Here is a 57,671-nt window from a genome sequence, read left to right as displayed (position 1 = left end):
GGCCCTGGTGGGATTCGTCTCGTAATCCGACCGATTCAGGGAACTGGGGATTTCAGCGGTGTAATCGATGTAATTGGCCAGCAGGTTCAACCGGTGCCGTTCCCCGGCGTCGAATCCCAGGTTGAGCAGCAGGCCGTCCCGCTCAAAAGCGTTATTTTCCCGATAGCCCTGGGTGGTCAGCCGGTTGTAGCGGACCTCGGCCCGCAGCGTACTGTCGGCATGGGTCAGGGCCAGGTTGGTCTTAAAGAGCCCGTAGGACCCCGCACTTGTCCGGCTTCTGAGGTGGGTACCCGGTTGGCCGGCCGGGTCGGACTGCAACAGGATGGCCCCCCCGAGGGCTCCCCCGTAGGCAGCCGATTTGGGCCCTTTGACTACCCGGATACTGCTGAGGTTTTCCAGGTCGAAGGCTTCCAGGGCCGATACACCCGTGCCGTTGGTGACGGGGATCTCGTTGAAATACATCCGGAGTTTATCCGTGCCGAACGGGGTGCGTGCCCCGACCCCCCGGATGGTGATCCGGTTTGTGTTGAGTGCCCCGGAGAGGAAATACAGGCCCGGAACCTGGTTGAGGGTTCCCGCAAAGTCCACCGGGTTCTGCTGCCGGATGGCGCGGGAGGTGACAATTTCGGAAGGAACCAGCCCCAGGGGGGAGGCGGCGGTTCGCTCTACCTGCAGGATCACCTCGTTCAGGCCGATAACCGAATCCCGGGGCTGGTCCTGGCTGCAAAGGGAATAAAAGGAAAGGAGGAGCAGGAGGGTGGCGCGGGTTTTCATCTTCGGGGTTAAGTCCCAAAGATACGCCTGCGGCTACTTTCGGCAAAATTCGCGGGGGCAGGCCTCCTGGCCGAAAGCGGCAGGCTTCCCGGCGGAAACCGGCAGGCTTCCCGGAAAAATTAAATTCACCGGGTCCTTGGCATTCCGGGCTAAAAGCGCACCCCGATATTGAGCCCTGCCCGGAAGATAAAGTCTTCCTGGTAAGGTTCCGGGTTCAGGCTCCGTCCCACCCCGCCGTACAATTCCAGGGTAAACCGCTGGGAACGCGTGGTCCACTTGCTGCCGGCCCCAAGGCCCAGGGCAAACCCGTTATAGCGTTCGGCAACCCGGGTCCCGGGGGCGGAGGCAATTTCTTCCTCCCCTTTGTAATAGAGGCCAAAAGCTTCCGCAAAGAAACCGGATCTCGGGGCGTAACCGAAATAGGCCCGCAGGTTCGGGCCGATCCCGAAGTTCCCGTTGTAGTCGTACCGGTCGTTGTCCCAGTAAACGGTGCCCCCCAGGCTCACATCGTCGCCCAGGAAGCGTTCATAGGATAGCTCGGCGGCCCCGGTGGCCAGGAACAGGCCGGCGTTCAACTTCAGTTCGTGGTCCGGACCGAAGGGCGGGTAGGCCTGGGCGGCCAGGCTGCCGGCACCCAGCAGCAACATGAGGAGTAACAGCGGTTGTTTCATCCTTTTTCGGGGGTACAGATCAAAGAGTATTCCATTTTTCAGGGCGAAAGCGAAATTTCGGTGCGAGACCATTAAAACTACATATTTCCAATGGAACGGAGGAAGGTTTCCGCCCTTGGCCGCCAATGCCTATTTTTGCACGAAAATCAACCGGTTGAAAATTGCATCTTATAATGTGAACGGTATCCGGGCGGCCATCCGGAAGGGGTTTCTGGATTGGCTCGTACTGGCCGGGCCGGATGTCATCTGCCTGCAGGAAACCAAGGCGATGAAGGAACAACTGGACCTGGAAGCCTTTGAGAAGGCCGGGTATCCGTATCACTACTGGTTTAGCGCCGAAAAGAAAGGGTATAGCGGGGTGGCCATCCTCTCCCGCCAACGACCCGACCATGTGGCCTACGGCACGGGGATCGGCTATATGGACGCTGAGGGGAGGAATATCCGTGCAGACTTCGGCGGGGTTTCCATTATGAGCCTCTACCTGCCTTCCGGCACGAATATCGCCCGCCTGGACCACAAGCTGCAATACATGGCGGATTTCCAGGCGTACGTGGACAGCCTGAAGCGTGAAATCCCGGAACTGGTTATTTGCGGCGATTACAACATTTGCCATCGGCCCATCGATATCCACGACCCGGTACGCAACAAGAACGTGTCCGGGTTCCTGCCTGTGGAACGGGAATGGATCGGGAATTTTATCGACAGCGGGTTTATCGACAGCTTCCGGCATTTCAATCCGGATCCCCACCATTATACCTGGTGGACCTACCGGGCCGGGGCGCGGGCCAAAAACAAAGGTTGGCGCCTGGATTACGGGATGGTCAGCCGGCCGCTGGAAGACCGGCTCGCCCGCTCGGTGATCCTGCCGGAAGCCCGCCACAGCGACCATTGCCCCATTATGCTTGAACTCAGCGAATCATACTGAAATACCTGAATCCTATGGAATACACCCACCTGCCGCATACCGACATCGAAGTAAGTAAAATTTGCCTCGGCACCATGACATGGGGCCGGCAGAATACGGAATCGGAGGGCCATGCCCAGATGGATTATGCGCTGGATCGGGGCGTTAATTTCTTTGATACTGCCGAATTGTATCCCGTTCCAGCCCATAAGGACTACCATTCCCATACGGAGATGATCATTGGCAACTGGTTTTCAAAAACCGGCAACCGGGACCAGGTGGTCCTGGCTACCAAGATTGCGGGGCCTGCGGCTTTCACAAAATTTATCCGGACCACCGGGTTCAGCCCGGAATCCATCCGGGAGGCCGTAGACGGGAGCCTGAAGCGCCTGAAGACGGATTATATTGACCTTTACCAGTTGCACTGGCCGGAGCGCAGCACGAACTACTTTGGAAAACGCGGTTACTTCCCGGACTACAAGGATCACTGGGAAGACAATATTCACCTGGTCCTCGTTACACTGGCCGATTTGGTGCGGCAAGGGAAGATCCGCCATGTTGGGTTGTCGAATGAAACGCCCTGGGGGGTCATGCGTTACCTGGAGGAGGCCAAGGTCCACCACAACCTGCCGCGGATGATTAGCATCCAGAATCCGTACAGCCTGCTCAACCGGCTGTTCGAAGTGGGGCTGGCTGAAATCTCCCACCGTTCGGACATCGGCCTGCTGGCGTATTCGCCCCTCGGGTTCGGGACGCTGAGCGGGAAATACCTGGATGGGGAACCGCCCGAAAACTCACGGATTGCCCTGTTCCCGAATTACGACCGGTACAGCGGGGAAACGGCGGTAGAAGCCACCCGGGCCTACAGGGATATTGCCTCCTCTTTCGGCCTCAGCCTCGCCCAGATGGCATTGGCATTCGTCAACAGCCGACCCTTCCTGACCAGCAACATCATTGGAGCTACATCCCTGGAACAGTTAAAGGAGAACATCGACAGCATCGATATCCGCCTGTCGGAAGAAATTTTGGAGGCCATCGAGGAGGTGCACCAGCGGTTCCCGAACCCGGCGCCCTAGGGACGGGCGGCCCGGGAGCCAATGGCTGTGCGGCCGGGCGTGCAAGGCCGGAAGGGGCGTCAGGCCCCCGCATTTTAGAGGGTTAATCGAAAAGCGCCCGGACGAGTTCTTCTACCTTGGCCACTTTCCGCACGTCGATCCCCGGTGTTTTCAGGGAGATCTTGGCGTTGGCGGACACATAGATGGTCTCGAAACCGAGCTTGGAAGCCTCCCCCACGCGCTGGTCAATCCGGGGCACCGGCCGGATCTCGCCGGCCAGGCCGATTTCCCCCGCAAAACACACCCCTTTGGGCACCGGGATGTCTGCGTTGCTCGATAGGATAGCCGCCAGCACGGCCAGGTCGATGGCCGGGTCGTCTACCTGTATCCCCCCGGTGATATTCAGAAAGACATCCTTGGCTGCCAGCTTGAAGCCGGCTCGTTTTTCCAGGACCGCCAGGAGCATGTTCAGCCTCTTGGCCGGGAACCCGGTGGCCGAACGCTGGGGTGTGCCGTAGACCGCCGTACTGACCAGGGCCTGGATTTCGATCAGCAGCGGCCGGAGCCCTTCGACGGTAGCAGCCACGGCCGTGCCGCTCAGGGATTCGCCGGATCGGGAAATCAGGATTTCCGACGGGTTCACCACCCCGTGCAGTCCGTCGCCCTTCATTTCATAGATTCCCAGTTCGGAAGTGTTTCCAAACCGGTTTTTCAGGGCGCGCACAATGCGGAACAGGTGGTTTCGGTCCCCTTCGAATTGCAATACGGTGTCCACCATGTGCTCGAGGATCTTCGGCCCCGCGATGCTGCCTTCTTTGGTGATGTGGCCAATCAGGATCACAGGCGTATGGGATTCCTTGGCAAATTTGATCAGTTCGGCTGTGCACTCTCGGATCTGGGAGACACTGCCCGCTCCGGCCTCCAGGTAATCGGAATGCAGGGTCTGTATGGAATCGACAATCACCAGCTCGGGCTCCAGGGCGGTAATTTGTTTGAAGATCCGGTTGGTATTCGTCTCGGTGAGGATATAGCAGGAATCCGCATCGGGCCGGATGCGTTGTGCGCGCATGGCTATTTGCCGCTGGCTTTCCTCCCCGGAGACATACAGGGTGCGCAGGGCGACCTTCAGGGCCATTTGCAGCATCAGCGTGCTCTTGCCGATCCCGGGTTCTCCCCCAATCAGCGTGAGGGAGCCGGGCACCAGGCCGCCCCCGAGTACCCGGTCGAGTTCCGGGTCGCCGCTGGAAAGCCGCATTTCCCGGTCGGTGGGGATTTCGCCAAGGCGTACGGGTTTTGAACTACGCGCCGGGGCCTCGGACGATTTCCAGTCCCGGGTGTCGGGCTTCTGGAGCAATTCTTCCGCGAGGGTATTCCACTCTTTGCACGAATTGCACTGCCCGGACCACTTGGGGAACTGGGCGCCGCAATTCTGGCAGAAATAGGCTGTTTTGGTCTTGGCCATCCGGGTTGGGTATGGGGCTAAAGATAGACCCCCCCGACGGAATTTCCAAGGTAGGCGACCAGGCGGTTCAGAAGCCGAAATCGGCCTTGAGCGCGTCCATTTTTTCCAGGGCCATCTCCTTGGTGAGGAAATCTATTTCCTCCATCCCAAAGGATTTTTCAAAGGTGCGCAGGGCTTTTTTCGGTTCCCCCATCTGTTCGTAGTATTCCCCTTCAAAGTAGAAGCCGAGCATCGTCTGCGGGAACTGCTCCTTGCAGATATCCGACAGCGGCTTGAGGGATTCGTAATCCTGTTTTTTGCGGATGCCGGCGTACACGGCCAGGACGTCGTTCAGGGCAACTGGCTGCCGGAAGCCGAAGAGGTCCTCGATGGTCTGGTACTTGTTGTTCAGGTAGTCGATGACCGGGTCGGTCGAAGCGAGGATCTGCTCCCGGTATTCCTTTGGGCTGATGGGGCGGAAGATGCTGAATGTCCGGTCCCAGGCCTTGCCAATACCGTAGGTGGCGATGGAAACCTCGTCGGCAGTGTCGTATTTGTCGTAGTAATAGGAGAGTCCGTCGCGCTGTACCTGCTGCATGTTGCTGTTGAGCAGGTCCACCGCCGAATTGTCGCCCTCGGAGATCCCCTCGGAGATCAGGTGGTAGAAAATGGGTTGTTCGATCTCGCTTAGCCGGGCGGGTACCCGCGATTCCATTTCCGGGGCCAGCAGGGGGGAGATGCTGATGTACGCGTCGAACAGGGACGCTTCTTTAAAGAGGTAGAAATTCCCGAAGTTGGCCGTGATATCGTACCCCACAAACATCTTGAACGGGGCCAGGTTATAGGCGCTGTTCATATACGGTATAATCTCCAGCCCGAGGAATTCGTAAAACAGCTTGCCTTTTTCGGAGGGCAACCCGGAGGTTTCCTCAAAGGCGCAGTCGTACCAGCGCAGGTCGTCGTCCTCCTGGTCGATGCCCACGATAAGCGCTTCGGGCATCCCCTGGTACTTGCTGTAGTAGCGGGCGGTTGCCACTACCTGGTCGAACAGGCGTTCCGCGTCGAGGACGATGACCAGCGGATAGGACTTTTCCGGCGTATAGTCCTCCGGGATGTAATAGGATACCCCCCGGCGTTCCTGGAGTTTAAAGGATTCGAAGATTTCTTTTTTGACCTGGGCGGCACATGGCGCCAGCGTGGCGATGGCCAGCAGGGTCAGGAGCAGGCGTTTCATGAAGTTCGGTTTTTGGCTGGGGGGATTATTTACCCCTGTTCCATAACGGCAGCAGCAGGAAAGATATTGCACCGAATAGCACCACCATGAGGGTCTGTGCAATCCAGATGATCCAGCCAAAGGCATCGGCGGAATTGGCGCTGATGCCGAAAAGCATCAGGGCCTGTGCCACGGCAATCGGGTAGAGCCCGAGGCCGCCTGGGGTGGCGGTCATCGCAAAGGCCCCGGCTATAAAAGCCACCAACAGCTCCCAGAAATTCAGGGAAAGCGTTTCCGGAACAGTGTATTTGATGATCCAGAACATGCCGATATAAGCCGCCCAGATAAACAACGTATGCCCCAGGAAGGCCCACTTTCGCTTCATTCGGAAGATGCTCATCACCCCTTCCAGCAAACCGCGGACGAAGCCCCGCATTTTCTGTGCAAAAGCCCATTTGGATTTCCTGAGGAAGGCGCGGAAAACAAACAACCCGACGATGCCTCCGCCCAAAAGCAGGGCGCTGGCGGTGAGCCCGAGGCCGTTTTCGCTCAGGTAGCCCATGATGATGTCTGTTTGGGAAGCGAGGGCCAGCAGGATAATCAGCAGGAGCATGAGCAGGTCGATGACCCGTTCGGTGACAATGGTGCCGAAGCCTTTCTGGAAGGGGACCCCTTCATAGGTTGCCAGGGCGGTTGCCCGCAGGAATTCCCCGGAACGCGGGATGCCCAGGTTGGCCAGGTAGGCCATCAGGATAATCAGGATGTTGTTCCGCAACCGGGGGGAATACCCGATGGGCTCCAGGAGGTAATTCCAGCGGATGGCCCGCGAGATGTGGCTTAGAATGCCGATCAGGATGGACATCCCCACCCAGAACAGGTCGGCCTCGCGGATATACCGGACAATTTCCCGCCGGTCCGCCGGGGAAGTCATGTTGTAGGAATACCAAATAAGGAATACGCCCAGTGCGATGGGCAGGATAACCTTGAGCGCTTTTTTTACCGAAGCGTCCAAGGTCAGTTGAGCAGGTTCGTCTCCTCGTTGGGGAATACCAGGGCGGGATTGAAGGCCTTTGCGGACTCCACATCCATCCAGGCGTAGGTGATCAGGATGAGGATGTCCCCGACCGCCACCTTGCGCGCAGCCGCGCCGTTCAGGGTCAGTTCGCCGCTGCCCCTCGGGCCGGGGATGGCGTAGGTTTCCAGGCGTTCGCCATTGTTGTTGTTTACAATCTGGACTTTTTCGCCCTGGATAATGTTTGCCGCGTCCATAAGATCCTCGTCGATGGTGATCGACCCGATATAATTCAGGTCGGCGCCCGTGACGCGGACCCGGTGAATCTTAGACTTGACTACTTCTATTTGCATGGGGCAAAGATACTTAATTCAGGGCGAGGTTGTCGATGAGCCGCACTCCTCCGAGGTAGGCCGCCAAAAACGCCCGGTACTTTTTATTCCTGTTTTTCCGCTGCACGGGCTTCAGGCTCCGGGCATCGGCAATTTCAATATATTCCAGTTCAAAATCGGGATGGGCTGCAAATGCCTCCTCCACGTACTGCTTGACTTTCAGTGCACTTTTCGTGCCAAAACGCTTTTTGGCTTCCTGCAGGGTTTTGTGGATAAATGCGGCCTCTTCCCTGAGTCGTTTTGTCAGTCTCCCGTTCCGGGAACTCATCGCCAGGCCGTCCGCTTCGCGGATGATCGAGCACCCGATGATTTCTACCGGGAGCCGGGTGGATTCCACCAGTTTCCGGATAACCTGCAACTGCTGGTAGTCTTTTTCCCCAAAATAGGCCCGGTGCGGGGAGATGAGCCGCAACAAAGCTTCCACTATGGTCCCCACGCCGTCAAAATGACCGTCCCGGAAGGCGCCTTCCATCACCTGGTCGAGCCCCCGGAAGTTGTATTTCCTGGAAACCACCGAATCCCCGTACATTTCGGATACCGCAGGGGCAAAAACGTGCAAATCCCCGGAAATGTCCCGTAGCTTGTCCAGGTCGCTTTCCAGGGTGCGGGGATACTTGTCCAGGTCTTCCGGGTTGTTGAACTGGGTGGGGTTGACGAAAATACTCACGATCACCACGTCGTTTTCGTCCAGTGCGCGGCGGACGATTTCGAGGTGGCCCCGGTGCAGGGCACCCATGGTGGGCACCAGGCCGAGGGTCTTTCCCGATTCCCGGACGGACAGAGCGAATTCCCGGATCTCCGATTTGGTTTTCAAGGGCTTCATTGGCGTGGAAAACAGCGTGCAAACTTACTATAATTACGGGTATTCTGCATAAATTTTGTAATTTTGCAGCTACGTTTTCACTCGAAACAAAATTCCGCCTCTATGAATGGAAAAAAGATATTGTTCGTATCTTCTGAATTAGTACCCTACCTACCCGAGAACGAAGTATCCCTGATGTCCTATGAAGCGCCCCGGATGGTGAACAGCAATGGCGGACAGATACGGATCTTCATGCCCAGATACGGAAATATCAACGAGCGCAGGCACCAGCTGCACGAAGTTATCCGCCTTTCCGGGATGAACCTCGTGATCAACGATATGGATATGCCGCTGATCATCAAGGTGGCCTCCATACCCAAGGAGCGCATCCAGGTCTATTTTATCGATAACGAGGAGTATTTTAAGCGGAAAGCGACCTTTACGGACGAAAACGGGGAACTTTTCCCGGACAACGACGAGCGGGCCATCTTTTTTGCCAAAGGCGTGGTGGAAACGGTCAAGAAACTGAATTGGGCCCCGGATATCATCCACGTTCACGGATGGATGGCTTCCCTCTTGCCCATGTACCTCCGCAAGGTATACGCCGACGAGCCGCTTTTTGCGGACAGTAAAATCGTCACGTCCATCTATGGGGTTGGATTTGACGGGCACCTGAATAAGGACCTCGGGAAGAAAATCGCCTTCGACAAGGTGGGGGATGACAACCTGAGTGGCCTGGATAACCCCACCTACAATAATTTGTTAAAAGTAGCCGTAGATCACTCCGACGCGGTTATCTTAGCCGCCGAAGATATTCCCGATGACCTGACGGAATATGTAGCCAACCTGAAGAAACCGGTATTGCCTTACGTCCCCCTGCAGGAGTTCGAAGAGGCGTATGCAAATTTTTATAATACCGAAGTTTTAAACTAAGCCTACATGAAGCGATTCGCAATTTCCGTTTTGGCGGGCGTATGCCTTGTTATAACGGCTGCATCCTGTGAAGAGGAAACGCTTACCATCGGGGAGGGCGTTATCGGGGGCGAGCCATTTGGAACGGGTACCGCTTACTACGACGTCTTTGCCTATAACCACAATATCACGGCCGTGCCCACCAACCGGTTGCCCATCTACCAGCTGGGGGTGTTCAACGACCCGGTCTATGGCCGGACGGAATCCCGGATCACTGCCCAGTTGAACCTTCCCAACAATACGGGGAACCCGACCTTTGGCATTTACTCCCAGGCTGCCGAGGACAGCGACCCGGATATCCCGCAGGAGAACGAAACGGTTACCGAGGTTCGCCTGTACCTTCCTTACTTTATCGATGGCACCGCGGATTCCGATTCGGACGGGGTGATCGACGAGCTGGACGAGGAGCCCAACGACTCCACCAACGACAGCGACGGGGACGGCATTTCCAATGCCCAGGAAACCGCTGCCGGAACGGATCCGCTGAACCCGGATACGGACGGGGACGGGACCCCGGACGGCGCCGATACGGAAACCGTGGGGAACACCTACCCGAATGTGCGGGAGTTGGACAGCATATACGGGAACCGGGACCAGCCCTTCACCTTCCGGGTAGAGCGGAATACGTTTTTCCTCAGCGACCTGGACCCGGATAGCGGGTTTCAGGAATCCCGGCCCTATTTCTCCGACCAGCAGATCAGCCCGGACTTTGTTTCCGACCTGTTGTTCGAAGGCCAGCTTACCATTTCCAACGAAGAAATCTTGATATTCAACGAGGATGACCCGGAGACCGAGGAGGATGAATCGCTCACCCTGAGCGAGCGCCTTCCCCCAGGGATCGTCGTTTACCTGGATACGCAATTTTTTCAGGAAAACATCCTGGACAAAGAAGGCGGCCCGGAACTCCTCAGCAATATCAACTTCCGGGAATTCATCCGGGGGCTCCACCTGAGCCTGACCCCGGCCGGGAACGAAGAACTGATGATGTTGCTGGACCTCACCGATGCGCGCCTTAGAATTTCCTATGAGTACGACCAGGCGGACGAGACGGAGCCTGCCGAAAGCACCTATACGCTGCGCCTGCTGACCGGCGGGGGAACCCAGGCCATTAACGGCAATGCGATCAATACCCAGCTGAGCGAGGCGTACCCGGCAGAGATTGCCGATGCGCTCGGGGCAGCGGACCCGGCTTCGCGCATTTACATCAAGGGCGGGGCCGGCACGTATGCCGAACTCGACCTGTTTGAACGGGACGGGCAGGAGAACATCATCAACCAGATCAAGCAGAACGACTGGCTGATCAATTCGGCTTACCTTGTTTTCCACGTGGACCGGGAAACCCTGGATGCCGCCGGCAACACCTACGAGCCGCCGCGGCTCTACGTCTACAATGCCGAAACAAACAGGCCCCTCTACAACCGACTGACCGAAAACAGCGTTGCAGAAAGCCCTTCAGGGGTTTTCCTGAATTACGACGGTTTCCTCGAGGAAGAAGGGGGGAAGGGCATCCGCTACCGCGTAAACATCACCGAACACATCAACAACCTCATCATCCGCGACTCGGCCAATGCCCGCCTGGGGGTTGCCAACACCCCGGACCTGCGGATTACCGGTACGGACGAGCTGATGGTGCCTGCTGAAGACGGCGGCCTGAAGGAACTTCCCGTGAGCGGCACGATCAGCCCCCTGGGGACCGTGCTTTACGGCGGGGACTCCGGCATTGGGGAAGCCAACCGGCTCCGCCTGGAAATCCATTACACGGAAATCGACCCCTGAGGATATACCAATTGCGGATAAAACCCGTTTTACAACTAGAATTTACAGGGGGAATACCCCGATTCCCCTATTTTTGGTATACGTAAAACCCTATTGGAGTCACTATGTGCGGAATAGTCGGATACATCGGTCACCGGGACGCTTACCCGGTCATCATCAAAGGATTGCAACGCCTGGAATACCGGGGCTACGACAGTGCCGGGATCGCCCTGTTTGACGGGGAGCAGATCAACCTGTCCAAAACCAAGGGGAAGGTAGACGACCTCAAAGCCCGGAGCGAAAAGGAAATATCCCTGGCCGGCCACCTGGGAATCGGCCACACGCGCTGGGCCACCCACGGGGTACCCAACGACTGCAATGCCCACCCGCACACCTCCAACTCGGGCAACCTGGTGATCATCCACAACGGGATTATCGAGAATTATGAGGCGATCAAAAAGGAGCTCGTCAAAAGGGGCTATTCCTTTGAGTCGGACACGGACACCGAGGTGCTCGTCAACCTGATCGAGGAAGTCAAGTCCAAAGAAAATGTAAAACTCGGGAAGGCCGTGCAGATTGCCCTGAACCAGGTGGTTGGCGCATACGCCATTGCGGTCTTCGACCGATCCAAGCCGGACGAGATCGTGGTTGCCAAGCTCGGCAGCCCGCTGGCCATCGGGGTGGGGGATGACGAATTTTTTATCGCCTCGGACGCCTCGCCTTTTATCGAATACACGAACAACGCGGTGTACCTGGAAGATGAGGAGATGGCCGTGGTACGCCTCGGCAAGGAGATCAAACTCCGGAAGATCAAGGACGATTCCATCGCCTATCCGCTCGTACAGGAACTGCAGCTCAACCTGGAGGCTATAGAAAAAGGCGGGTACGAGCACTTTATGCTCAAGGAGATCTACGAACAGCCCCATGCCATCAAAGACACATTCCGCGGCAGGCTCCGGGCAGACCAGGGGCTGATCCGCATGGCCGGGATTGACCAGAACCTGGAGCGGTTCCTGAATGCCAACCGGATTATCATTGTGGCCTGCGGTACCTCCTGGCATGCCGGCCTGGTGGCGGAATACATCTTCGAAGACCTCGCCCGGATACCCGTTGAGGTGGAATACGCCTCTGAATTCCGGTATCGGAACCCGGTTATTTCCGATAAGGACGTATTGATAGCCATCTCACAATCCGGGGAGACGGCAGACACCCTGGCCGCCATCAAACTGGCCAAGGAGCGCGGCGCATTCGTGTTTGGCGTTTGCAATGTGGTGGGATCCTCCATCGCCCGGGAAACCCATGCGGGGGCCTATACGCACGCCGGACCCGAAATCGGGGTGGCCTCCACCAAGGCATTTACCACCCAGATCACCGTCCTGACGCTCATGGCGCTGAAACTCGCCAAGGCCAGCGGCACGCTTTCCGAATCGCGGCTGCACGAGATGTTGTCGGAACTCGAAGGGATTCCCGCCAAGGTGGAAAAAGCCCTGGAGTCCAACGCGCTCATCGAGATCATCTCGGATGTCTACAAGGATTCCACCAACTGCCTCTACCTGGGAAGGGGGTACAACTTCCCGGTTGCCCTGGAAGGCGCCCTGAAACTCAAGGAGATCAGTTACATACACGCAGAGGGCTACCCGGCTGCCGAAATGAAACACGGGCCGATTGCCCTTATCGACGAACAGATGCCGGTGATTGTCATCGCCACCCGGAGGGGCCACTACGAGAAAGTGGTGAGCAACATCCAGGAAATCAAGTCGCGCAAGGGGAAGATTATCGCGATAGTCACCGAAGGGGACGAGCAGGTCCGCGACCTGGCGGACCACGTCATCGAGGTGCCCGAGTCCTCCGAAAGCCTGTCCCCCCTGCTGACCACCATCCCGCTTCAGCTCCTTTCCTACCATATTGCCGTGATGCGCGGCTGCAACGTGGACCAGCCCAGGAACCTCGCCAAGTCCGTAACCGTGGAGTAACATCCGCCTGCCGGACTTTTGGCCGTCAACCGTCCAACTGCTGTTCCCGTACCGGATTTAGTGTGCTGCGGATACCCGGGGGATGCTAAAAACCACGTCGCTACCCCTTCCCGTCTTTTTGTCAAAATCTGAATAGGCCTGCCGGTCAATTGCCATATTGTTATTATGCATGCATAATTTTACGAAATATGCATTGGGGGTCTCGAAAAATTGGTATCTTGGCTTAAAACCCTCTTAACACAAACTAAACGAATGAGAACATTTTTCCTGTTTTCCATGCTCCTATTGGGTATGGGGACCTATGCGCAGACTGTTGTTTCAGGAACTGTTACGGATACCAATGGAGAACCCGTGCCAGGCGCAAACATCGTGATCGTGGGAAAGGCCATTGGCACCACTACGGATTTTGACGGGAACTTCTCCCTGGAAACCTCTGAAATGCCGCCCTTCGACTTGCGGATAACCAGTATCGGGTACACCGAAGGCAGCGCCCGGGTGGAATCCAGCGGCCAAACGCTGGCCATCACGCTTTCCGAAGCCCAGACCTTCCTGGACGAAGTAGTCATCTCGGCCTCCCGGACCCCGGAGCGGATATTTGAATCCCCGGTTTCCGTGGAGCGGTTTGGCCTGCAGGACATCGCCGCCACTACGGCCCCTTCCTTTTACGACGGGCTGCAAAACCTTAAAGGGGTGGACATCAACACAAACAGCCTTACCTTCCAATCGGTGAATACGCGCGGGTTTGCCACGTTTGCCAACAACCGCTTTATGCAGCTGGTAGACGGGATGGACAACACGGCACCCGGCCTGAACTTTGTTCTCGGGAACCTGGTGGGGATGTCGGAGCTCGAGGTGCAAAGCGTGGAAATTCTCCCGGGTGCGTCATCGGCCCTCTACGGGGCGGGCGCCTTCAACGGGATCTTGTTTATGACCAGTAAAAACCCCTTCGACTACCAGGGGATCAGCGCCTACTTTAAAACCGGATTCACCCAGCAGGATGCCGCCGGCACGAACCCCTATTACGATTTCGGGATCCGGGCAGCCCACGCCTTTAACGATAAGCTGGCCGTAAAAGCCAATTTCTCCTACTTGCAAGGGGAAGACTGGCACGCCAACAGCACCGTGGACCTGGCGCGCCCCGGGGCGGACCGGACAGATCCGGCCTACGACGGCCTGAATGTCTACGGGGACGAGGTGAGCACGCTGCTGAATTTTGACGCAGCTGCCGGATTGCCCTCGGGGACTGTCGGAACAGCCTTGGTATCCCGTACCGGTTACCAGGAGGCCGACCTGCTCAATTACAACGCCCAGAGTGTCAAGACGGATTTCTCGGTATACTACCGGCCCTGGGCAAACGATTTTGAGATTATTTACAATGGCCGGGTGGGTCGCGGCAATACGATTTACCAGGGTGCCAACCGGTACGCCATCCGCGATTTCATCCTGCAGCAGCATCGCCTGGAGTTCCGCAACGACAATTTCTTCCTGAGGGGATATATCACCTCTGAGAATGCCGGGAATTCCTATGATACGCGGTTTGCCGCCATCAACGTAAACCGGCGCTGGAAGTCCGATACGCAATGGTTTACCGATTACGCCCAGACCTATATCGGGGCGCGCCTCGGCGTAGGCACGGGGGTTCAGCTGGACGAAGAAACGGCACATGCCGTTGCCCGCCAGGCAGCCGACCAGGGGCGGTTTGTCCCGGGAACCCGGGAATTTGACCGGGCCCTGGCACAGGTCACTGCCGACGGGGACCTGACCACCGGCGCGAAGTTTATCGACAACACCAAATTCCGCCATGTAGACGCGAACTATAATTTCACCCATCTGACTTCGGAAATTGCCGAAATCCAGATTGGGGGTTCCTTCCGGGAATATGTGCTGAACTCCAGCGGGACGATTTTCACGGATACGGACGGCCCGATTTCCTATAACGAATACGGGGCTTACCTGCAAGTACAGAAGAAACTCCTGGACGAGCGGATCAAGCTCACGGGCTCTGTCCGCTACGACAAGAACCAATTTTTTGACGGGTTCTTTTCGCCGAGGCTCTCCATCCTGACCGTCCTCGGGCCGGAGAAGAACCACAACCTCCGCGTATCCGTCCAGCAGGGCTTCCGGAACCCGACTACCCAGGACCTGTTTATCGGCCTGAATGCCGGCCGGGCCATCCTCGTGGGGGCCGCCCCGGACAACCTGGACCGGGATGTGCGGAATTTTGACCTGAGTACTTCCGGGGCTGCCCTTACCGGCAGCAGCCAGGCGCGGATCGTGGGCCGGGCCGCCTACGAAAACGCTTTTTCCCTGGCCTCCGTAAATGCCGGGGCACCCGCAGCGGTAGAGACGCCCCTGGTCCAGCCCGAGGAAATAACTGCGTACGAAGCGGGCTACCGGGGTAAAGTCGGCAAGGTGGCCATCGATATCAGCGGTTTCTACAACAAATACCAGAATTTTATCTCGAATACCACAGTGGTCGTGCCGTTTTACGGGCAGGCCGGGGACGGCGGCCTCTCGCTGCTCGCGCTGCAGAACGGGGATTTCTTCCCGTACCAGACCTATACGAATTCCCCCGTGGACATCGAGGCATACGGGGTCAATGCCGGATTCGACGCAAAACTGCCGGGCGGTTTCGACCTCGGGGCCAGCTACAGTTATATCGAACAGGAGTTCGACCAGGCGGCCTTCCCGGACTTCCGCACAAATTTCAACTCGCCCAACCACAAGGTGAAAGCCAGTTTCGGCCACAGGGAACTCTTTAAGAATTTCGGCTTTAATGTGAATTACCGCTGGAGCGACAGCTATCTGTGGCAGAATACCTTTGCAGACGGGATCATTGACGCCTATACCGTTTTGGATGCACAGGTGAATTACACCATCCCCTCCCTGGATTCCATCATCAAAGTAGGCGGATCCAACATCCTGGGCGAAGAGTATTTTTCGGCTGTAGGGACGGGTGCAGTCGGCTCGATTTTCTACGTGTCCTGGACGGTGAACCCGTAAGGAGTCACATACGAGAAGAAAACGCCGGCACGCCGGCGTTTTTTTTATGGTAAAAAGCGGTCCCCGGCGTTCCTTTTTTTAAAGGAATACCCTATCTTTGCAGCCGAAAAAACAGCGCCTTACATTAACAGGTAGATAAATAACACGCAATGGCAAAGCAATCAGGTAAAGTATCCCAGATTATCGGCCCGGTAATCGATGTGGAATTCCCTTCGGGGGCTGAACTCCCCAAGATTTACGACTCCCTTGAAATCAAACGCGAGGACGGTTCGGTCCTTGTACTGGAGGTTCAGTCGCACATCGGCGAGAATTCCGTCCGCACCATTTCCATGGACTCGACGGATGGTTTGGGCCGGGGTACCGAAGCCGTCGCTACCGGAGCAGCTATCCAGATGCCCATCGGCGATGCGGTTTACGGCCGGCTCTTCAACGTCATCGGAGATGCCATCGACGGCCTGGGCAACCTGCCCAAAGCCGGCAAGGACGGCCTGCCGATCCACCGGGAAGCCCCGAAATTCGAAGACCTCTCCACTTCTACAGAAGTCCTGTTTACCGGGATCAAGGTCATCGACCTCATTGAGCCTTATGCCAAAGGGGGTAAGATCGGATTGTTCGGCGGAGCCGGGGTTGGAAAGACCGTATTGATCCAGGAGCTTATCAACAACATCGCCAAAGGCCACGGGGGCCTCTCCGTTTTTGCCGGAGTAGGGGAGCGCACGCGGGAAGGGAACGACCTGTTGCGGGAAATGCTCGAGTCCGGTATTATCAAATACGGGGACGACTTTTTGCATTCCATGGAAGAAGGCGGCTGGGACCTGAAAAAGGTCGATAAGAAAGCCATGAAGGAATCCAAGGCCACCTTCGTATTCGGACAGATGAACGAACCTCCGGGAGCCCGTGCCCGGGTAGCCCTTTCCGGGCTGACCATCGCCGAGTATTTCCGCGATGGGGCAGGGGAAGGCCAGGGGAAGGACGTCCTCTTCTTTGTCGACAACATCTTCCGTTTTACCCAGGCCGGCTCCGAGGTTTCCGCCCTGCTGGGACGGATGCCTTCCGCGGTGGGATACCAGCCCACGCTGGCCACCGAGATGGGGGCCATGCAGGAGCGGATTACTTCCACCAAGCGCGGCTCGATTACCTCCGTACAGGCGGTATACGTACCGGCGGATGACCTTACCGACCCGGCACCCGCAACCACGTTTGCCCACCTGGACGCCAACACGGTACTGTCCCGGAAAATTGCCGAGCTCGGTATCTACCCGGCGGTAGACCCGCTGGATTCCACTTCCCGGATCCTTACACCGGAGATCCTCGGCAAGGAGCACTACGATTGCGCACAGCGCGTCAAGGAGTTGCTGCAGCGCTACAAGGAACTGCAGGACATCATCGCCATCCTCGGTATGGAAGAACTCTCTGAGGAAGACAAGCAGGCGGTAGCACGTGCCCGCCGGGTGCAGCGTTTCCTCTCGCAGCCCTTCCACGTTGCCGAACAATTTACCGGTATCCCCGGTACATTCGTGGACATCAAGGATGCCATCAAAGGATTCAACATGATCATGGACGGGGAGCTCGACCACCTGCCCGAAGCGGCTTTCAACCTGAAAGGGACTATTGAGGAAGCCATCGAAGCCGGTGAGAAAATGCTGGCCGAGGCCTGATCTGCAGATTAACTGAACCTGTATTTGTTATGCACCTAGAAATCGTCAGCCCTGAGGCAACCTTATTTTCCGGAGAAGTTACTTCCGTAACCGTCCCGGGCATCAACGGGGAATTCCAGATGCTGGAAAACCACGCCCCGATCGTATCCCTCCTGCAAAGCGGGGAGGTCCGGTTTGCGGGAAACACCGGGTTGGACGAGGAGTTCGAGGATCGCTTTCGCAAAGGCGCGGATGGCAAAACCATCCTGCCCATCCGGAGCGGCACCGTCGAGCTGAAAAACAACCGGGTGATCGTATTAGCTGACTAATTCAAGTACTATACATTTTGCAAACCCTGCATCCCGACGGAGGCAGGGTTTTTTTGTTTTGCCACAGGTGTCTGAAGGCAGAATCTCCGATTGGCCTGCCGCAGAGAGTATCGGTTTATTCCGGTTGGTTTCGAAACCTGCCGAAGTGGTATCTTTGGCATATGTCGGATCTGCCGGAAAAATTGCGGGAAAAGATGGCGGCCCGTGCGCGGGAAGGGAACTTGAGGACACTCTCAGCACCCCCGTACGGCGTAGACTTCTATTCGAACGATTACCTGGGCCTCTCCGGTGAACCCCTGGCGGTTCCCAAAGCGCCCGAAGCGCCCGGGTCGCATCCAACGGGGCATCCCGGGGAAGCGGTTGCCAGTTCTACGGAATCCGGGGCGCACTTTGCAGGGCATGCCCCGGGTCAAATCCGGGGCGATGCGCCCTCGGGGCCTGATGCGGAATCCCCGGCCCACGGAAGCGGCGGTTCGCGTTTGGTCAGCGGGAACCACCCCCTGTATGCGGAACTGGAAAACACCTTGTGCCGGGCACACCGCGCGGACGCCGCCCTGGTGTATACTTCCGGATACGATGCAAATATCGGCTTGCTTTCCGCAGTACCCCAGCGGACGGACTACGTGTTCTACGACGAAAGCGTCCATGCGAGTATCCGGGACGGCCTGGGGCTGTGCAGGGCCAGGGCGTACAGCTTTGCCCACAACTCCCTGGAGAGCCTGTCCCGCCGGGTGGCCACCGTACTGCCCGATGGCATCCCCTCCGGCTCTGAGGCGTATGTGGTAACCGAGACCGTATTTTCCATGGAGGGGGACGGCCCGGACCTGGCGGGGATTACCGCGTATTGCCGGGCCAACGGTTTCCGGCTTATCCTGGACGAGGCCCACGCCGTCGGGGTCTTTGGTAAGCGCGGGGAGGGGGCCGTGGCAGCTGCGGGCCTGGAAGACCTGGTTTTTGCCCGGGTAGTCACCTTCGGGAAGGCCATCGGGCGTCACGGGGCGGCTGTATTGTGCGATTCGGAACTCCGGGAATACCTGGTCAACTTCTCAAGGAGCCTGATTTATACCACAGCCCTCCCCCCCAAAACCCTGGAATCCCTCCTGGAGGCCTATGCGCTCATGTCGGGCGAAACAGGCAACCGCAGGCGCGACGGGCTTTGGGAAAATATCGCATTTTTCAGGCAGCAGGCAGAGGCATTGGGCCTCGACAAGGGGTTTTATACGGCCGGGGGCCCCATCCAAACCTACCGGGTGGGCGACTCCCGGAAAGCAGGCCGTCTTGCCGGGCGGCTTGTGGAAAAGGGCTTCCTGGTAAAGGCCATCCGCTATCCAACCGTACCCAGGGGCAGCGAATGCCTCCGTTTTTGCCTCCACAGCTACAATTCCAAGGACGATATCCTGTCAGTTTTAAGTATCTTGTCCGAGGAATTGAAAATGGAAACGTAATGGATAGCCGATTCGTGGTATTGGAGTCCTTTGAGTTGGTGGCAGATGCGGAAATACTGAAGTTGAAGCTGGAATCCGAAGGCATCCCGGTATTCTTAAAGGATGCGAATATCATGCAGGCCGAACCGTTTATCGCCACGGCAACCGGGGGCGTCAAAGTGATGGTGGAAAAGGAGGATTTTTTACGCGCCAATGCGGTCTACGACGCCCTGCGCCGATATGCCCTGGACAAAGACGGCAACCCCATTACCTGCCCGAATTGCAAAGCCACCCGGAGCGAACGCTACTTTAAGCGGGACAAGCTGCGTTACCGGCTTTTCCCGTTTTTGGAGCCGGCGCGTTACCGGTGTACGCAATGCGGGATGATAACCGCGGCGGATTCATGAGGCGGATCTTCGTAACCGGCATTTCCACGGAGGTGGGCAAGACCCTGGCATCGGCGGTGCTGGTGGAGGCCCTTGGGGCGGATTACTGGAAGCCCGTACAGGCCGGGGACCTCGACGCCTCGGACAGCCATGCCATCAAAAACCTCGTAAGCCACCCAAAAACGGTGATTCACCCCAACGCCTACGCCCTGAACACCCCCATGAGTCCGCATGCAGCCGCTGAAATCGACGGGGTACGGATTGATCTGGACCAGATCCGGGAACCGGAAACCAGCAACCACCTGGTCATCGAAGGGGCGGGCGGGCTGCTCGTCCCCCTGAATGATACGGACACCATCGCCGACCTGATCCGGCCAGGTTACGCGGTAGTGGTTGTTTCCCGCCACTACCTGGGCAGCATCAACCACACGCTTCTCACCCTGGAAGCCCTGAAAAACAAGGGGCACAAACCCTACCTCCTCTATAGCGGCAACCCGCACCCGACCACGGAAGCCATTATCGAAAGGAAGACCGGGGTGCCCGCCATCGGCAGGATCGAGGAGCTGCCCCGGATAACCCGGGAGGAAGTTGCCCGGCTCGCGGCAAATCTTAGACCTGTGTTGCGGGAATTCAAATTACTCTAAACGAATTTTTTCCCGCTCGTAAATGACCGCCTGTTCCACCGTATCCAATACCCGGTAATGAGATTTAAGAGAAGCCTGCATGTACGCGTTTTCCTCCCGGTGTTGTTTGTCAAATATTCGTTTGTTCAGGCGCGTAATTACCGTTGGCGGCCTGATGGAATCCATTAAATATTGCAACTCCAGCATGGCAGTTGGCCGCTGCGCATTGTAGTAAGGAAACATTTCGTCCTTACACAGGTTGCTTGGATGCGTGGCTGTTCGGACCGGGGGATATCGGTCCAGCATCCAATAGCCGATGTGGTAGCCCAGAAACAGGACATTTTCGGTCTCTAGCTTATTCCTGCGCAAGTAGTCGGGGACCGAGAAGCCCTCACCGTTGTAATATTGGCCACGTTCATAGCGATATCGGGCCACATGCACATACTCCAGGGTGCTTTCCATGGGGATGAGCAACAAAATCAAAATCACGAGGCCCTTTTTTCCGGAAGCATGATGCAGCACCTTGAGTGATAGCGCAGCACTAAGCAGGATTACCAAGGGCGGATAGAGTTGAATCAGATAGTGGGTGTTAATACGCCCGCTTTGAAGGAAGGACCACAGGACACCCAGGGTGGTCAAAACCAGGCAAATAGTTTCCTTTCTCCGCATGCTTATACGTCTACTGCGTGCTGCCCAGGCCAAAAAAGACACTACGGATAATGTAACGAGGATTGCCGCTATTGGGGAGCTTCCGGAACCCTGTGTATAGCCCAACGGGGCCAGGATTACAGAGTTCCACCAAATGTCCGTTTGGTCGCTTCGATAATAGGGATAAAACGTAGTCAGTATAACGGCCAGACCCGGCAGCCCCAAGGCAACAATCCTTCCTACAGCCCTTGGGAATTCATACCGCTTAAATGAGTCAACCATCCACCAAATCCCCAGGAGAAAGACCACCATGCTAAAATTGATCTTGATCATAAGCGAAATACCCAACAGCGTACCCCCCAGCATCCAATTCATCAACCGATCCGCACCGGTGAGAATGACAAGTGCCGACATAAAGGCCGCCATCAGGATGTGTTCAGACATGACTCCCTGGATACTCCCGAAGAGGCTGCACAGGTAAATTATGCTAATTGCTGCCGCATATGCCAAACGCCTATCCGTAAACCTTTTTGCCAGCAGGTAACTTGAAAAACCAATCGAGGCAACCAGGAATGTGCCGGCCAGGCGGATTGCGATCAGGCTTTTTCCAAAGCAATAAATGACCCCTGCAAAAAAGAAAAAAGTGAGGGGCGGTTTTACATCCCAAAGCAGCGTATAGGGCAGATAGCCGTCAACCCACGCCTGGCCAACCAGAATGAACGTGCTCTCATCCCGATCGATGTAATCTCTGAAAAAAAAGGGAAACCGAAGAAGGAAGGCAATCAGGAACAGCACCGCGTACACCAGGTGGCCAGGAGGCATACGGAGCAGTTTTGGAGGCAAGGCCTTCATGGAAGTCATAGACTATTCCGCATTATTTGTGATCTTTGCAAGATATGAAATCGAACGGGCAGAATCGTATCGCACCTGAAAAAAGTCTTGTGGAACGGGACAGGAAACATCTGTGGCACCCGCTCACCCAACACAAGCTACAGAGCGACCTTCTCGGAATAACCCGGGCTGAAGGCGCTATGATCTACGACGAAGCCGGGAAAGGGTATGTGGATGCCATCTCTTCCTGGTATACGTGTGTTTACGGCCATTGCCATCCCTATATACTGCAGAAGGTATCCGATCAGATGCGGCATTTGGACCAAGTGGTTTTCTCCGGTTTGACCCATGAACCGGCGGTGCGCCTCTCAGAGGAGCTCATTAAGATGCTCCCCGGGAATCAGAAGAAACTTTTTTTCTCGGATAATGGTTCCACGACCGTGGAAGTAGCTGTGAAAATGGCCTTGCAATACCACTTCAACCGGGATTCGCCGCGGAATGTAATCCTCGCCTTTGAAGACGGATTCCACGGCGACACTTTCGGTGCCATGTCCGTTTCCGGGCTGAGCGTGTACAATGGACCCTTTCGGGATTTTACCCTGGAGGTACAGCGAATACCAACCCCCTCAACCGCCAATCCTTCGACCATTCTCGCAGAACTCGATCAGTTGATTGAAAAAAAGCGCTTAGCCGCATTTATTTACGAACCCCTCATTCAAGGTGCGGCTGCAATGAAGATGCACCATGCCGAAGGACTGAGCATCCTATTACGCCGGCTCAGGGAGGCGGGGGTTTTGTTAATAGCCGACGAAGTGATGACCGGGTTCGGGAAGACTGGATCTTGTTTTGCCAGCGAACAGGTTGATGAAAAACCGGATATCATATGCCTTTCAAAGGCCCTCACTGCCGGTCTCCTGCCAATGGGAATCACCTCATGCACCCAGGAAATTTACGACGCCTTCTACAGCGATGACATAGCTAAAGGGTTTTTCCATGGACATACCTACACGGCAAACCCGTTGAGTTGTACGGCGGCCCTGGCCGCCCTGGAACTCTATCGCCAACCCGGTATTCAGGAGGGCATCGATTTTATTTCAAAAAGTCATTTGGAATTCGCGTCTCAGATTGCGCAGCGCCCCTCGGTGGCGGACGTTCGGTGCAAAGGGGTGGTATTCGCTATGGACCTTTCCCGGCAGCTACCGCGCTATGGCGCTATGCGAGATAAGTTGTATCACCACTTTTTAGAAAAGGGCGTCTATCTTCGGCCCCTTGGCAACACCATCTATTTTCTGCCTCCGTATATCATTGAACCGGAACAACTGGAAAGGGTCTATAGGGCGGCGGAATCCCTATTGGATGAATTGGATAAGCAGTCTTAAGTCGGGTATCCCCCTGATTGCATACGATGTTTATGTTTTTTCCGAATACGCCATAAATCGGCCCACAATTGGAAAAAATAGGTGAACCTGACCTTGGATTCCCCGCGGTCGATCCAGCGACGGATGGGAATTTCTTCCATGGATGCTACGCCTTTGTCCGGCCCGTGATGCGCGAGAAATCGGCTGATCAATTCCACGTCGAACAACCATCGAGAGCTCAGTGGTTCTGAGAAGAGGATCGGCACCAGGCTGGAGCGGAATACCTTGCAGCCGCACTGGGTATCGTATACCTTGATCCCGAGTATCTCTGAAATGATCGTGGCGATTACCCTGCCGATAAGAAATCGGCTGAAACGGCGTTCGATGTGGGATCCTACCCGCAGGATTCGGGATGCAAAAACAAATTCCTTTTGATTGAGCCGGTGCACCATGTCGCTGCATTCCTCCAAAGAACAAGCGAGGTCAGCATCCAGGTAGGCAAGGGCGTCCGAATTCCCGTCCGCATGGGAACGCAAGACACCGGTTCTTACGGAAGATGCTTTCCCCCGATTTTCGGGTTGGTCGATTACCACAACCTTTTCTTCAAATTCGGACTGCAGCTTAAGAAGCAAAGACAGCGTGTCGTCCGTGGATCCGTCATTTACAAAACAGATGCCCGTTTGGGAGCCACCAGCAAGGAATTCCCGGTACGATTCCAGGGGCAACCTGTCGAACTCGTTGTAGCAGGGAATGACGATAATCAGCGGGAATTTTTGCATAGACGCATAAATTGTCACGGGGCGATAAATGTACAAATTAACTGTAGGACGGCAGGAATCCACTCGCACATCAAAAAATATTAGCTTTGCGCAGTGATCGGTTAAAAAATATGGACATATCTCTTGTTTCCCTATCCTCGTTATCTGCTTTGGGGAGTCATCGGAAGGCTGCGGAAAATTACGCCAATGGACATGCGTATCTTACGGAGGTTCAGACGCATGCTGATTCCGTTTGGGCCGGTCGGATTCCTGCAGAGATGCGTGAAAAGGTCCTTTCGTCTATCGGAGAAGAATACCCCGGCCTGGATGAAACGGTTTACTTCGCGATTTGGTGTGCTCGTGAAGCGGTAGCCGCTGCCGGTTGGGAATCAACCGGCGATTTCGGGCTCAACCTGGGCTCCTCCCGGGGGGCCACGGGGCTTACGGAGACCTATCATCGGCAATTTCTTGAAAGCGGAAGCGTGGGCACCCTGGCGTCCCCGTCGACTACCTTGGGAAACATCGCTTCCTGGACGGCGCACGACCTGGGATGCCGCGGACCGGCACTGTCGCATTCCATTACGTGTTCCACGGTCATGCACGCAGTATTAAACGCCTGTGCCTGGCTGGAATCGGGCATGGTGAAACGATTTGTGGCGGGGGGAAGCGAAGCTCCTCTGACACCGTTCACTTTTGCGCAGATGCAGGCGCTGAAACTCTACACCCGGGAATCACTGCCCTACCCATCAAGGCCGTTGGACACGAAGAAAACCAACAATACGTTGGCTTTGGGAGAAGGAGCGGCCATGGCATGTCTTGTCAAGGGGCCCCATCCCAGGGCGCGCGCTTCGATTGCCGGTGTCGGTTTTGCTACCGAACCTATGAAACACGGCGCATCACTTTCTGCTCGGGCGGACTGTTTGAAAAGCTCGATGAAAATGGCGCTTAAAGGAAATGATCCCAGGAAAGTAGACGCTGTTATCCTGCATGCTCCGGGTACGCTCAAAGGCGATCACGCGGAGGTCCAGGCGGTAAAAGATATATTCGGGGAAGCCGATCCGCAATTGATCAGTAACAAATGGAAAATTGGGCACACCCTGGGGGTATCCGGAATGCTAAGTATGGAGCTGGCGTTACTTTTACTTGAAGGAAAGAGCTATACACCCCCGGGATACCTTTCCGACGATACCAGACCGGCCTATCGGCAAATCCTGGTAAATTCCGTTGGCTTTGGCGGAAACGCAGTTAGTTTACTGCTTACGAAGTAAGAAAAAACGAAAAAAAGTAAGAAAATATTTATTCTATTGGTTGAAACACAAAATAATCAACCAGTATGAAAAATCTAAAATTGCTGCACGTAATTGTTTGGGCGTGTCCGGTAACTGCTTTCCAACGGGAATCAACAATCCCAATGACAAGCCTTCCAGTTTCCAGGCTAATGTGAACATTTCATACGTGCAAATATATGAGCACAGCAATTATGGCGGAAGAAGTAAGATTTTTTACAGGAGTCAGGCCGGATCTTACGGAGGGGTAGTTTTTACATAGACAATAACACAAACTGGATGGTTGTCGGTCGATTAAAGGATTGGGACATGGCATTCCTGAACACATGGGATGACGATGTTAGTTCCATCCGCCTTGGAAGTGCCAATTAATTTTTACCAGGAATCCAAGAGCCCCAACCCTCTGGTTGGGGTTTTTTTTTGAATTTGATGGAATACCCTATTTTTGAATCACCAAGCAAAAGACCTATGAGCGCCATACGACACGACTGGACCCGCGAGGAAGTCCTGGAAATCTATAACCGACCCGTCATGGAGTTGCTCTACCAGGCAGCCGGGGTACACCGGCAACACCACGACCCAAACACCGTCCAGGTTTCCACCCTCCTATCCATCAAAACGGGCGGGTGCCCGGAAGATTGCGGATACTGTCCGCAGGCGGCCCGCTACCACACGGATATCGAGGGGAACGACCTGATGACCGTAAGCCAGGTGAAGGCGCAGGCGCTTCGGGCCAAGGCATCCGGGAGCTCCCGGGTTTGCATGGGGGCGGCCTGGAGGAACGTGAAGGACGGCCCGGAATTCGAAAGCGTCCTGGAAATGGTGCGTACCATCAACAAACTGGACATGGAGGTTTGCTGTACGCTGGGCATGATAACCGAAAACCAGGCGCAGCGGCTGGCCGAGGCCGGCCTGTACGCCTATAACCACAACCTGGATACTTCCGAGGACTACTACAAGGACGTGATTTCCACGCGTGCCTTCGAGGACCGCCTGGAAACCATCGGAAATGTGCGGAAGACCAATGTGACCGTTTGCAGCGGGGGGATTATCGGCATGGGGGAAAGCCCGGAAGACCGGGCCGGGATGCTTGTAGCCCTCTCTACCCTGAGCCCCCAGCCGGAATCCGTGCCCATCAATGCCCTGGTAGCCGTACCCGGAACGCCTATGGAGGATATGGAGCCGGTGTCCATCTGGGAAATGGTGCGAATGGTGGCTACCACGCGCATCGTCATGCCGGAGACCCAGGTCCGCCTGTCGGCCGGCCGCACCCAGATGAGCCAGGAAGGCCAGGCGCTGTGTTTTTTCGCCGGGGCCAACAGTATCTTTGCCGGCGACAAATTGCTGACCACCCCGAACCCGGATGTGGCCGAGGATATGGAACTCTTCCGGCAGCTGGGACTGCAGCCCCAGAAGCCCTTTGTCAAAAAAGCGCAGCCCCAAACCGTTGAGGCAGCCGAATCCCAGCTCACCCCTTTAGGCGAGAAACCCCGGTGGAGTCGGCCGGGCCATGCCATCCCGCGGAATGAAGCGGCCCGATCGGCCGGGAAATCCTGAGGATTTGTAACTTTATTGGTTAAAATGCGAGAAAGGTGTACCTGAAGGACGTACAGCGTGTTGCTTCCATTTCCAGGGAAGCATTCCTCAGTGATTTTTTCAAAACCCAGACCCCGGTGGTGATTGAGAAAGCCATTGAAGGTTGGCCCGCCTATAAGAAATGGAACCTCGACTATATCCGGGAAGTCGCCGGGGACTGCATCGTACCCCTTTACGACGATCGGCCGGTAGACTACCGGGACGGCTTCAATGAGCCCCACGCCAGTATGCGGATGGCCGATTACATCGACCTGCTCCGGAGCGAACCCACCCGATACCGCATCTTTCTATGGAATATCCTCAAGGAAGTCCCCCAATTGCAGGAGGATTTCGATTACCCGGACTTTGGCCTGCGGCTGATGAAAAGTTTGCCCATGTTGTTTTTCGGGGGGCGGGATTCCTATACGTTTATGCACTACGACATCGACCTGGCGAATATCTTCCACTTCCATTTCGAAGGACGGAAGGAATGCATCCTGTTTTCACAGACCGAGAATAAATACCTCTACAAGGTACCCCATTCGCTCATCACGCACGAACGCATCGATTTCTCGGCCCCGGATTTAACCCAATGGCCGGCTTTGAGGTATGTCAGCGGCTTCCGGGCCGAGCTCGCCCATGGGGAAGTCCTGTACATCCCCGAGGGATTCTGGCACTATATGCGCTATATCACCCCCGGGTTTTCGATGAGCCTGCGGGCCATTGCCCGGAACCCGAAGAACCTGAGCAAAGCCCTGTACAACATCTTTATCATGCGGCATTACGACAACGTCATGCGGCGGATCCGGGGTCAGCAGTGGATCGACCTGAAAAACGAAAAGGCCATCACCCGCACCCACAAGCACCTGGAGGGGCGATAGCCTGCAGGCAGCCGCTCCCCATACCGGTACGGGGAAGGTCGAACAACCCGGTTGCCACCGTATCGGGACCCGGGTCTGAGAATCAATCCGGGAACTCCAGGCCCCCGAGGTATTCGTAGATTCTTTCGTTTTCCCAGCCCCGGTAATACAGGTAACTGTGCAGCTTCTGCCTGATTTCCGCGGCCGGCTTTCCGCGAAGGGATTCACGCCGTTTATCCGCGAGTTTTTCGAACTGCTCCCGGTACGCCTCTTCGGGGATAGACCCGAGGGCCTTGCGCACCAGGTAATCGGAGATGCCCCGCATCCTGAGTTCCCGCCCGATCCGGTTGCGCCCCCAGGACTTCTGCCGGAATTTCCCGCGGGCGAATTCCAGGGCAAAGCGCTCCTCGTTCAGAAAATTCCCCTCGATCAGGTGGACGACGATCTGGTCGATCGCCTCGGGGATCATCCGCATGCCCTGCAGTTTTCGGACCACCTCCTGGTGGCACCGCTCCTGGTAGGCACAATAGCGTTCCATACGCCGGGTGGCATCTTCGACCGTGTAGTTTTTCCTTCCGAATGGTGCCATGTTCAGTTCCGGGGATAGGTGATGGTTAATTCCCTGTCCGAACCCCGTACAACGGCCGTGCCGTCCGGGTTGGGGAGAAGTTGCCCCCCTTCGGTCCGGGCCCGCCGGGCTTGTTGCACATCCAGAGGGATTTCCAGGTCCCAATCGCCCTTCTGAACCACCCGGAGGGTTATCGTCTGCCTTTCGTCTTCTCCGTAGTAGACCGAAAGCGTGTTCCCGCCGATGGATACATTTTCCAGGGAGGCAACATCCCAGTCCTCAGGCATCAGGGGGTCGATCCGGATCAACCGGTCCGACGCCCGGGGGGAGATACCGAAAAACTGCTCCACGATGGGCACGGCAAAGGCATAGATATTCCACGCCTGTGCAATCATCCCGTAATCCGGAGATACTTCATACATACTGCCTGGCAGAGCATAGCTGAAACTGCGCGTCATCCTCCTGAGGTAATCGAGCGCCTGGTCCGGGCGGCCATAATTGTTCTCGGCTACGGCCTGAACCCCCGTAGGGAGCGTCATGACCGCCCCGGTATAGGAAAAGGCCGAACTGCCCTTGAACGAGCCGCTATCGCTCCCTGCAGATTCATCCCGGTCGATCCCCGTGACAAAAACGCCGAAGGGATTTGTGAATTTGCGGGCGGTTTCGAGCGCGGTGTAGGCCTTGGCCGAATCCGCAATCCCCATTTCCATGGGCGTATTCACCACCCAGTTATGGTGGAGTACAAAGGGTCGGACCCCCGGTTGCGGGTTGCGCAGGAGCGCGTTGCGGGTCGTTTCCAACTCCGCAACAGCCCAGGGCTTGTCCAGGGTGTCTGCCCGGACAATGGCATCCTCGATGAGCCGTAATGCCTGCTGGTCCGTCCCGCGGAAGTCGGCAAAAGAGCCGTAGCGCTCCGACCAAAATTCCGAATTGATCCGGGCTTTCAGTTCGCTGGCCAGGGCAGCGTACTGGCGGGAAAGATCTTCTTCTCCGAGTTCGGCTGCAATCCGGGAAGCATGGTCAAACCCGGCCTGCGTATAGGAGGCCACATCGATCATTTCGCTATCCAGCCCATGGATTTCCATCATCCCGAAACCGTCGGGGAAACCATTGCCATCCCCGTCGTTTTCCCGCATCAGCCAGTCCAGGCCGTCCCGGATAGTCTGGAAATACCGCCTGAGGAAATCCCGGTCGCCGCTCCATCGGTAAATATGCCAGATCAGGGAGGCGAACTGGGGCGTTTCATTGATGTTTCCCGGGTTGAAAACAGCCCCGTTGGTGGACATCTCGTGGATGATGCGGCCGTTGCCGTTCACGGCCCGGGATACGCTGTCGATCAGGCGGATGGTCTGGAAGACCACTTCTTGCTGGCCGACTGCCATATACCCCCTCAGGGCGTATTCGCTGTCCACCCCGAACCACCAGGGGTAATCGGGGATCCCGGCCGTAACCCCCGTACCGATCCCCGGTACCTCCTGGATCATCCAGTCCGAGTTGTACTTCAACCATTCAAAAGCCTGTTGGAGGGCGGTATCCGGGACGGTTAGTTTGCTGCGCCCGGCCAGTTCCGCATACCGGTCCCTTTTGCTTTTCAGCAGGGAGGACGCCTCTTCGAGAATGCTTTGCTGTACCTGCCTGGCCGCGGCCTCCGTCGATGTAGAACCCCCTACGGCCATTCGGATGCGCTCCGTTTCACCCGGCCGGATTTTCAGGGAAAACCGATACCCTGCTGCAATTCCTTCCCCGCGTTGAATCGAATCGCGGTTTGCAGGCAGGATGCCGTCAGGGGCCCGGTTGGGCCCGAAGGCGACATACCAGGGCGATTGGCCATCCCGTGCCGTCCACGCGTTGATGCCGGAGTCGTAATAGGCGGAATCCCGCCCATCGGCCATCCCGGTTCGTTCCCCGAGCCAGGTAGGGCGCAGGTCGGTTTGCCCCAGGAAGCTGAATTCCACTGTAAGGGCCTCCTCCCCGGTGTTCTCAAATTCATATTCCAGGGCCACTCCGGGCAGGTGGTCGGGGACAAACTGCCAGCGGCTCATTCGGAGCGGCTGCCCGTCCCAGGACCAATGGTGGCTGTTGGCCATCGGGTAATTGACAAAGCGGGTGCTGTCGGCAGGCGGCAGGGGGTTGCCCCCAACCTCGATGGAGGTTTGGAAACCGTCCATCAGTTTGATGGGGTGCGCCCAGATACCCCCCATTTCCCCCGGGATATGCCAGCCGATTTCCGGGAAGCTCCCGTCCTGGTGCCCCACCATATAGGCGCGGTCGCCCGGGGTAACGTACGGACTGGCCAAATAGGCTGGTTTGCCGCTGATTGAGGGGCTCTCCCGAAGGAGTTCACTGAAGGACCCGGCGTGGCCCGGAACCTCCGGGGAGCAGCCCAGCAGGAGCGCCAGGCTGGTGAGCGGAATAAATGCAAATTTCAGTGTGTTCACGGCGGTGGGTTTTATCTAATAAAAATAGGCAATTCGCAAAATTCGCCGGGCAGGCCGAATGGGAATTGCAGTCCCGGCAACTTCTGCCTGCAGGGAGGTTACCCATTTATCGAGGCCCCGGTTTTTTCCCGGGGTTCCCGCCCGGACAAAAAAAAACAGCCGCTGTTGGGCGGCTGTTTGTCTATGCTTCCTGGGCTTCCTGCAGGGGAGCCCCGTCTTTGTCGGTAAATCGGTACTCCAGGTAGGAATAGGCATCCCTTGGCTGGATCTTGATCCACTTTTTAAATTCCAGAAACCACTTGGACCGGATGGAAGGAAATCCTTTGGTCAGATAGGCTGCTATAAAGGGGTGGGCATTCAGCGTGATTGCCTTTTCCCTGCCTTCGCCTTTCATGATGCGCTCCAGTTCGTCGCTGATCTTCTCGATCAGCACAATGGGCGCCTCCACTTCCTGTCCGTTGCCGCTGGGGTCCACCTCGGTGGTCTTGATGTTGACCTCCGGCCGGACTCGTTGGCGGGTAATCTGGACCAACCCAAATTTGCTGGGTGGCAGAATCTTGTGCTTGGCACGGTCGTCCTTCATTTCATCCCGCAGGTGGTTGTACAGTTTTTTGCGGTGGTCCGGGCGGACCATGTCGATGAAGTCGATCACAATGATCCCCCCCATATCGCGCAGCCGGAGCTGGCGGGCCACTTCCGCGGCCGCGATGAGGTTGACTTCAAGGGCAGTATCTTCCTGATTTTTCGCTTTGGTGGAGCGGTTGCCGCTGTTCACGTCAATGACGTGCAGGGCTTCCGTATGCTCGATGACCAGGTAGGCCCCCTTGCTCATGGACGCGGTGCGTCCGAAAGAGGTCTTTATCTGGCGTTCTATTCCGAACTTCTCGAATATAGGCACGTTGGAAGAGTACAACTTTACGATGGATTCTTTGTCAGGGGCGATTTCGTGCACGTAATCCTTGATCTGATTGAAAAGCGTTTCATCATCTACATGGATCCCGCTGAAGCTGTCGTTAAAGACATCCCGCAGGATCGATGAGGCCCGGTTGAGTTCCACCAGCACCTTGGACGGTGTAGACGCCCGATTGATTTTCTTGCACATCGATATCCATTTGGACATCAGATTCTCGAGATCCTTGTCCAGCTCCGCGACTTTTTTGCCTTCCGCAACGGTCCGGATGATGACGCCAAACCCCTTGGGCTTGATGCTCTTCACGAGCCTTTTTAGGCGGTCTTTTTCCTCCTTGCTGCCAATCTTCTGGGACACGGAAACCCGGTCCGAAAAGGGAACCAAAATCAGGTACCGTCCAGCTATGGAAAGTTCAGAGCTGATACGGGGACCCTTGGTAGAGATAGGCTCCTTGACGATTTGGACCAGCATGGTCTGATTCGGCTTGACTACATCTTTGATGCTGCCGTTCTTGTCGATATCTTTTTCGAATGAAAAGTTCTTAAGGGAAAAGTCTTTCAACCTGCCGGATCGGGCCAACTTCAGGAATTTCAGCATACTCTTTAGCTGAGGCCCCAGGTCGTGGTAGTGAAGGAATGCATCCTTCTCATACCCTACGTTTACAAAGGCTGCATTGAGCCCGGTAACCGGTTTCCGGATTTTGGCGAGCATGATGTCGCCCACGTTGAATTTATGATCGTCTTCGTCTTTGTGAAGCTCGATGAGTTTCCCATTCTTAAGCAAGGCAAAATCGACGGAATTGGAATTGGATCTTACGATTAATTCTCTGTTCACCTGATTCATTTTTTTTCCCCGTTCCTTCTAGGGAACAGGAAAGATTAAACAATACTAATTGCAGGTTATATCGTAAACCCGTCGAAATCCCGATAGGAATTTCTATGTCAAAGAACGTATCAAAACTGAAAAAGTAGTACTGAGACTACTTTTTCTTATGGCGGTTAGCTCTCCTGCGCTTTTTACGCTTGTGGGTTGCTACCTTATGTCTTTTTCTTTTTTTACCACTCGGCATAGCTACTTCTTAACGATTTTTATTTAACCTGCACGTTGCTCTTAACGCCTTCGACAAATACTTTTGCCGGTTTGAACGCCGGAATGTTGTGCGCAGGAATCTTGATGGTTGTATTTTTGGAGATATTCCGTCCGGTTTTTTCGGCCCGGGTCTTGATGATGAAACTTCCGAATCCTCTCAGATATACATTGTCTCCATTCTCCAGAGAAGATTTTACCGCCTCCATGAATTTTTCAACGGTTGCTTGTACATCTCCTTTTTCCATTCCCAGTTCCTCTGAGATTATTGATACGATATCCGCTTTGGTCATTTTGAAATAATTAACTGTAGGTTTTCAGGGTTGCAAATATATAAATATTATTGAATCTTTCGGCCAAGGAATATTTTTTAAGTACTTAATTCAGATACGCTTGCAAGCCAGCCTGAAGCACCCGAATTTCACATCTGCCATTTTGGAGTGGTACCGGATTCACCAACGGGACCTGCCCTGGAGGGGAAGCCGCGACCCGTATGCCGTCTGGCTTTCGGAAATCATCATGCAGCAGACCCGGGTGGCTCAGGGAACCCCGTATTACCGCCGTTTCCTGGAGCGGTTCCCGGAGGTTTCCGACCTGGCCACAGCCTCGGAAGAGGAGGTGCTCAAGCTCTGGCAGGGCCTCGGGTATTATTCCCGTGCCCGGAACCTGCATGCAGCCGCCCGGAAGGTGGCTTTTGAATGGGGCGGGAAGTTCCCCGTATCCTATAAGGGCCTGCTGGAGTTGCCGGGGGTGGGCCCCTACACTGCGGCGGCCATCGCATCCATCTGTTTTGATCTGCCCCACCCGGTGGTGGACGGGAATGTCTTTCGGGTCCTCAGCAGGTATTTTGATGTCGATATCCCAGTGGATACAGGCCCCGGCCGAAGGCATTTCGACCAGCTCGCCAGGGAAGTCATGGATCCGGGGCAAATTGGCCGGTACAACCAGGCGCTGATGGAATTCGGGGCGCTGCAATGCGTCCCGGCCAACCCGGATTGCGCGAGCTGTCCGCTCGTGCAGAGCTGCGGGGCCCACGCGGCGGGTACCATTGGCGAACGTCCTGTAAAGCAGGGGAAAACCCGGATCCGCAAACGGTATTTCCACTATGTGATGCCCATAGGCCCCGACTTGCAGACGCTCCTTATCAGGCGGGGCGGCCCGGGTATCTGGCAGGGGCTCTACGAATTCCCGCTTCTGGAACAGGAGGCAGACCCGACACCGGCGGAGATCGGGGCCCTGATCACCACCCACTGCGGGACCCGTACCACCATCGGTACAATTACCCGGTTCAACGATGCGCCGCGGGTCCATAAACTCTCCCACCAGCACCTGTACACCACTTTTTGGCTCGCCCGTGCAGAGGGCCTTCCGGAGGGCGCCCTGCCGCTTTCCGAGGCGGAAGAACTGCCGGTCCCGGTCCTGATTGCCGAATTTATGGATACCGTTAAAAATTCGTACTTTTGACCCAATAACAAGTCTATGAGCGGAACACTGAATAAAGTGATGCTGATCGGGCATCTGGGCGATGAGGTGAAGTTGCACTATTTTGAAGGAGGGAACTGCATTGGCCGGTTTCCCATCGCCACGAACGAATCCTATACGAACCGGCAGACCGGGGAGAAAGTCACCAATACGGAATGGCATAACATCGTGGTTCGCAACAAGGCTGCCGAGGTATGCGAGAAGTACCTGGGCAAAGGCGACCTGATTTATGTGGAAGGCCGGCTGAAGACCCGCCAGTGGCAGGGGGAAGACGGCAATACGCGGTATACCACCGAAATCCAGGCGACGGACTTCACCTTTCTGTCAAACCGTAACGACCCGTCGGGGAACCCGCAGGGCAACCCGCAGGCCCGGGAATCTTCGCCCGGGAGGACCCCGGAACCCAAGGGGAACGAACGCCCCGCCCCGGTGGATACCCCGGACGAGGAGGACGACCTTCCCTTTTAAATAAATAATCTTCGGCTATTGGACCCCGAACCCTTACCCTTGGCAATCTTCCAGATCGGCGCGGATGTACTGCTGATCTCCAAACTTGCCCTGCTGGTGGTCCTGCTTGGCTGCTCGGCACTGGTGTCGGGGGCGGAGGTGGCCTTTTTCGGGCTTAGCCAGACCGAACTGAACGCCTTCCGGGATTCCGGGAGTACCCCGGGGGGGATTGTCTACCGGCTGTTGCAGAAGCCCAAGAAACTGCTCGCAACCATCCTGATTGCCAACAACGCCATCAATATCGGGATTGTGCTGCTGCTTACCGATGTGGGGGAAACCCTTTTTGCCACGGTAGACCAGGTCTACCTGGGGGTGATATCCCTGCGTTTCGTCCTGGAAATCGTCCTGGCCACCTTCCTGATTTTGCTCTTCGGGGAAATCCTGCCCAAGATCTATGCGAACCGGAACCGGGAGGTGTTTGCCCTCCGCATGGCCTATCCCCTCAAGGCACTCGATTTCCTCTTTACCCCGCTCACTGCCCCCATGCGGGCAGGAACCATCCTGTTGTACCGCCGTTTGGGCAAGCAAAAGTCCAACCTGAGCGTGGACCACCTCTCACAGGCCCTGGAACTCACCTCCGAGGGGGATACCACCCGGGAAGAACAAAAGATTTTGCAGGGCATCGTCTCCTTCGGGAACACGGATACCAAGCAGGTAATGCGCCCGCGCATCGATATTTTCGCGCTCGACGAGGGGATGAAATTCCCGGAGGTACTCGAGGAAATCCGGAAGAACGGCTATTCCCGCATCCCGGTGTTTTCCGAAAACATGGACAACGTCCTGGGGGTGTTGTACGTAAAGGACCTCCTGCCGTACCTGGACCGGAAAACGTTTAACTGGATCACCCTGATCCGGGAACCTTTCTTTGTGCCCGAAAACAAGAAGCTCGACGACCTGCTCCTGGAATTCCAAAACAAAAAGAACCACCTGGCCGTGGTGGTGGATGAATTCGGGGGGACTTCCGGGATCGTGACCCTGGAGGATGTTATCGAGGAAATCGTCGGGGATATCAGCGACGAATTCGACGACGAAGACCTGATTTATTCCAAACTCGACGATAAAAACATCGTCTTTGAAGGGAAGACCAACCTGAAGGATTTTTACCGCGTCGCGCGGATTCCCGATACGGAACCTTTTGAACAGCGGAAAGGGGAGTCCGAAACCATTGCCGGGTTTGTCCTGGAAATTTCAGGGAACTTCCCGAAACGGGGCGAAACGGTCTTGTTCAACGAATACCGGTTCCTGGTAGAAAGCGTGGATAAAAAGCGACTGAAACAAATTAAAATAACTTTGCCGGATGATGCGTAGGATTTTTTTGCTTGCCGGGCTGATGCCGTTGATTTGGGGATGCGGGGAAGACCCCCTGCCGAAACCCCGGGCAATGCTGCGCCTGGAATACCCCCGGAAAGCCTACCGGGTACTGGAGTCCGACTGCCCGTTCCGGTTTGAATACAACCAGATGGCCTCCCGGGAATTCCGGGGAGACTGCGACCTCGTCCTGGACTACCCCGAGATGAAAGGGTCGGTGTTTATCTCCTACAAGGCCGTGGACGGAAACCTCAGGTCGCTGCTTTCCGATGCGCAGAAACTGTCCTACGAACACGTGGTCAAGGCGGACAACATCGTGGAACAGCCCTATATCAACCAGGAGGAAGCGGTATACGGGATGTTTTACGAAGTGCGCGGGGATGCCGCGTCCCAGTCCCAGTTTTACGTTACGGACAGCACGGACCACTTTGTAACGGGGTCCCTGTATTTTTACGCCAAACCGAACTACGACTCCATCTTGCCGGCCGCTGTCTACCTGCAGAACGATATCCGCCGGATTATGGAGAGCCTGCGGTGGAAGTAATCTTCCGGATCCATGACTGAAACCCCGCATACCCCAGAGGACCACTATACCCCGGAAAGCCTGAAGGAGGCACATGAGCTGATTGTGCCGTATATTCACAGGACCCCGGTAATGCAATCCCGGCAGCTCAATGAACTCGCCGGCGCGGAATTGTTTTTTAAGGCGGAAAATTTCCAGCGCGGGGGGTCCTACAAAATCCGCGGGGCAACCCATGCCCTGATCCGGCTGAGGCAGTCGCGGGACGCAGGCGGGGTGGTGACGCATTCTTCGGGGAATTTTGCCCAGGCGCTGTCCCTGGCAGCCCGGAGCCTCGGGATGCAGGCGCATATTGTGATGCCCGAAAATGCCCCGAAGGTCAAGCGCGAAGCCGTTTCCTCCTACGGGGGGCAGGTGGTGTTGTGTGCCCCAACCCTGGAGGCGCGTGAAGCCGAAGCGGCGCGTATTGAACGCGAGACCGGCGCGGCGTTTATCCACCCTTCCAACGACCCGATGGTTCTGCTGGGGCAGGGGACTGCCTGCTTGGAACTACTGGAAACGCACCCCGAATTGGACCGGGTAGTGGCCCCTGTGGGCGGGGGAGGCCTGTTGGCCGGCACCAGCCTGGCCTGTGCGTTTTTCGGCCGGGATTGTGAGCCGGTAGGGGCCGAGCCCCTGGCAGTTGACGATGCCTACCGCTCCCTGAAAAGCGGCCGAATCGAACAAAATGAATCTACCGATACCGTAGCCGACGGGCTCCGCACCGTACTGGGCAACCATACATTCCCGGTATTGCAGCGCTATGTACGCACGATTATCCGCGTGGAAGAAGATGAAATCATCCGGGCGATGCGCCTGGTCTGGGAGCGGATGAAGCTGGTCGTGGAGCCCTCGAGTGCAGTAGCCCTCGCGGCGGTCCTGCGAGATCCCGGCCTGTTCCGGGGCACCCGGACGGGGATTGTAATTTCGGGGGGGAACGTCGATCTGGACAACCTGCCGTTCAGCCGTTGATGCATGGGGACACCCCGCCCAGGGGGGTTGTGCCATAAGAAGCTAACCGGGTTTTCACAAGTGTTATTCCCGATCCGCGCCTTCCCGGGCTTCCTCAAGTACCTCCCGGGCCCGTTCGATACTGCCGAGTACCTGGTTGCGCATGGCCTCCACCTTTTCCTGTTCCTCCGCGAGCCACGCCTGTTTTTCCTCGCTGAGGGCTTTTCCCTTCATGATTTCCTCGTGGTCAAACCGGTTGCCAAAGCCCTGCATCCAGTCCATCATACTCTGGTGGGCTGCCTGGAGGTCCTGCATCGCAACTGCATACTGGCTGTCCGAACCCGTGCTGTCCGCCAGGGGTTTTAATTCGGCCACGAGGTTGGCGATGGTTTTCATTTCCGGCATCACCTCGTCGTGTACGGCGATTACCTCTTCCATCTGGCTGGGGGCGTCCTTGGCCTCCTGTTTTTTTTCGCCCTTGCATCCTGCAAGCAGCAGCATACCTGCCAACATCGCTCCCAGGACCGGCCGGCCGCCTATTAGATTCGTCATACTATCGGATTATACCTTCAAAAGTAGCAACTTTGCAGCAATTGGCTGAGAAATGAGCGAAACGCGACGCAGGTGGTTGTACCTGATGATCCTGGCAGTAATCTGGGGGAGTTCCTATATCCTGATCAAAAAGGCGTTGGCCGGGTTCAGCCCGCTCCAACTGGGGAGTGTCCGGATCGCAATGGCAGGCGGCATGTTGCTGCTGATCGGTCGTCGCTCCTTGCGCACCATCGGACGGCACCAATGGAAATGGGTGGCCCTGAGCGGCGTGGTCGGCAGCCTGGTGCCCATGTACCTGTTCGCCTTCGCGGAAACCGAGATATCGAGTTCGGTGGCGGCCGTCCTGAATTCGCTGGTGCCCCTCTTCACGCTTTTCGTAGGGTATTTTGCCTTCGGGATTGGTTTTAGCAGGAACCAGTTGCTGGGCGTTTTGGTGGGATTCGCAGGGGCCCTCCTGCTAATCGGGATCGGCTCCCTGGCCCATCCGGGGAGGAATTACTGGTATGCCGGCCTGGTAGTCCTGGCCTCGCTGGGATACGCCTGTAACGCCAATATCATCAAAAGCAAGCTGTCCGGCATAAGCCCCATGGGCATTGCGGTGGGTAATTTTGTTTGTATCCTGCCCGTGGCACTGGTCCTGACCGGCCTGTCCGGTGCCCTGAGCGAGCCGGTACGGGCATCGGCCGAATTCTGGCCTTCGGTGGGCTACCTGTTTTTGCTATGCGCTTTCGGGACCTGTATCGCCAAAGTCCTCTTCAACCACCTGATCCATATATCCACCCCCGTTTTCTCGGTATCCGTCACCTACCTGATCCCGGTGGTTGGCATCCTCTGGGGCCTGGCGGACGGGGAGGCCTTTGGGCTGAAACAGGTAGGCGCGGCGGGCCTGATCCTTTTGGGGGTCTACCTGGTAAACAAAAAAAAGCGCCTGCAGGTGCAGGCGCATAAAAATCGTTCGGGTTCCTAGGCCCATCCCGGGGTACAATCCGGGGTAACTGCCCCAGGTCCGCGGGTCAGTCAAAATCCGAATCCTGGACCTGGTAATTGACCACAGCTTCCAGCAAGGTAGTCTCCACCTGCTGGGGGCCCATCGCCTGGGATTTCATGGAGGGAAACAGGATTCCTTCCACCTCCTGGTAATCCGAGATCAGCGTTTCCTTGTTCTGGGTCTGTCCGTTCATGGAAAGGACGGATGCCTCCTTGACCTTCAGGCCGGTTTCCACATCGTAGAAATAACTGGTTTGTACGGCCTGTCCGGGGACGTCAATACGGTAGGCCGGCTTGCCGTCCACTTCCTCGGTCCCCGCCAGGCTGGCATCCGGGTTGGCCGAAACAGCCTGTTCCGGGAAAACCCCCACCACCTGCATCATATCCTGTTTCATCTGTTCGGGCAGGGGTACCTTGTTGCCCCCTTGTTTCATATAGAGTTCGTCCCCCTTGGCAACGACGCCCATCATGGCATTGTCGTTCATAAAGGTCGTCTGCGCAAAGCGGTCGGCTGTGCGGACTTCTTCGATGCGGATGGCCGAGCCCATGACATTCCCCTGGTAGACCAGCTTCAGGGATTCAATCCGGCCCACCGCTTCCCGGCCTCCGATTGCCTCGAAATACCGGTCGATGACGGATTGAACGGTAACGCCTTCCGGTACGGCAGCTTCGTAATCGGGCCGGTCTACCGGTTCCGCTTCCTTGTTGTAGTATTTCACCGGGATCTTCCGGCCTTCAAAAGTGACATTTTCGAGGTTTTCGAGCACTTCGCTTCCTTTTCCGGCCACCACCACCCGGGCATTGGACGGTTCAAAATATTTCCGGGCCGCCTGCTGCACGTCTTCCCGGGTGATTTTCCCCAGGCGCTCCAGGTAGGTCTTGTAGTAATCCGCGGGCAGGTTTTCGGTTTCGATGTTGAGGGCATACCGCGCCATGGTGGCGGGTTGTTCCAGGGCCAGGACGAAACTGCCGGTGTACTTGGCCTTGGCCACTTCCAACTCGCTCTCCGAAACGGGTTCCTCCCGGATCCTTTTGATCTCTTTGAGGATTTCCACCACCGAGCTGTCGGTTACCTGGTTCCGCACGCTGGCGGTGGCCCGGAACCGGGCCGGGCCGTACTTGTCGTTGTTGATCTGCGAATAGGAGCCATAAGTGTACCCCTTGTCTTCGCGGAGGTTCAGGAAGAGACGCGCTTCGCCCCCGCCTCCCAGGATACGGTTGGCCACCAGGGCAGCCAGGTAGTCCGGGTCGTTCATCTGCAGCTCCACGAGGTTCTGCACCGCGATCTCCGACTGCACGGCATTGGGCATATCGACAAAGTTGATTTGCGTGTACTGGGCGTCGGATGGCTCGGTGTAGGAGAAGGACGGGGGGGCTGCCTTGGTCCATGGGGTGAAATACTGATCCACCAGTTCGCGGACCTGGTCAAAGGACACATCCCCGATGACCACCAGGTAGGCGTTGGCCGGCACAAAGTAATTCCGGTAGAATTCCTGCACGTCGTACAGGCTTACATTATTGACGGTCTCCTCCGTGGTAAATTCCCCATAGGGGTGCTCCTTTCCGTAGGCCAGGGCGCGCTGCACCCGACCGGCTATCTGTCCCACGTCTTTCTCGCCGGCTTTCAGGGAGGTAAGCAGTTTGTCTTTCTCCTTCTGGAACTCTTCCTCGGTGAAATCCGGGTAGAGGGCTGCCTCGGACATCAACTCGAGTATGCGGGGGAAATACGTGCTCAGGGATTGCGCAAAAGCGCTCTGCGCCCCAAAGTTGATGGTTGCCCCGAGAAAGTCTACCTCCTCGTTGAATTCGTCCTTGGGAATGTTTTCGGACCCGTTGCCCATCAGACTGCCGACCAGGGAGGATACCCCGGCCTTCTCGCCTTCTTTTATCGGCGGGTTGTCCAGGAGCAACTGGATGGTTACCCGGGGGAGTTTGTGGTTTTCCACCACCAGGACTTTCAACCCGTTGCGCAACTCAAAACGCTGGGGGTCCTGCAGGTTGATTTCAGGTGCCGGGCCCGGCTCCGGCATCTGGGACCGGTCTGTCTGTCCGCGAAGCGCAATTGCGCCCAGGAACACAAAACAAAATATCAGATTCTTTTTCATGCTGTTAATTTTCGCTGGGGGGTTCGGGCAGGTAGTCGATTACCACCCGTTGATTCGGTTTCAGGTATTTTTGGGCCACCTCCCGGATTTCCTCCCGGGTGATGGATCGGTAGATCTCGATTTCCTTGTTGATGAGTTCCGTATCGCCGTAGAGCATGTAATTGGTGGCGAGGGAACCGGCAATCCCCTGGATGCTCGAATTGGAATTCACGTAGCGGTTCTCGAATTTGTTCTGCAGCTTCTGGTAATCCCGCTCGGTTATCAAATCGGTCCGAACAGCCGCAATTTCCTCTTCGATTTCCGTGACCAGGGTGTCCAGGGGCGTCTCCCCAACCGGGAGCGAGAAGACGATATACATGCCGTAATCCTCCTGCCCGATATTAAAGGCGCCTACCTGCAGAGCCTGTTTCTGGTCGTCTACGAGTTTCTTGTAAAGTTTCGAACTTTTCCCGTCGGAAAGATAGGAGGAAATCATGTCCAGTACATAGGCATCCCGTTGTTTAAAGCCCGGGGTCCGGTAAGCGACAATGGATGCGGGGATCTGGATGTTCTTGTCGTAGGCGGTACTCCGCACCTCCGAGGTAATCGGGTCTTCCACCGGGTAATCCCGTACAATCTGGTCCCCGCGGGGGATTTCCGAAAAATACTTGTCTACCAGCCGGCGCGTTTCCGCCATGTCGATATCCCCGGCTACCACCAGTACGGCGTTGTTAGGGACATAGTACTTTTCATTGTAGGCGATGACGTCCTCGAGGCTGGCCGCGTCCAGGTCTTCCATATACCCGATATTCGGGTCTTTGTAGGGGTGTTTCTCGAAGAGGTTTTTCCCGAGTACCGGAAGGATCTGACCGTAGGGGGAGTTGTCGTACCGGAGCCTGCGTTCTTCCTTCACCACTTCGATCTGGGTATCCAGGCCTTCCTGGTTGATAATCGGGTGGAGCATGCGTTCGGATTCCATCCACAACCCGAGTTCCAGGTTGTTCGATGGGAACACCTCGTAATAATAAGTGCGGTCCTGGGAGGTGTTTGCATTGTTCTGCCCGCCCCGGGAGGAGACGATTTCGAACCATTTACCCTTTTCGATGTTCTCGGTCCCTTCAAACAACAGGTGCTCAAAGAGATGTGCAAAGCCCGTCCGGCCTTCCGTCCGGTCTTTTCCTCCCACGTGGTACATCACCGAGGTCACGACCACGGGGGCCGTATTGTCCTGGTGGAGGATCACATGCAGGCCGTTGTCCAGGTCGTATTCCTCGTAGGCGACCTCCTGGGCCGCTGCGGGAAGCGCGCTGGCCAGGCACAGGATTGTCAGCAATAATTTTTTCATTGATGGTCTGGTATTAAATGTGAATCTGTAGGATGCCTCCCGGAGGATGCCTCCCGGAGGATGCCTCCCGGAGGATGCCACCCGGAAAGAAGCGATCGAGCTAAAATAACATGTTTCCCGGGAAAAGCAGAATTTTCGGTCTCTGGTTTACACTTTGTTAACCCCGGAAATCCCCGGACAACGTCAATCCCTGCCCAAATCGCTCGGAAATTTATACAATAGTATTATCTTTAAATACATCTAAAACCAGCAACGCACCATGACGAATTACGCGATACCCGTCCGGTTCGGGCTGGCAACCAGCGGTTGCCTGATTGCCTATTTCCTGATCCTTTCCCTGTTTGACATGCATACCAATGTATTTTACAGCTTGTTCAACGGGGTGATCACGGGGTTTGGCATCTACGAGGCAATCAAGGTGTTCCGGTTGCGCCTGGGCGCGGGCTTCGACTACAGCAAGGGCTTTACCGCCGGCATTGTCACGGGGTTTGTGGCAACGCTGATTTTTACGTTTTTCTTTGCATTCTACAGTACGGAAATCAGCCAGGACTTCCTGCAGAACCTGTCAACGGTCTTCTTTAAGGATTTCCAGAATTTTGAGGGGATCGTATTTTTTACCGTAGCCATTATGGGGTTTGCCACATCGGTGGTTCTGACGCTCACATTCATGCAGCTGTTCAAATCCTCTAATAACCTGAAAAAATCTTCCTAAAATCCTCCCGGACAGCTTGCCAGTTGTGAATTAAGCAGTATATTTGCACCCGCCTTAACCGGTTGCGGCATTCCGCGTCGGAATATGGCCATTCATTAAATTATTTAGTAACGTATTCACGCTATGTACGCAATTGTAGAGATAGCAGGGCAGCAATTTAAAGTTGCGAAAGACCAGAAGGTTTACGTGCACCGCCTGCGGGAAGAGGAAGGCCAGAAGGTTTCCTTTGACCAGGTCCTTTTGATCGGGGACGGTGACTCGGTAACCATTGGCGCCCCGGCTATAGACGGAGCCGCTGTTGAGGCCAAAGTCGTTAAACACCTGAAAGGGGACAAGGTTATTGTCTTCAAGAAAAAACGCCGGAAGGGGTATCGCAAGAAGAACGGCCACCGCCAGTATCTGACGGAACTGATGATCGAGGAGATCGTCGCCAAAGGAGCCAAAAAAGCAGCCCCGAAAAAGGAAAAACCGGCCAAATCCGAAGCGGCACCTGCCAAAAAATCGGAGCCGGCCAAGGATGCCAAAGCGGAATCCGCCAAGAAGGAGGCCCTGGCCAAAACGGCCCCCAAGGCGTCTGAGGACCTGAGCAGCAAAACCGTAGCGGAACTCCGCGAAATGGCCAAGGCACAGGAAATCACCGGTTACTCGTCCATGAAGAAGGCCGAGTTGATCGAAGCCCTGGGCGGGAAATAAATAATTGAAAACCGGGAAGCGTTTCCCAGAAAACTTATAGATCATGGCACACAAGAAAGGTGTAGGAAGTTCTAAGAACGGACGCGAATCGGAATCGAAACGCCTGGGCGTAAAGATATTCGGGGGCCAGAAAGCCGTAGCAGGCAACATCATTGTCCGCCAGCGCGGTACCCGGCACAACCCGGGGGATAACGTGTATGCGGGCAAGGATCATACGCTGCACGCCAAGGTAGACGGCATTGTCCGTTTCGACAAAAAGTCAGGAGGCAAATCCTTTGTTTCCATCGAGCCCAGCGAGGCCTAGAGGCCTGCGTTTGGATTACACATCGAACCCTGGACCGGGATCTTCCCGTTCCAGGGTTTTTTTATGTCCATATCCCGCGGCACCCGGTTAATTCAGCCCTTAAATTCTGCGATTCGGTTTTTTCTTCCGGGAGTAATGGATTAGTTTTTGTGGAAATCTAAAACCACAAGACATGAAAAAATCCATGATGGCCGTTGCCCTGGCCGCATCGCTGCTTTTCAGCAGCTGTCTGGGCTCCTTCAGCGCATTTAACAACCTCAAAGACTGGAACATGCAGGTATCCGACAGCAAGTTTGTCAACAACCTGGTGTTCTGGGGGCTGAACATCATCCCGGTATACGGGCTGTTTTTCCTGGGGGATACGTTGATTTTCAATGTTATTGAATTCTGGTCCGGGTCCAACCCAATAGCGATGCGCGATGGGGAATCGGAGGTGCAGATGGTGGAATACCAGGGGAACACCTACCAGCTTAAGGCCACCAAGAACAGGATGGCTGTCAAAGTCGTTGACGGCCCCAGGAAAGGCGGAAAAATTGAATTGTTCTACAAGCCGGACGAAAAGTCCTGGAACGCCATCCGCCCGAGCGGCGAGATTATCCCGCTTTCCCGAATGGAGGAAGGCTTTTATATCGTTTACATGCCGGACGGGAAGCAGCTGCGGATGAAGCGGGAAACCACCCGGGAAGAAGGCCTGGCGCTGATCCGGGAATACCGGGATTGCTATACGCTCGACGGTATGCTGGCCGAGGTGAAGTAATACCCGCTCCTGATTCAAAAAAACCCCGGCTGGATTCCAGCCGGGGTTTTTGAATTCAAATCTGTTGTTTTGGCGGCGAATGTGAAAAAGTGGATTCCCCAGTAAGGCAACAAGAGTTGCCCGGGAATCCCTTTCCCGCCTTCGAAGCCCGCCCTTCCGGGTTTAGTAGCGGTAGTATTCCGGTTTGAAAGGCCCTTTTACGGGAACGCCGATATAACTGGCCTGATCCGGGCGGAGTTCCGTGAGTTCGGCACCGAGCCGCGACAGGTGCAGGGCCGCCACCTTCTCGTCCAGGTGTTTGGGCAGCGTGTATACCTTGTTCTCGTAGCGGTCGTGGTGTTTCCAAAGCTCAATCTGCGCCAGGGTCTGGTTTGTGAAACTGTTGCTCATTACAAAGCTCGGATGGCCGGTGGCGCACCCCAGGTTCACCAGGCGGCCTTCCGCCAGAACGATGATGTCTTTCCCGTCCAGGGTGTACTTGTCTACCTGCGGCTTGATCTCGTCCCGGGTATGCCCGTAATGCGTATTGAGCCAGGCCATGTCGATTTCGTTGTCGAAGTGCCCGATGTTGCAGACGATGGCCTTGTCCTTCATAGCGGCAAAATGTTCTTCGCGGATGATGTCCCGGTTGCCTGTGGCGGTGATCAGGATGTCCATCTGGGAAACCACGGTTTCGAGTTTCTTGACTTCAAAACCGTCCATACAGGCCTGCAGGGCGCAGATCGGGTCGATTTCCGCTACGGTCACGATGGCCCCGGCCCCCCGAAAGGAGGCAGCTGTGCCCTTGCCCACGTCCCCGTAGCCCATAACGACTACGCGCTTCCCGGCAAGCATCGTGTCCGTCGCGCGCCGGATTGCATCCACGGCACTTTCCTTGCAACCGTATTTGTTGTCGAATTTCGATTTGGTAACTGAATCGTTGACGTTGATGGCCGGCATCGGCAGGGTTCCGTTCTTAAAGCGCTCGTACAACCGGTGGACGCCGGTGGTGGTTTCCTCGGACAGCCCGCGGATCCCACTGGTGAGTTCCGGGTACCGGTCCAGCACCATATTTGTGAGGTCGCCCCCGTCGTCCAGGATCATATTCAGCGGCTGGCGGTCTTCCCCGAAGAAGAGTGTTTGCTCAATGCACCAGTCGAATTCTTCTTCGCTCATCCCTTTCCAGGCATACACGGGGATGCCCGCTGCTGCGATGGCGGCGGCAGCGTGGTCCTGGGTGGAAAAGATGTTGCAGGAGCTCCAGGTTACCTCGGCCCCAAGTGCCACCAATGTTTCGATAAGGACGGCCGTCTGTATCGTCATGTGCAGGCAACCCGCAATCCGGGCGCCTTTCAGGGGCTGTTCCTTTCCGTATTCCTCCCGCAGGGCCATCAGGCCGGGCATTTCGGCCTCGGCGAGTTCTATTTCCTTACGTCCCCAGGCTGCCAGGGAAATGTCCTTTACCTTATAGGGGGTGTATTCAACCGCTTTCGTACTCATTGGAATTAAATTAGTAATTTGTCATTGGCCCCCGGCAAGGGGGGTAATTCTGTGCAAAGGTACGGATAAACTCTTATTTCCATGCCGTTATACAAATCGATAGAAGCCGATCCGGATATCCGCATCCACGTCTGGAAGGTTACGGAGCCCGAGCCGGAACTCGCCCGGGAAGTGACCCTGAACCCCCATTGCCAACAGCGGTACGACGGCATGCGGTCCGAGTTGCACCGCCGGGCCTTCCTCAGCATCCGGCACCTGATGGCCCGGGAAGGCTATAGGGATGCAGACCTGTTCTACGACGAATCCGGGAAACCCCACCTGCGGGACGGCACCCATATTTCCATCAGTCATTCGTTTGAATTCACCGGGATCGTGCTTTCCCGGAACAAAGAAGTGGGGATCGACATCGAGAAACAGCGCGAGAAGATCCTCCGGGTGGCCCACAGGTTCACCCCGCTGCGGGAATATCGGTCCCTGGCCAACGACGACGCGCTGATCCGGAAGCTCACGATGGTTTGGTGCGCCAAGGAATCTTTGTACAAGATCATGGCCATCCACGGGCTGAGCTTTCTGAACCATATCTGCATCGACGACTTTGCCATGGACAGCGGGAAGACCGGCGGATGGGTGGTGTATGAAAACCAAAAAGCTCATTTTGGGGTGGATTTCACGGAATTTGAAGGCTTTACCTGTGCCTATGCGGTCCGTCAGGATGCGTAAATGGCCGCACCGGTTGTATTATTGACCGAAACGGGACTACCTTTGGGGGGTAAACGCACCCCATGAAGATTTCCGTGGAATTAACGCTCAGTCCGCTTCAGGACAACTACGAACCCGAAATTATCCGGTTTATCAAAGCCCTCCGGGACTCCGGCCTGACCGTCCTGGAGAATCCGATGAGTACGCAGGTGTACGGCGAGTACGACCGCGTCATGGAAGTCCTCGGCAGGGAAATGCGAACCAGCTTGTCCGCCGTGGGGCAAGCCGTTTTCTTTATCAAGGTGGTTAAGACGGACCGCAGCCGGTATGAGCCCCATTTCTGATTTTTTCTTCGACCCGTACCGGGACCGGGAAACCTGGTTGATTGCCCTCGAGGCAATCGCATTCTTTTTCGGGATTGCCAGCGTGGTCTATGCAAAAAGGGAAAACATCTGGGTGTATCCCACGGGCCTCATCGCCACGGTCATCACCATGTATATTTTCCTCCGGGACGAATTGCTGGGGGATATGATGCTCAATGCGTATTACTCCATCATGAGCATTTACGGGTGGTGGAACTGGTCGCGGCGAAAGGACGACCGGAAGGTGGTGCGCATCTCCCGGACCGATACCAGGGATAAGGTCATCGGAGTGGCCCTGTTCCTGTTAACGGCGGGCTTCACTTACGCTGTTTACCGCATTTTCGGCACGGAAATCGGCTGGACAAACTATGTGGACATCGTTACCTCCGGCATCTTTTTTACGGCCATGTGGTACATGGCGACGAAAAAGATCGAAAACTGGACACTCTGGATTCTTGCGGACATCGTAACCGTGCCGCTATACGCCTATCGCGGCTGGGGGATGCTGTCCCTGCAATACCTCATATTCACTATCTTGGCCATCCAAGGCTATTGGGCATGGAAGAAGCACTTAGACAAGAACCGGCAGACGTCCTGAAAGTGGTGTTGTTCGGCCCGGAGTCGACTGGAAAAACCACCCTGGCCAGGGAGCTGGCCCGCCACTACGGGGAGCCCTGGGTACCCGAATTCGCCCGGGAGTACCTGCAGGAAAAATGGGACCGGGTACAGCAAACCTGTGCCCCTGAAGACCTCCTGCCCATTGCCCGGGGCCAGATGCGCCTGGAAAACATCGGGGCCCGGGAAGCCAGCCGGCTGCTTATATGCGATACGGATTTGCTGGAGACCAAGGTGTACTCGGAAACCTACTACGGCGGGGGGTGCGACCCGAAACTCCAGGCGGCGGCCCTGGCCAATGACTACGACCTGTACTTCCTTACAGATATCGATATCCCGTGGGAAGCGGACGATTTGCGCGATAAGCCCCACGAGCGGGCGGAAATGTTCCATTATTTCAAAACGGCCCTCCGGGAGAATAACCGCAGATTTGTTATCTTAAGCGGTGGCCGGGAGGCCCGCTTCGAAAAAGCGGTAAAACATATCGATCAATTGCTGAACACTATGAGCGAATTTACATCCAGCGACCTGGAATATATGGCAGAAAAGGGGATCGACCCCGAAAAGGCCAGAGCACAAATTGAAACATTTAAAGAGGGGATCCCCCCGGTTCGACTGAGTAAGGCAGCAGTCGTCGGGGAGGGTATCGTCCGGTTCTCCCAGGAGGATGAGTCGCGGCTCCGGGAGCTGTACCGCAACCGGGATGCGGATACGGAGGTGCTGAAGTTCATCCCTGCCTCCGGTGCCGCCTCGCGCATGTTCAAGGCACTGTTCAATTTCCTGGGCGATTTTGACCCGTCTGCCGACGACCTGGACGCCTACCTGGCCGAACCCGGTCACGGGGATATGCGAAAATTTGCCGAGAACCTGCATGACTTTCCGTTTTACGGATTAGTACAGTCGCGTATCCGGGGGAAGGCAACCGACAAGGCGGCCGAATTGTATGCATTTGTACAGGAACTCCTGTCTGAAGACGGCCTGAATTATGGGTTTTACCCGAAAGGCCTGTTGCCCTTCCACAATTACGACGGCAACCTGGCAACTCCGTTTGAGGAACACTTGTACGAGGGGGCGGCCTATGCGTGCACCGGGGAAACCGCAGTCCTGCACTTTACGATCTCCCCCCAGCACAGCGATTTGTTCAATCGGGAATTCGACGGTTTGCGCGACCGGGTGGGCGACCAGGTCCATTGTTCCTTTACGGTTGGGTATTCCTTCCAGAAACCTTCCACGGATACCATTGCGGTAACCCCGGAGAATACGCCGTTCCGGGATAGCGAAGGGAAGATCCTTTTCCGTCCCGGCGGGCACGGCGCGCTGATCGAAAACCTCAACGACCAGGAAGCCGACCTGATTTTTATCAAGAATATCGACAATGTGGTAGTGCGGCCGGAACTCGATACGATCACCCGGTGGAAGGAGGTCCTCGGGGGCTATTTGATCGAATTGCAGGAGCAGGCTTTCAGTTTCTACCGCATGCTCTCGGACGGCAGCCTGGATCACGACCTGCTCAACCGGATCAAAACCTTTTTGGAGGACCAGCTCAATGCCCGGTTTGGAGAGAGTTTTCAGGGTCTGAGCATCGAAGAGCAGGTGGCGGTCCTCCAGGACAAACTGGCCCGTCCCATCCGTGTTTGCGGCATGGTTAAAAACGAAGGGGAGCCCGGGGGCGGACCTTTCTGGATTACGGACGACAAGGGCCACGATTCCCTGCAGATCATCGAGTCTGCCCAGGTGGACATGTCGGACCCCGGGCAAAAATCGCTTTTTGAGGATTCCACGCATTTTAATCCGGTGGACCTCGTTTGCGGCGTGCGGAATGCGTATGGGGAAAAATACAACCTGTTGAATTTTGTAGACGAAAAACAGGGGTTCATCACCGGGAAGACTTCTGAGGGCCGGCCCCTGAAAGCCCTGGAACTCCCCGGACTCTGGAACGGGGGGATGGCCTATTGGAATACCGTATTTGCCGAGGTGCCGGTCAGCACATTCAACCCGGTTAAAACCGTAAACGATTTACTAAAGCCTGCACACCGCTCCTCCCGGAAGAAATAGTCGGTTGCAGTTCCGGGTAACGACCCCGCCATCCTCCCGGTTGGATACTTCCCGGCGGGTAAATTTTACACACTTCCCGTGTTTTTTACACAGAAAGACACACTGCGCCCTTTACGCAGAAAATTCCTATATACCTGAAAAACAGTGATATATGTGAATTATCCCGGTGCGCTGCCGCTATGGCACTGAATTTTCATTAAGTAAGGCAAGTCTAAACATTTAAAACACGATATATCATGAAAAAGTTAGTATTTGCCCTACTGTTTGTATTTGCAGGACTCGGAGTATATGCACAGGATTCCGACCTCGCACAAGCCGAAACCGAAGCTACTGAAGTAGCCGCAGAAGTCCAGGACGATTTTACTGAAATCGCCGTGGATGAATTGCCTGCAGCCGTTCAGGAAGCTGTTTCCACAAATTACCCGTCGGCCACAATCAGCAAGGCCTTCGTCAACGAATCTGAACAGTACAAGCTCGAAGTAGCCCTGGAAGACGGAACTACAGGAACCCTGTATGCCGACGCCGAGGGTAACTGGATTGACATGTAATCACTGACGTGTAAAAGTCGAGCTTGAGTTATTTGTTTTGTATCAAGTTGGTTTGGTTGAAGGGAGTCGCTGTTAGCGGCTCCTTTCTTTTTGTATAAAGTCCCCAAACTTTCCAATCGGGTGCGGAATTAACGTTTTCCTCACGTCGCCGCGCCGCTGTTTCCCGTATATAGGATACAGACCCAAACCGATATGCCAAAAATCCTGATTATTGAGGACGACGCAGCCTTTGGCCAGATGCTCTCTCGGTACCTGGAACGCAACGGATACCAGGTGCAGTGCTTTCCCGGGGCAGAGCCGGCAATGGAATCGCTGGATCGGGGAGGCGTGGATCTCCTGCTTACCGACCTCCGGCTCCCGGCCTCCGACGGGATCGAAATTATGGAGTCCGTGAAGAAAAAGCACCCGGAGACTGCGGTGATCATCATGACCGGGTACGCCGAGGTGGAAACCGCCGTCTCTTCGATGAAGAAAGGCGCCGCCGACTATATTTCCAAACCCTTTACCCCGGACCAGTTGCAGGTGGTCATCCAACAGGCCCTCGCCAAAAAGCGTCCGGCCGGCCGGAAACCAGGGGCGGGGGACCCGGAAACTTCCCGGGCCGAAGACAACCAGCCGTTGCCTTCCCTGCCCTCCGACAAATCGCCGGGTATCAGCGGGGTAAGCGAGGCGTCCAAAAAACTGGCGGGCCATATTGAACTGGTGGCCCCCACGGCCATGTCCGTACTCCTGACCGGGGAAAGCGGCACGGGCAAGGAGGTGGCCGCACGGAACATCCACCGCCAGAGCAAGAGGCGCAAGGGGCCATTTGTCGCCGTCGATTGCGGGGCCATCCCGGCCGATCTGGCGGCCAGCGAATTCTTCGGTCATATCAAGGGCAGTTTTACCGGGGCGGTGCAGGACAAATCCGGATACTTTGAGGCTGCCGAAGGGGGCACCCTGTTCCTGGACGAAGTCGGTAACCTGTCCTACGAGAACCAGGTCCAGCTCCTGCGGGCATTGCAGGAGCGAACCGTACGAAGGGTGGGCGGCAACCGGGAAATCCCGGTCGACGTCCGTATCGTTACCGCGACCAACGAAGACCTGGCCCGGGCCGTACGGGAAGGGGATTTCCGCGAAGACCTCTACCACCGCCTCAATGAGTTCAGCATTACCATTCCCGCCCTCAGGGACCGGCAGGCGGATATCCCCATTTTTGCCGAGTATTTCCTGGAGAAAGCGAACGACTACCTGGACCGCACCTGCCCGGGATATGAGCAGGACGTATTACAGCGGTTCTCTACCTATGCCTGGCCAGGCAACCTCAGAGAGTTCCGGAATGTCGTTACCCGCGCCGTCCTCCTCAGCGAGAACCGGCCGATAGGGATGGAGGTGCTGCCGGCTTCCATGCAGGGGGATACCGACCCGCCAGTTGCCGGGACGGGACTCGAACTCACACGGGAGGAATACGAGCGGAAGCGCATTCTAAGCGCACTCGAGCAAACCAACTACAACAAGACCCAGGCAGCCAAATTGCTTCAGATTACCCGGAAGACCCTGTACAATAAAATCAATCGGTATAAGCTGACGGTTCCCTGAGGTCCCGCCTGAGTTTTTCCAGGAGGGACCCGATCGTCGGATTGAGTTGATCCAGGGCCTGCGATGCCCGCGCCATATCCGGCGGGTCGGATTCCCCGGCAGCTTCGATTTCCGAGAGGCGGGATGCTGCCTGCTGCAAGCCGAGTTGCCGGAACATGGGCAGTACGCGATGGGCAATTCGCGACATTTCGACCGGGTCTTTCCGGTCCCGGGCCGCCTGCAATTCACCCATGCTTTTCCGGGTACTATGGTAAAACGTCTCCAGAACTCTCCGAAGCGCCCCGGGGTCCGGGCCCAGGAATTGTTCCAGGGAACGGGTGTCCAGATAGGTGCCGGGCTCCGGGGTGTTGGGCTCCGGGGTGTCCGGCTCCGGCCCGGAATCGGAAACCTCCGGCTTTACCTCCGCGCCAAGCCCCAGGCAGGCGGCAAATTCCCGCATCGAAAAAGGCTTGTGAAGCAAATCCGAAAAACCGGCTTCCACGGCAGTGTCCCGCTCCAGGTCGCGCCGGCCGCTCATGGCGATAACCGGTTGCCCCCGGTAGTGGTCAAAGGCACCATCCCGGAGCATTTTCAGGCCGCTGAAACCATCGGTTTCCGGCAATTCGATATCGGTTACGACCACATCGTAGGAGAGGGAAGCATCCCGGGGCAGGGAGGGGTAGCCATTTGCCGTCAGGCACCGGATGCCCAGGGTTTCGCAATAGGAGTCTAGCATGGCGCACAGGCTGGGGTCGTCGTCGATGACCAGGACGGATTGGTTCCCGGCGGGGAGCGGGGTTGTGCCATTGGCAGCCGCTTCCCGTTTTTTCCCAGGCGTGCCGGCAGCGCCGGGGTCCTCTTTTCCAGGCGCCATACGCAGTGTCACGGGGACCCGCAGGGTAAAGGTGCTTCCCCTGCCCCATGTACTCCGCGCCGTCAGGCTGCCCCCGAGCAATTCGCTGAGTTTCCGCGAGATCGTGAGGCCCAGGCCGTATCCCTTCTGCCCGGCACCGGCATCGGCTTCCGCCTGGGTAAATTCCTGAAAGATCGACTCGAGGTTTTCCTCCCGGATTCCCATCCCCGTATCGCTCACCCGGATTTCGAGCTCCCTGAGGCCTTCCCGACCCCCATTCCCCGAGGGGCGGAGGCGTCCCGAAACGGTGATGGTGCCCTCGCGGGTAAACTTATAGGCATTGCCCAGCAGGTTGCTGAGGATTTGCCGGACCCGGAACGAATCGCCCAGGCAGGGCGTATCGAGGACGCGCTCGAGGTCCAGTTCCAGGGCTACTCTCCCGGTGCGGTTGGCCGCCTCGATGCTGTGGCAGGTTTCCCGGATCAATTCGGCCGGGATAAAAGGCAGTTCTTCTGTTTTGAGTTGTCCGGCTTCCAGGCGCGAAAAATCGAGCAGGTCGTTGGCCAGGCGCTCCAGGTAGCGTGAAGCCGAATCCATGGCCGCTGTATAGGCAGCCTGCTTTTCACTCAGCTCGGTCTGCCCGAGCAATTCCCCGTATCCCTGGATGGTATTCAGGGGCGATCGCAGGTCGTGGCTCACCGAAGCGATCAGCCTTTCGCGGCTGCGGAGCAGGGATTCGCTGTATTGCTTCTCTTTTTCGAGTTTTCGCCGGTAGGTGGCGATCCTGTCGATATCCCGGTGGATGAAGAAAGCGAAGATGACCACGGCGACCAACCCGAGTAAGGCGGCACCTCCGGCCAGCCGGATCGTATCGCGAAGCGTTTCCCTCCGGCGAAGGGTTTCCCGTAGGGACTGGGCGCGGACCTCCTGCTCCAGGGACCCCAGCAGGCTCCGGATTTGCCCGGAAAGCTCCTGGTTGTTTGCGCGGACCTGCTCCAGGCGGGCCTGTCGGGATTGTTGATTCTGGCGCTGGCTGGCCCGGGCTTGTTCCAGGAGCCCCTTGGAAACCGAAAGGATGGAGTCCAGGTAGGCGGGGTCCGCATTCTTGTCGTTTAGCTGGGGAGCGTTCCGGCTGAGCAGGTCGGCGTATTCCCGGAGCGATTGCTGTACCTGGGGGCTCATGTCCTGGAAGCCGGGGAACAGGTTTTCGGCCTGGAAGCGGCCCAGGGATTCCTGTATTTTATTGAATTCGGCCAGGGCATCACCGATGGACAGGTCGGTCCGGGCTTCCTGCCTGCTGAGGTTGAGCAGCTGCCGGGTATTGCGAACCTGCTGTTCCAGGAGGCCCTGGATACTGTCCAGCCCCATGAATTCCTCCGGGAGGCGGCTCTCTTCCTTCAGGTCCTGGATTTGGGCCCGGATGGAATCCACGTTCCTGCTATAGGCCTCAAAATCTTCCTCCCGGGGTGCCAGCCGGCTGCCAATGGCGCTCTCCGCCTCGTAGATCCTGGAAATCAGCCCCCCGACCCGCACGAGGCGCATATCGGCTGCCTCAGGGGCGTCCTCCCGGAAGTAGATAGCCACTTCGTTGTAGATAGCATAGCCCGTGATTCCCGCCAGGACAATCAGGCTCAGGTAGCTCAACAGTAATTTCAGGGTAAACCGGCCTTCCCGCTTCATATAAATCGCTCGCTTCTAAAATATATACGGAGCGCAGGCCTATATCGATTAAAAGAGGCCAAAAGATTTTACAATTTTTCCCCTTCACCTTATATTTGCCCCGTCTCTCAAGGGGTGCTCCGCGCAAATTGCTTTAGTCCGCAACGGACGGGCAGCAAGCCGGGGCTGAGATTACACCCGCTGAACCTGGGCAGGTAATGCTGCCAAGGGACCGAGCGTAGAAATGCGGCGCTCAATAAATCACTATTAACCATAGAATAACAGCCCCTTTTATTCGTAAAAAACACTTTACGGATGAAATCTTTATTCACAACAGTAGCCTTGCTTGGGCTGGCTACGCAAATTTCCGCCCAGCAGATTCCCGCCGACACCACCCAAATGGATTCGATCCGCCTCGACGAGGTGCTGGTGGCGGCCGTACGCGCCACGCGGGAATCCCCGGTAACCTTCAGCAACCTGAATTCCGAACGGATCGAGACCCGCAACCTGGGCCAGGACATCCCGATCCTGATGAATTACCTGCCCTCGGTGGTGACCACCTCGGATGCAGGTGCAGGCGTGGGGTATACGGGGATCCGGGTTCGCGGCAGCGATGCCACCCGGGTGAACGTAACCATCAACGGGATCCCGTACAACGATTCGGAGTCCCATGGCACCTTCTGGGTGAATATGCCGGACTTTGCTTCATCGACCGAAAACCTGCAGTTGCAGCGCGGGGTGGGGACATCCACCAACGGGGCCGGGGCGTTCGGCGCCAGCCTGAATGTACTCACGGAAGCTGTCTCGGAGGATGCCTATGCCTCCCTGGCGGGTTCTGCCGGCAGTTTTAACACCCACAAGGCCACCCTGAAATTCAGTTCCGGCCTGCTTAAAGAACATTTTGAGGTGTCCGGGCGGTTGTCGCGGATAAGGTCCGACGGGTATATTGACCGGGCTTCCTCCGACCTGGATTCCTACTTCCTGCAGGGGGCCTACCTGGATGAAAATACGCTGGTGAAGGCACTGCTTTTCGGGGGGCATGAGATCACCTACCAGTCCTGGTACGGTTTCGACCCGGCTACCCTGGGGGCGATTGGCGTGGACAACGACCTGGAAAGCAACCGCACCTTCAATATCGCCGGGATCCAATTCGACGATTCGGGGAATTTCGAAGGCTTTTACGAGAACCAGGTGGACAACTACAAACAGGACCATTTCCAGCTCCACTGGAACGAGCGCTGGACCCGGGCGTTCCAGACGAACATCGCGCTCCACTATACCCGGGGCCGCGGATTCTTTGAGGAATACGTGGACGAATGGTATTACACGAATATCCTCTTTGCCCCCGATGCCTCGTATGCCTTCCTGGGGCTGGACAACCCGGTGATAGACGGGGAGGAGCAAACGACCACCGATTACATCCGGCGCCGCTGGCTGGACAACGATTTCCTGGGGACGGTGTTTTCGGCCATCCACAACAGCGGCCCCCTGGAACTGACCCTGGGCGGCGGGTGGAACACCTATCGGGGCGACCATTTCGGCGAACTTATCTGGGCCCGGTATTCGGGCAGTCTGGAACGGGGCGACCGGTACTACAACGACGACTCCCGCAAGGATGATTTCAACGTGTTTGCCAAGGCCAACTTCACCGCCGGGGATCACTGGCGGTTTTTTGCCGATATGCAGTACCGGAGCGTGGCCTACGAGGCCAACGGGGCCGATACGGGCCTGGTTGACGACACCTTTGGGTTTTTCAACCCGAAGCTGGGGCTTACCTACCAGATCCGGCCGGGCAGCAGCCTGTACTTTTCCTATGCCGTGGCCAACCGGGAGCCCAACCGGAACGATTACGAAGGGGGCAACCCGCGGCCCGAACGCCTGCACGACCTGGAATTGGGTTGGCGGAGCCTGGGGGAGCAGCTGACCCTGAACGCGAACCTGTATTATATGCGGTACAAGGACCAACTGGTCCTTACCGGCCAGTTGAACGACGTGGGGGCGCCGCTCCGGGCCAACGTGGGGGACAGCTACCGCACCGGGCTGGAAATCGATGCCGACCTGCGCATCTCGCCCCGGCTTCGCTGGCAACCGAACATCGCGTTGAGCATCAACCGGAATGTGGACTATTTCTTTCGCCGGGACGGGGAACTCACCTCCCTGGGGGACACGGAAATTGCCTATTCGCCGGGCGTCGTAGCCGGCAGCCGACTGGTCTGGTCACCGGCAGAAGACCTGCAGCTCGGGGTACTCACCAAATATGTGGGCGATCAGTACATGAGCAATATCGAAGCGGAAGGATCCCGGCTGGAAGCCTATTCGCAAACCGATTTGAATGTGCAGTACCGCATCCCCGCCTCCGGGGGCTTTCCGGAGATAACCCTGACAGGCCTGGTGAATAATCTGTTCGATGCGAAATTCAGTTCCAACGGGTATTTCTATACCTATGATGACGATTTCTCGAACCCCGGGGTGGTTACCACCATCGAAGGGGCAGGGTACTACCCGCAGGCGGGAATCCATTTCCTGGCTGGGGCCCGGGTGCGATTTTAAGGGTACAGGCCTATGGGGCGCCCGGATGGAACCGATTGAAAGAACCCGGGCGCCAATCGCATTTTTAACGCGGGGCAGCCGTACGGCGCATCGGGAAATTCCATAGCTTTCCCAAGGGTAATTAATGGGTGCCGCCATGGAGCCTTCCTTCGATTCGCGCTATCGGAAAAACCTCGTACAGGTGCCGGAAATTATCCGGGAGGCATCGGGTATCCGCATTTTTGGCCAGTTGCTCAAATCGTTCCTCTTCAGTACGGATGTGGCGCTGATCCGCAATACAAATGCCAACGCCATCATCGCGGTTTACCCGTTTACGGCCCAACCCGCCATATCCCATGCCCTGATTTCCGCTGCCGATAAGCCCATCCT

At 56.3% G+C, this 57,671-nt stretch carries 50 protein-coding genes and 1 pseudogene (1 of these 51 running past the window's edge); 33 read left to right on the top strand and 18 right to left on the bottom strand.

Going from position 1 to position 57,671, the window contains the following annotated elements:
* Both AC3DKS_RS14160 and AC3DKS_RS14155 read right to left on the bottom strand, forming a co-directional pair.
* On the bottom strand, positions 1-774 hold part of the coding region annotated (locus tag AC3DKS_RS14160; protein WP_474732121.1) for a TonB-dependent receptor plug domain-containing protein (this coding region is incomplete at its 3' end). Its footprint begins 161 nt before the window's first position; 774 of 935 annotated nt are visible.
* A gap of 149 nt (positions 775-923) precedes the next feature.
* Complete coding sequence (locus tag AC3DKS_RS14155; protein ID WP_041327494.1) at positions 924-1,445, bottom strand: hypothetical protein; 522 nt, start codon at positions 1,443-1,445, stop codon at positions 924-926.
* Between the two features lie 154 nt (positions 1,446-1,599).
* On the opposite strand from AC3DKS_RS14155, the gene AC3DKS_RS14150 reads away from it, so the two are divergent.
* Together AC3DKS_RS14150 and AC3DKS_RS14145 are read left to right on the top strand one after the other, a co-directional pair.
* Positions 1,600-2,370 carry an exodeoxyribonuclease III gene (locus AC3DKS_RS14150; RefSeq protein WP_041327495.1) on the top strand — a complete coding sequence of 257 codons (771 nt, stop codon included), beginning with the start codon at positions 1,600-1,602 and terminating at the stop codon, positions 2,368-2,370.
* Positions 2,371-2,384: 14 nt separating this feature from the next.
* Positions 2,385-3,425 carry an NADP(H)-dependent aldo-keto reductase gene (locus tag AC3DKS_RS14145; protein ID WP_015753573.1) on the top strand — a complete coding sequence of 347 codons (1,041 nt, stop codon included), beginning with the start codon at positions 2,385-2,387 and terminating at the stop codon, positions 3,423-3,425.
* An 82-nt stretch (positions 3,426-3,507) separates the two neighbouring features.
* Here the strand turns inward: AC3DKS_RS14145 and radA are convergent, their stop codons facing one another.
* The 5 genes from radA to panC all read right to left on the bottom strand — a co-directional run bounded on the left by radA (position 3,508) and on the right by panC (position 8,285).
* On the bottom strand, positions 3,508-4,866 hold the full coding sequence (gene radA, locus AC3DKS_RS14140; RefSeq protein ID WP_015753574.1) for a DNA repair protein RadA: 1,359 nt from the start codon (positions 4,864-4,866) through the stop codon (positions 3,508-3,510).
* Positions 4,867-4,933: 67 nt separating this feature from the next.
* A complete protein-coding gene (locus AC3DKS_RS14135) occupies positions 4,934-6,079 on the bottom strand; it encodes an alpha/beta hydrolase (RefSeq protein WP_015753575.1) in 1,146 nt (381 codons plus the stop codon).
* 25 nt (positions 6,080-6,104) lie between these two features.
* Positions 6,105-7,070 (bottom strand): lysylphosphatidylglycerol synthase transmembrane domain-containing protein, encoded by a 966-nt coding sequence (locus tag AC3DKS_RS14130; protein ID WP_015753576.1) that lies wholly within the window; start codon positions 7,068-7,070, stop codon positions 6,105-6,107.
* Between the two features lie 2 nt (positions 7,071-7,072).
* The gene (gene panD / locus AC3DKS_RS14125; protein ID WP_015753577.1) at positions 7,073-7,423 is read right to left on the bottom strand and encodes an aspartate 1-decarboxylase; all 351 of its coding nucleotides are present in this window, start codon (positions 7,421-7,423) and stop codon (positions 7,073-7,075) included.
* Between the two features lie 13 nt (positions 7,424-7,436).
* Complete coding sequence (gene panC / locus AC3DKS_RS14120) at positions 7,437-8,285, bottom strand: pantoate--beta-alanine ligase (RefSeq protein WP_474732116.1); 849 nt, start codon at positions 8,283-8,285, stop codon at positions 7,437-7,439.
* 102 nt (positions 8,286-8,387) lie between these two features.
* On the opposite strand from panC, the gene AC3DKS_RS14115 reads away from it, so the two are divergent.
* The 9 genes from AC3DKS_RS14115 to bioD all read left to right on the top strand — a co-directional run bounded on the left by AC3DKS_RS14115 (position 8,388) and on the right by bioD (position 20,387).
* Positions 8,388-9,197, top strand: a complete 810-nt coding sequence (locus tag AC3DKS_RS14115; protein WP_015753579.1) for a glycogen/starch synthase — start codon at positions 8,388-8,390, stop codon at positions 9,195-9,197.
* A gap of 6 nt (positions 9,198-9,203) precedes the next feature.
* Positions 9,204-11,012 carry a DUF4270 domain-containing protein gene (locus AC3DKS_RS14110; RefSeq protein ID WP_015753580.1) on the top strand — a complete coding sequence of 603 codons (1,809 nt, stop codon included), beginning with the start codon at positions 9,204-9,206 and terminating at the stop codon, positions 11,010-11,012.
* Positions 11,013-11,116: 104 nt separating this feature from the next.
* Entirely contained in the window at positions 11,117-12,964 is a 1,848-nt protein-coding gene (gene glmS / locus AC3DKS_RS14105; protein WP_015753581.1) for a glutamine--fructose-6-phosphate transaminase (isomerizing), read from the top strand.
* 252 nt (positions 12,965-13,216) lie between these two features.
* Positions 13,217-15,967, top strand: a complete 2,751-nt coding sequence (locus AC3DKS_RS14100) for a TonB-dependent receptor (protein WP_420592849.1) — start codon at positions 13,217-13,219, stop codon at positions 15,965-15,967.
* 149 nt (positions 15,968-16,116) lie between these two features.
* Entirely contained in the window at positions 16,117-17,625 is a 1,509-nt protein-coding gene (atpD, locus tag AC3DKS_RS14095; protein ID WP_015753584.1) for a F0F1 ATP synthase subunit beta, read from the top strand.
* Between the two features lie 29 nt (positions 17,626-17,654).
* On the top strand, positions 17,655-17,933 hold the full coding sequence (locus AC3DKS_RS14090) for a F0F1 ATP synthase subunit delta/epsilon (RefSeq protein WP_015753585.1): 279 nt from the start codon (positions 17,655-17,657) through the stop codon (positions 17,931-17,933).
* Between the two features lie 161 nt (positions 17,934-18,094).
* Entirely contained in the window at positions 18,095-19,378 is a 1,284-nt protein-coding gene (locus AC3DKS_RS14085; protein WP_474732111.1) for an aminotransferase class I/II-fold pyridoxal phosphate-dependent enzyme, read from the top strand.
* Positions 19,378-19,764 carry a putative signal transducing protein gene (locus AC3DKS_RS14080; protein WP_420592851.1) on the top strand — a complete coding sequence of 129 codons (387 nt, stop codon included), beginning with the start codon at positions 19,378-19,380 and terminating at the stop codon, positions 19,762-19,764. Before AC3DKS_RS14085 ends, AC3DKS_RS14080 begins: the two co-directional genes overlap by 1 nt.
* Entirely contained in the window at positions 19,761-20,387 is a 627-nt protein-coding gene (gene bioD, locus AC3DKS_RS14075) for a dethiobiotin synthase (protein ID WP_272607043.1), read from the top strand. Before AC3DKS_RS14080 ends, bioD begins: the two co-directional genes overlap by 4 nt.
* Here the strand turns inward: bioD and AC3DKS_RS14070 are convergent.
* Positions 20,379-21,875, bottom strand: a complete 1,497-nt coding sequence (locus AC3DKS_RS14070; protein WP_474732109.1) for an ArnT family glycosyltransferase — start codon at positions 21,873-21,875, stop codon at positions 20,379-20,381. The genes bioD and AC3DKS_RS14070 overlap by 9 nt on opposite strands.
* Positions 21,876-21,910: 35 nt before the next feature.
* On the opposite strand from AC3DKS_RS14070, the gene bioA reads away from it, so the two are divergent.
* Positions 21,911-23,224, top strand: coding sequence for an adenosylmethionine--8-amino-7-oxononanoate transaminase (gene bioA / locus AC3DKS_RS14065; RefSeq protein WP_474732107.1), 1,314 nt, complete (start codon positions 21,911-21,913; stop codon positions 23,222-23,224).
* On the opposite strand, the gene AC3DKS_RS14060 is transcribed toward bioA, so the two are convergent.
* Positions 23,221-23,982, bottom strand: a complete 762-nt coding sequence (locus AC3DKS_RS14060) for a glycosyltransferase (RefSeq protein ID WP_272607046.1) — start codon at positions 23,980-23,982, stop codon at positions 23,221-23,223. The genes bioA and AC3DKS_RS14060 overlap by 4 nt on opposite strands.
* Positions 23,983-24,239: 257 nt before the next feature.
* Between AC3DKS_RS14060 and AC3DKS_RS14055 the strand changes: the two genes are divergently transcribed.
* From AC3DKS_RS14055 to AC3DKS_RS14045, 3 genes are all read left to right on the top strand, one after another.
* Positions 24,240-25,229, top strand: a complete 990-nt coding sequence (locus tag AC3DKS_RS14055; protein WP_474732105.1) for a beta-ketoacyl synthase N-terminal-like domain-containing protein — start codon at positions 24,240-24,242, stop codon at positions 25,227-25,229.
* A gap of 486 nt (positions 25,230-25,715) precedes the next feature.
* A complete protein-coding gene (bioB, locus tag AC3DKS_RS14050) occupies positions 25,716-26,804 on the top strand; it encodes a biotin synthase BioB (protein WP_015753592.1) in 1,089 nt (362 codons plus the stop codon).
* 35 nt (positions 26,805-26,839) lie between these two features.
* Positions 26,840-27,703, top strand: coding sequence for a cupin-like domain-containing protein (locus tag AC3DKS_RS14045; protein WP_015753593.1), 864 nt, complete (start codon positions 26,840-26,842; stop codon positions 27,701-27,703).
* An 82-nt stretch (positions 27,704-27,785) separates the two neighbouring features.
* Here the strand turns inward: AC3DKS_RS14045 and AC3DKS_RS14040 are convergent, their stop codons facing one another.
* From AC3DKS_RS14040 to AC3DKS_RS14025, 4 genes are all read right to left on the bottom strand, one after another.
* Positions 27,786-28,271, bottom strand: coding sequence for a regulatory protein RecX (locus tag AC3DKS_RS14040; RefSeq protein ID WP_015753594.1), 486 nt, complete (start codon positions 28,269-28,271; stop codon positions 27,786-27,788).
* Positions 28,272-28,273: 2 nt separating this feature from the next.
* Positions 28,274-30,688, bottom strand: a complete 2,415-nt coding sequence (locus AC3DKS_RS14035; protein ID WP_474732102.1) for an amylo-alpha-1,6-glucosidase — start codon at positions 30,686-30,688, stop codon at positions 28,274-28,276.
* A gap of 181 nt (positions 30,689-30,869) precedes the next feature.
* Positions 30,870-32,432, bottom strand: a complete 1,563-nt coding sequence (locus AC3DKS_RS14030; protein ID WP_041327497.1) for an Rne/Rng family ribonuclease — start codon at positions 32,430-32,432, stop codon at positions 30,870-30,872.
* A 254-nt stretch (positions 32,433-32,686) separates the two neighbouring features.
* Positions 32,687-32,977 (bottom strand): HU family DNA-binding protein, encoded by a 291-nt coding sequence (locus AC3DKS_RS14025; RefSeq protein ID WP_015753597.1) that lies wholly within the window; start codon positions 32,975-32,977, stop codon positions 32,687-32,689.
* 100 nt (positions 32,978-33,077) lie between these two features.
* On the opposite strand from AC3DKS_RS14025, the gene mutY reads away from it, so the two are divergent.
* From mutY to AC3DKS_RS14000, 5 genes are read left to right on the top strand one after another with little or no spacing between them, the layout of a single operon-like run.
* On the top strand, positions 33,078-34,148 hold the full coding sequence (mutY, locus tag AC3DKS_RS14020) for an A/G-specific adenine glycosylase (RefSeq protein ID WP_272607050.1): 1,071 nt from the start codon (positions 33,078-33,080) through the stop codon (positions 34,146-34,148).
* Positions 34,149-34,163: 15 nt separating this feature from the next.
* A complete protein-coding gene (locus AC3DKS_RS14015; RefSeq protein WP_272607051.1) occupies positions 34,164-34,634 on the top strand; it encodes a single-stranded DNA-binding protein in 471 nt (156 codons plus the stop codon).
* An 18-nt stretch (positions 34,635-34,652) separates the two neighbouring features.
* Positions 34,653-35,981: a gliding motility-associated protein GldE gene (locus AC3DKS_RS14010; RefSeq protein WP_041326991.1), complete on the top strand. Its 1,329-nt coding sequence runs from the start codon at positions 34,653-34,655 to the stop codon at positions 35,979-35,981.
* Positions 35,971-36,525: a gliding motility lipoprotein GldD gene (gene gldD, locus AC3DKS_RS14005; RefSeq protein ID WP_041326992.1), complete on the top strand. Its 555-nt coding sequence runs from the start codon at positions 35,971-35,973 to the stop codon at positions 36,523-36,525. The genes AC3DKS_RS14010 and gldD overlap by 11 nt, the downstream gene beginning before the upstream one ends.
* A 12-nt stretch (positions 36,526-36,537) precedes the next feature.
* Complete coding sequence (locus tag AC3DKS_RS14000; protein ID WP_474732098.1) at positions 36,538-37,512, top strand: pyridoxal-phosphate dependent enzyme; 975 nt, start codon at positions 36,538-36,540, stop codon at positions 37,510-37,512.
* 63 nt (positions 37,513-37,575) lie between these two features.
* Here the strand turns inward: AC3DKS_RS14000 and AC3DKS_RS13995 are convergent, their stop codons facing one another.
* On the bottom strand, positions 37,576-38,043 hold the full coding sequence (locus tag AC3DKS_RS13995; protein WP_272607053.1) for a hypothetical protein: 468 nt from the start codon (positions 38,041-38,043) through the stop codon (positions 37,576-37,578).
* A gap of 52 nt (positions 38,044-38,095) precedes the next feature.
* Between AC3DKS_RS13995 and AC3DKS_RS13990 the strand changes: the two genes are divergently transcribed.
* Complete coding sequence (locus AC3DKS_RS13990) at positions 38,096-39,010, top strand: DMT family transporter (RefSeq protein ID WP_041326993.1); 915 nt, start codon at positions 38,096-38,098, stop codon at positions 39,008-39,010.
* Positions 39,011-39,056: 46 nt separating this feature from the next.
* Here AC3DKS_RS13990 and AC3DKS_RS13985 read toward each other — a convergent pair whose 3' ends face one another.
* Both AC3DKS_RS13985 and AC3DKS_RS13980 read right to left on the bottom strand, forming a co-directional pair.
* The gene (locus AC3DKS_RS13985; protein WP_272607054.1) at positions 39,057-41,135 is read right to left on the bottom strand and encodes a M16 family metallopeptidase; all 2,079 of its coding nucleotides are present in this window, start codon (positions 41,133-41,135) and stop codon (positions 39,057-39,059) included.
* A gap of 4 nt (positions 41,136-41,139) precedes the next feature.
* Positions 41,140-42,459 carry a M16 family metallopeptidase gene (locus tag AC3DKS_RS13980; RefSeq protein ID WP_015753606.1) on the bottom strand — a complete coding sequence of 440 codons (1,320 nt, stop codon included), beginning with the start codon at positions 42,457-42,459 and terminating at the stop codon, positions 41,140-41,142.
* A 259-nt stretch (positions 42,460-42,718) separates the two neighbouring features.
* Here AC3DKS_RS13980 and AC3DKS_RS13975 point away from each other — a divergent pair, with 259 nt between their 5' ends.
* From AC3DKS_RS13975 to AC3DKS_RS13960, 4 genes are all read left to right on the top strand, one after another.
* Complete coding sequence (locus AC3DKS_RS13975; RefSeq protein ID WP_015753607.1) at positions 42,719-43,171, top strand: DUF4199 domain-containing protein; 453 nt, start codon at positions 42,719-42,721, stop codon at positions 43,169-43,171.
* 123 nt (positions 43,172-43,294) lie between these two features.
* Positions 43,295-43,864, top strand: coding sequence for a 50S ribosomal protein L21 (rplU, locus tag AC3DKS_RS13970; protein WP_272607055.1), 570 nt, complete (start codon positions 43,295-43,297; stop codon positions 43,862-43,864).
* Between the two features lie 43 nt (positions 43,865-43,907).
* Positions 43,908-44,168 (top strand): 50S ribosomal protein L27, encoded by a 261-nt coding sequence (gene rpmA / locus AC3DKS_RS13965; protein ID WP_015753609.1) that lies wholly within the window; start codon positions 43,908-43,910, stop codon positions 44,166-44,168.
* 172 nt (positions 44,169-44,340) lie between these two features.
* Positions 44,341-44,925 (top strand): DUF3332 domain-containing protein, encoded by a 585-nt coding sequence (locus AC3DKS_RS13960; protein WP_272607056.1) that lies wholly within the window; start codon positions 44,341-44,343, stop codon positions 44,923-44,925.
* Positions 44,926-45,087: 162 nt separating this feature from the next.
* On the opposite strand, the gene ahcY is transcribed toward AC3DKS_RS13960, so the two are convergent.
* Positions 45,088-46,404, bottom strand: a complete 1,317-nt coding sequence (gene ahcY, locus AC3DKS_RS13955; protein WP_272607057.1) for an adenosylhomocysteinase — start codon at positions 46,402-46,404, stop codon at positions 45,088-45,090.
* Between the two features lie 81 nt (positions 46,405-46,485).
* Here ahcY and AC3DKS_RS13950 point away from each other — a divergent pair, with 81 nt between their 5' ends.
* The 6 genes from AC3DKS_RS13950 (at position 46,486) to AC3DKS_RS13925 (ending at position 52,261) form a co-directional block, all read left to right on the top strand.
* Positions 46,486-47,124 (top strand): 4'-phosphopantetheinyl transferase family protein, encoded by a 639-nt coding sequence (locus AC3DKS_RS13950; protein ID WP_272607058.1) that lies wholly within the window; start codon positions 46,486-46,488, stop codon positions 47,122-47,124.
* A gap of 62 nt (positions 47,125-47,186) precedes the next feature.
* Positions 47,187-47,447 (top strand): thiamine-binding protein, encoded by a 261-nt coding sequence (locus AC3DKS_RS13945; RefSeq protein WP_015753613.1) that lies wholly within the window; start codon positions 47,187-47,189, stop codon positions 47,445-47,447.
* On the top strand, positions 47,431-48,063 hold the full coding sequence (gene pnuC / locus AC3DKS_RS13940) for a nicotinamide riboside transporter PnuC (protein WP_272607059.1): 633 nt from the start codon (positions 47,431-47,433) through the stop codon (positions 48,061-48,063). Before AC3DKS_RS13945 ends, pnuC begins: the two co-directional genes overlap by 17 nt.
* Positions 48,024-50,135 carry a DUF4301 family protein gene (locus AC3DKS_RS13935; RefSeq protein ID WP_272607060.1) on the top strand — a complete coding sequence of 704 codons (2,112 nt, stop codon included), beginning with the start codon at positions 48,024-48,026 and terminating at the stop codon, positions 50,133-50,135. The genes pnuC and AC3DKS_RS13935 overlap by 40 nt, the downstream gene beginning before the upstream one ends.
* A 236-nt stretch (positions 50,136-50,371) precedes the next feature.
* On the top strand, positions 50,372-50,683 hold the full coding sequence (locus AC3DKS_RS13930; protein WP_015753616.1) for a hypothetical protein: 312 nt from the start codon (positions 50,372-50,374) through the stop codon (positions 50,681-50,683).
* A 192-nt stretch (positions 50,684-50,875) separates the two neighbouring features.
* A complete protein-coding gene (locus tag AC3DKS_RS13925) occupies positions 50,876-52,261 on the top strand; it encodes a sigma-54-dependent transcriptional regulator (protein ID WP_272607061.1) in 1,386 nt (461 codons plus the stop codon).
* Here AC3DKS_RS13925 and AC3DKS_RS13920 read toward each other — a convergent pair.
* On the bottom strand, positions 52,233-54,773 hold the full coding sequence (locus AC3DKS_RS13920) for an ATP-binding protein (protein WP_272607062.1): 2,541 nt from the start codon (positions 54,771-54,773) through the stop codon (positions 52,233-52,235). The two genes, AC3DKS_RS13925 and AC3DKS_RS13920, sit on opposite strands and share 29 nt — an antisense overlap.
* Before the next feature lie 294 nt (positions 54,774-55,067).
* Here AC3DKS_RS13920 and AC3DKS_RS13915 point away from each other — a divergent pair, with 294 nt between their 5' ends.
* Positions 55,068-57,302 (top strand): TonB-dependent receptor, encoded by a 2,235-nt coding sequence (locus AC3DKS_RS13915; protein ID WP_272607063.1) that lies wholly within the window; start codon positions 55,068-55,070, stop codon positions 57,300-57,302.
* Between the two features lie 136 nt (positions 57,303-57,438).
* Positions 57,439-57,671: pseudogene (locus AC3DKS_RS13910) on the top strand (hydrolase); the annotation flags it as partial.

It is taken from the genome of Robiginitalea sp., from assembly GCF_982776155.1.
This window is presented reverse-complemented; position numbering and strand designations above follow the sequence as displayed.

Bases quoted from the DNA above. Each gene is read 5' to 3' on its own strand.
- AC3DKS_RS14155 (WP_041327494.1), bottom strand. From the start codon at position 1,445: ATGAAACAACCGCTGTTACTCCTCATGTTGCTGCTGGGTGCCGGCAGC.
- AC3DKS_RS14145 (WP_015753573.1), top strand. From the start codon at position 2,385: ATGGAATACACCCACCTGCCGCATACCGACATCGAAGTAAGTAAAATT.
- radA (WP_015753574.1), bottom strand. From the start codon at position 4,866: ATGGCCAAGACCAAAACAGCCTATTTCTGCCAGAATTGCGGCGCCCAG.
- AC3DKS_RS14135 (WP_015753575.1), bottom strand. From the start codon at position 6,079: ATGAAACGCCTGCTCCTGACCCTGCTGGCCATCGCCACGCTGGCGCCA.
- panD (WP_015753577.1), bottom strand. From the start codon at position 7,423: ATGCAAATAGAAGTAGTCAAGTCTAAGATTCACCGGGTCCGCGTCACG.
- panC (WP_474732116.1), bottom strand. From the start codon at position 8,285: ATGAAGCCCTTGAAAACCAAATCGGAGATCCGGGAATTCGCTCTGTCC.
- AC3DKS_RS14115 (WP_015753579.1), top strand. From the start codon at position 8,388: ATGAATGGAAAAAAGATATTGTTCGTATCTTCTGAATTAGTACCCTAC.
- AC3DKS_RS14110 (WP_015753580.1), top strand. From the start codon at position 9,204: ATGAAGCGATTCGCAATTTCCGTTTTGGCGGGCGTATGCCTTGTTATA.
- glmS (WP_015753581.1), top strand. From the start codon at position 11,117: ATGTGCGGAATAGTCGGATACATCGGTCACCGGGACGCTTACCCGGTC.
- AC3DKS_RS14100 (WP_420592849.1), top strand. From the start codon at position 13,217: ATGAGAACATTTTTCCTGTTTTCCATGCTCCTATTGGGTATGGGGACC.
- atpD (WP_015753584.1), top strand. From the start codon at position 16,117: ATGGCAAAGCAATCAGGTAAAGTATCCCAGATTATCGGCCCGGTAATC.
- AC3DKS_RS14090 (WP_015753585.1), top strand. From the start codon at position 17,655: ATGCACCTAGAAATCGTCAGCCCTGAGGCAACCTTATTTTCCGGAGAA.
- AC3DKS_RS14085 (WP_474732111.1), top strand. From the start codon at position 18,095: ATGTCGGATCTGCCGGAAAAATTGCGGGAAAAGATGGCGGCCCGTGCG.
- AC3DKS_RS14080 (WP_420592851.1), top strand. From the start codon at position 19,378: ATGGATAGCCGATTCGTGGTATTGGAGTCCTTTGAGTTGGTGGCAGAT.
- bioD (WP_272607043.1), top strand. From the start codon at position 19,761: ATGAGGCGGATCTTCGTAACCGGCATTTCCACGGAGGTGGGCAAGACC.
- AC3DKS_RS14070 (WP_474732109.1), bottom strand. From the start codon at position 21,875: ATGACTTCCATGAAGGCCTTGCCTCCAAAACTGCTCCGTATGCCTCCT.
- bioA (WP_474732107.1), top strand. From the start codon at position 21,911: ATGAAATCGAACGGGCAGAATCGTATCGCACCTGAAAAAAGTCTTGTG.
- AC3DKS_RS14060 (WP_272607046.1), bottom strand. From the start codon at position 23,982: ATGCAAAAATTCCCGCTGATTATCGTCATTCCCTGCTACAACGAGTTC.
- AC3DKS_RS14055 (WP_474732105.1), top strand. From the start codon at position 24,240: ATGCGTGAAAAGGTCCTTTCGTCTATCGGAGAAGAATACCCCGGCCTG.
- bioB (WP_015753592.1), top strand. From the start codon at position 25,716: ATGAGCGCCATACGACACGACTGGACCCGCGAGGAAGTCCTGGAAATC.
- AC3DKS_RS14040 (WP_015753594.1), bottom strand. From the start codon at position 28,271: ATGGCACCATTCGGAAGGAAAAACTACACGGTCGAAGATGCCACCCGG.
- AC3DKS_RS14025 (WP_015753597.1), bottom strand. From the start codon at position 32,977: ATGACCAAAGCGGATATCGTATCAATAATCTCAGAGGAACTGGGAATG.
- AC3DKS_RS14015 (WP_272607051.1), top strand. From the start codon at position 34,164: ATGAGCGGAACACTGAATAAAGTGATGCTGATCGGGCATCTGGGCGAT.
- gldD (WP_041326992.1), top strand. From the start codon at position 35,971: ATGATGCGTAGGATTTTTTTGCTTGCCGGGCTGATGCCGTTGATTTGG.
- AC3DKS_RS14000 (WP_474732098.1), top strand. From the start codon at position 36,538: ATGACTGAAACCCCGCATACCCCAGAGGACCACTATACCCCGGAAAGC.
- AC3DKS_RS13995 (WP_272607053.1), bottom strand. From the start codon at position 38,043: ATGACGAATCTAATAGGCGGCCGGCCGGTCCTGGGAGCGATGTTGGCA.
- AC3DKS_RS13990 (WP_041326993.1), top strand. From the start codon at position 38,096: ATGAGCGAAACGCGACGCAGGTGGTTGTACCTGATGATCCTGGCAGTA.
- AC3DKS_RS13985 (WP_272607054.1), bottom strand. From the start codon at position 41,135: ATGAAAAAGAATCTGATATTTTGTTTTGTGTTCCTGGGCGCAATTGCG.
- AC3DKS_RS13980 (WP_015753606.1), bottom strand. From the start codon at position 42,459: ATGAAAAAATTATTGCTGACAATCCTGTGCCTGGCCAGCGCGCTTCCC.
- AC3DKS_RS13975 (WP_015753607.1), top strand. From the start codon at position 42,719: ATGACGAATTACGCGATACCCGTCCGGTTCGGGCTGGCAACCAGCGGT.
- rplU (WP_272607055.1), top strand. From the start codon at position 43,295: ATGTACGCAATTGTAGAGATAGCAGGGCAGCAATTTAAAGTTGCGAAA.
- rpmA (WP_015753609.1), top strand. From the start codon at position 43,908: ATGGCACACAAGAAAGGTGTAGGAAGTTCTAAGAACGGACGCGAATCG.
- AC3DKS_RS13960 (WP_272607056.1), top strand. From the start codon at position 44,341: ATGAAAAAATCCATGATGGCCGTTGCCCTGGCCGCATCGCTGCTTTTC.
- ahcY (WP_272607057.1), bottom strand. From the start codon at position 46,404: ATGAGTACGAAAGCGGTTGAATACACCCCCTATAAGGTAAAGGACATT.
- AC3DKS_RS13950 (WP_272607058.1), top strand. From the start codon at position 46,486: ATGCCGTTATACAAATCGATAGAAGCCGATCCGGATATCCGCATCCAC.
- AC3DKS_RS13945 (WP_015753613.1), top strand. From the start codon at position 47,187: ATGAAGATTTCCGTGGAATTAACGCTCAGTCCGCTTCAGGACAACTAC.
- pnuC (WP_272607059.1), top strand. From the start codon at position 47,431: ATGAGCCCCATTTCTGATTTTTTCTTCGACCCGTACCGGGACCGGGAA.
- AC3DKS_RS13935 (WP_272607060.1), top strand. From the start codon at position 48,024: ATGGAAGAAGCACTTAGACAAGAACCGGCAGACGTCCTGAAAGTGGTG.
- AC3DKS_RS13930 (WP_015753616.1), top strand. From the start codon at position 50,372: ATGAAAAAGTTAGTATTTGCCCTACTGTTTGTATTTGCAGGACTCGGA.
- AC3DKS_RS13925 (WP_272607061.1), top strand. From the start codon at position 50,876: ATGCCAAAAATCCTGATTATTGAGGACGACGCAGCCTTTGGCCAGATG.
- AC3DKS_RS13920 (WP_272607062.1), bottom strand. From the start codon at position 54,773: ATGAAGCGGGAAGGCCGGTTTACCCTGAAATTACTGTTGAGCTACCTG.
- AC3DKS_RS13915 (WP_272607063.1), top strand. From the start codon at position 55,068: ATGAAATCTTTATTCACAACAGTAGCCTTGCTTGGGCTGGCTACGCAA.